We start from the raw sequence: 57671 nt of genomic DNA on the forward strand, positions 1-57671 counted from the left end.
TCGAATAAGTTATTAATACCAACATAAAACTCGGCCATATCAAATGGGCGATATGCTACATTTAAGTCATGGTAAGTAACAGAACCAACACCAACAGACTCAGGAGCTAAGTCATAGCCAGATAAGAAACCATCATCTAAGAATGACTCACCGATATAAGTTGTATTCCAAGCGATGTTGAAATCACCAATTTCATAGCCCAATGATAAGTAGAACTTATCTTGAGGGGCATCAATTTCCCCATTAAAGTTATCAGGCTCAGCACCTGGCAACGGTATTTCATAACCTTTAATCACATGGGTATATGCTAAACGCGCATTTGTTTGGCCGACTAAACCATAATCTTCTAAATCTTTTGCGTAAGTTATGACATAGTCAATACCAGATGTAACGTAACCACCACTGTTGGTTACAGCAGAGTCAATATACTCTAAAGAACCAGCACTGTTTGGGCCTTCAGGTGCTTGTCGACGGGTAATAAAACTACATAATGCAGCATTACCTCCGTAACATTGGTCCAAAATATACTGGCGGCCAGTACTAACTATAGCGTCTTCGATTTCAATGTCGAAATAATCGATATTAAAATCAAAGTCCTCTAACACTGCAATACCATCTGGTGAATAGGTTACACCAAAGGTCCATGACTTACCTTTTTCAGCGTCTAAATCTGGATTACCACGATTATAACCACTCACACCTTGAATATCTGACTGATTTAAAGTAAATGCTCCATTTGCTGCGATATTCGCCATCACACCAGCATCAGTGCGACATGCTTCAGCTTGCGCACCTGTTGTCGTTGCAGTAACACCCTGACATGGATCTGTCAAGCCAGTTGGAAAAGTTTGGCTTGGTGGTGAATACAACTCACCAATATTTGGAGCCCTCGTTGATAAAGCACGAATAGCCCTAAAACGAAGTTCATCAATAGGTGCCCAGTCAAGAGCAACGTTCCAGCTTTCAGTATTACCAACGGTAGAATAATCTGAGAAACGTACTGCACCACGTAAATTTAACTGCTTAGCCATAAATGCATCAGCAATCAATGGCACATTCACCTCAGTGAAATATTCCATCACATCAAACTCGCCCTCAGTGCTTGGTATAGCATTACCCGCATTTAAGCCAGCTTGTTGTAACGCATCAAATTCACTACGAGCATATTCCTCACGATACTCGGCACCCACCGCAACACCGACGAAACCAGCTGGTAATTCAAAGACATCACCAGAAACACTCATACCTGCAACAGTTTGTGTTGCAAGTGTGTTTAATGAGCTAGGTGCATTCACATAATTAGCCGCTTCTGGTGACACAGTACCAGCACCAAATATATTAATCGGCACACAACCTTGAGCGCGAGCTGTAGCATCACGGCATACTTTATTACCAAACTCATCAGTAACAGCTTCTAGCGCTGATTTAAAATTCAGAACGTTAACTTGGCCTGTACCAGTTTGTCCTTCTTTACTTTGACCGTATGAGAAATAAGTATCTAAAAACCATCCGTCAGTTAATTCGCCATCAATACCTGTCATAATACGGAAAGTATCACGGTCAGCTCTGCTACCACGGTTAGCTATATCAGACATACGGCGAGTAAAAGAGATATCCTTTAAACCATCACCATTTGTATCTGTAGCTAAGTTATAAAGCTCATCAGGTATCACAGAGTTACGTACTAAAGTACGTTCATATTCACCGGGATTAGTCGCACTTTCAATAAATTGTTCAAACTCAACAGGAAGCTGTCCACCAGAGCCTTTAAAAACATCAACCGAAGACAGTGCAAAGGGTTCTAACTGGCTCTGTGTTTGAGTTGATGCATAGGTTCCTTCAAGTGTAGCGTTCCATCCATCTGCAAACTCATACTTACCTGTCGCTGCAAAAAGGTAGCGCTCCGTCGGTACCGCAATTGTACGGATAGCGTTGCGGTTATAGCCATCAGCTTCACGGGTATCTGTTCCATTGGTTGAGAAACCAGAGATAAAGTTACCGTTCTTATCATAAGTATATGGCTTACCACCTGCAACAAAACGGCCTTGTGGTGCAAAACTTGAGTAAAATGGTTGCATCGGCGTAAACATATCTTCAGGCAGACCCGTTACTGCAGCACCTAAAGATATTTGATCGATTGCCGAGCGATCACGATCGCGTGAGTAGACGGCACCTTGGTTAGTGTAAGCACCATGCACCATGATGTTACCTTTACCGTTAGCAGATGATGTACCCATAGTAAATTGAATTTGATCATCTTCGCTATCACCTTCGGCGCTTTGACCTTTTTGAACATCAAATTCAATACCTTCAAATTCTTTTTTATAGATGATGTTAACTACGCCAGCCACAGCGTCTGAACCATAAACGGCTGAAGCGCCGCCCGTCATAATCTCAACACGCTCAATAAATTGAGTTGGAATTGTATTTAAGTCAACAGCAGTATCACCTGGTACACCTGAAACAAAACGACGTCCATTAACTAGAACTAAAGTTCGCTCACTCCCAAGATTACGTAAATCAACAGTGGAAACACCAGAACCTGAGGTTAAAAAGTTAGAGTTAGTACGGCTAAGCGCGGGGGCACCAAATGCTGGATTTTTAAGCAGCAATTCTTGAACGTTAGCAACACTCGAAGTGTCAATCTCATCTGCGCCAATAACCTGCACAGGTGAGAAACCTTGCAAGTCTGTTGAACGAATGCGAGATCCTGTTACTTCAATTTTCTCAATTGTTTTTTCCGCAACAACTGCATCACCTTCTGCTGCAGCAACAGAAAATGTGCTTAGAGCAGCAACAGCTGCACTACCAACTAATGCGTACTTTATTGAATGGCTTAAAAAGCTGTTCTTATACATTGTCAATCTCCCTATATAAGTATGTCTTTATTATAATATTCCCATCGTCATCACACGACGGGTCACACGAAAACGCAACACAACAATCTAAATCAGCCCAATAAAATCACATTTAAAACACTTAATCAACAATTGAAACGGAAATAACACAGCAATCGGCGTTTGTGAATAGTTTAAAGCTGATGATTAGCCATAAGCTTTGTCTAGTGTCAAATTGAATAAAAATCATAATGGATTGAAATTTAAGCATTTATTTTATAGTGATGGAGAGTTACCCATTATCAAATTGAAAAACAACTCAAACACAAATACTTGCAAAAAATTAACACTTAAAACCACTTTTAAGTATAAGTGCTCAAAAAACCTGACATTTTATGGCTAAATTTTGTTCGGCAAAAAATGGGGAGATCATTACAACATAGGAATAATTTTCAACAAACAACCTCAGTTCTGCTTAAACATGCACTTTTAACCAAAGTGATTTTAATACTGACATTTGACTGGATTTGACTTGTCCTTGATTGCCAATAAGAACAATGACCAAAGATGTCTGTGATAGTTTACATGTGCGGGCAGAACTGACGAGTTCTGAAAATTTGTCGAACAAATACAATAACAAAATTTGAATAACCTTCCATTTGAGAAGTACTCGTTATTTAAGGTGACCAAATTATTGAAATAAATGACTTAATCTAAATGACCATTACGCTATATACCAGTTAGTTTTCCATTTTCTTCATTCTGATGATAAAAAACCCCAAGTTGCCTCAGGGTTTTTATAATTAAAGCTGGAACAAAATAATGACTCCCGCTAACGAGGATTTAGAACTTCATACTCGCACGAACGAAGAAATAACGACCTAACATTTCATAAGTATATGGATCTGTGTTTGAGTCATTATTACCTGTGTAATAGGGAGGCTCTTTATCAAACAGGTTATTGATACCACCTGATAGACGAATGTTTTGAGTTAAATCATAAGATCCTGATAGATCATGGTATATAACACTCCCAACTGTTGGTGCATAACAACTAGATTCTTTGCCTTTACAAGCAAATGAGTCCATCCCATCAATATAACGAGCTTCGTAAGTAAAGCTCCAGTCATCTGCACTAGCAGTGATGTTCATATTACTCTTGAATTTTGCATAGGCTCCCGTACCGCCGGTAATGTAACCACGATAATCCACAGCAACACCATCAGGATCGAATTCTTCATATTCGGTCAGAATTGATGTATCCCAACCTGCTTTCCAATCCAATCCTAGAGCTGAAAATGCATAAGCAACATTAAGGTCATAACCCGCAGTGTTCGTCGCACCGATATTTTGTAGGCCATTGTCAAACTTAATACGACCACTGTTATCAATCTGAATATTAGAAGATTGACACAATACAGTATCAGTATTGATCTTATTACCTGCAGCATCTAAACATTGGTTAGCAATATAATTGTTGTCAACAGAAGTTATAGTGTTTGTTAATTCAATATCGTAGTAATCAACAGTCATAGACAGACCATCTACGAAGCTTGGTGAATAAACTAAACCTATCGTTGTAATGTCGGCTTCTTCTGGAGTTAATAACCCATTACCGCCAACAGTGACTTCTGCTTGGTCTTGTTCTGTTGCAGGATGAACAATTTGTTCGAAGGATGGTGACTTACCACCATATAACTCATCAACAGTTGGAGCACGGAATGCAGTAGACAACCCCCCACGGAACATAAGGTCATCATATACTCGCCAAGTTAAGCCTAGTTTCCATGTAGTGTCATCACCAAACGTGCTGTAATCAAAATAACGCATTGCAGCACTCAGATCGAGTTGTTCCACTAGTGGTAACCCACTTAACAATGGGATAGCCAATTCAGCATAAATTTCATTAACGCTAAAATCACCACCGGTAGGTTCTACCCTAGGATCATTAGCTAACCCCTGTGCTGTTAATGAATCTGGTGTAAACTTTGCAGCTTCTTTACGATTCTCGTATCCAGCAGCAAAGCCCATCATACCCGCTGGTAACTCAACAATATCACCCGATAAGGTTGCAGCAATAATATCTAACTCACTTCCACCACTATTTACTTCGGTATAAATGAATGGAGTGATGCTCTCACCTTCCCATGAAGACTGTAAAAAAGGATCAAACTCCCCCTTTAAAACTGCTGCATTAATTGAACCTAAATTATGTAGATTTGCCAGAGTATCGACAGAGTCGTTGCGACCTTTATTATAAGAGGCATCCCAACTCCAGCCATTATCAAATTCACCTTCTACGCCTAAAACAATACGAATAGTGTCTACAACTTGACTAAAGTCACGGGTACCGGACTCAACCATGCGACGACCATAAGAGAGTTCCTCTCCAGGCTTAACCCATGGCAGCAGGTCATCGGTCATCCAACCACCAGCTGAAATAGGATTATAAACCCATGCATCGCTGTTCCAAATTGGTTGAGGAGCCATTTGTTGATTTGACCAACGCTTTGAATACATAGCCTCAGTAAAGAAACGAGTTGTATCTGTCAGCTCATAGGTTCCAGCAGCCGTGAGATTCAAGCGTTCCATTGGCGTCGATAGATAACTATCTTTCGCATAGTTATATGCATCATTTGCAGTAACATAATCATGGTAAGTACCACCTCTACCACTTAGATCTGCAGTATCGCCCCAAATATGACCACCTTGAGAATAACCACTACCACCGCAAAACAAGCTAATTTTACCACTTGCATCAGGCTTAGTTTCTGTTACAGGGCAATCAGAAAAATCACGATCAGCTTGGCTTGCCTCGCCACGCTTTGTATACTGTGCGCCTATAACGACATTGCCTTTATCAAAGGTGTTACCCAAAGTCATATCAATCGTAGACTCGTCAGCATCACCTTCTCCAGAAATGCCGGTTTGGGCGTTGACTTCAAAACCTTCAAAGTCTCTTTTCAAAATTACGTTAACCACACCAGCAATAGCATCTGTACCATAAACCGCAGAAGCACCATCTTTAAGTACTTCAACTCTTTGGATCATAGAAACTGGAATCGTATTAAGGTCAACAGTAGAAGCAGCTCCTGTACCAGAAGCAATCATTCGACGACCATTAACCAAAACTAGAGTACGGTTAGTGCCTAATCCTCTGAGGTTTATGCGAGAATTACCACCAGAACCATTATTTATGCCAGCGTTAGTCATTGCACCGCCAGCCGAAGTCATTTTCTGCAAAACATCATCAATCGATATTGCACCAGAGGAAATAATGGCTGAAGCATCAATCACGCTAACAGGACTAGCCGTTTCCATATCTGCGCGTTTAATTCGCGAACCAGTTACAGCTATACGCTCAACTTTTGCTCCATCTTTATCATCTGCAAATGTAAAAGGTACATTTAATACCGTAGCAGTCACACCGCTAATCAGTGCAAAGCGCACAGATTTTGCTATCAAGTTTTTTTTATGCATTGTCAATCTCCCGGGAAAATCATGTTTTTATTATAATTTGCTTATTTAATAAGCAGTTTTAAACAAGGGCACCTTAAACATTCCGAAGTGCTGCGGAAGCATAAAATCATATGAGAGACATTTAATCAACAAAAAGATAACCAAATACAAACAAAAAATACACAATGTTTTTTTATTACTAATTGACTTATCGTTAAAAACAAAAAGCCAGTCATTGCTGACTGGCTTTTTGTTAAAACAGTGGTTTCTACTATATAGAAACTGGAAACTTAAAGTGTGTAACGGATACCAATGGCAACGCCGTCAGATTCAGAAAGCGCCATTCTAGCTTCTTGTTCTTTATCTGCACTGGTAAAATCGCTGTAATCTTTACGTGCTTCTACGTAAAGCACTGTGTTTGGGTCCCATACAAAGTGCAAACCAACCACGACAAACTGACGTTTGAACTCATCGTTAGGATCGGCATTAAAGTTAGGTTGAATGACATAGTCTTTACCGGCATCAAGCACGTTGTAAGAAATGAATGGGCGTAATCCATTGTCAAACTTGTAAGAAACTAAACTTTCAATACCATAGGCGTCTTTAATCAAACGACCAATATTGTCTGTGTCATGATTTTCTTGTCTGTTAACGTTTGCAGCAGCGTATAAGCCATTGCTATCGAAGTTACCCCAAGTGATACCCGCACCGTAGATAAGATCAACCGCAGTGGTTTGTTCGCCATTACCAAAACTCACATCAAACTCACCGCGGTTAACACCCGCAGTTAAGGTCAGCATATCAGTGGCTTTATAGGTCAGCGCGCCACCATAAGTATAATTGTATTCTACTTGTTGAGCCGCTTTATCACCGCTTTCCCAGTTCGCTTGACACTGAGCTTGTGAAATATCATCCGTTGTATCACAGGTATAGAAGCTGCTGTTTTTCAACTGTGCTTGAACTGCAAAGCTTACATCGCCAAATGCATTGCGATATTGAACTGTTTTATCACCACGACCAACACCGTTTACCGCGCCATCATCTTTATTATAAGTGTAAACACCTGCAGTGTTACCGTCCCACACAAAACCGTAGTTAGTGTTGTAAACGACATCGTACCAAGCGCCCCACTGCTTACCAATAGTCAGTGTTCCATAAGTGTCATGGGACAGACCAGCGTAACCTAAACGGTTATAAAAGAACTCTTCTTGAACAGATTCGAAGCGATTGTTATAGACGATGTCGCTACTACCTACAGGGTTCACACCCCATTCCAATTTAGCAAATGCTTTCCAACCGTCAGTCAACTCACGATTAAAACCAAAATTAATGCGAGATGCGCCGTTAACAACCTCTGTTTCCCCTTGAGTGTTGATCACGCGTGCATCAATAAAACCACCGATTTCTACGGCATTTTTATTATCTTTATAGATCTCGATAGCTGAGACTGATGGAACTAAAAAAATTGCTGCAAGCGCAGTTGCTACTAACGTCTTGTTCATTTGGTGCTTAACCTTTTTTGTTTATGTTCTGTCAACGTCATTCCGTTGTTATATTTCCTTACAATTTCCTCTTAAAGGGTAGCAAACTTTCAATATTCCCTCAAAGCTAAACCTAAAGAATATGTCGATTAACATCACAAAAACAAACCAGTTAACCTCTACAAAACAGGTCAAAACGCTACATTCGCCACCCTGCGCAACACATAAAGAACATTAAAAACACTATATTAACAGTAACTGCTTTGACGCAATATCCATGTAGTTTAGTTTCATTATCGAAAAAACAGGCTCGGCAATAGGGCCAATTTGCTTATCAATGTAGTATTGGTAATCAATTGGTGACGTTCTGTACAGTAAGGATTCCGGTCCATTTACAGTAATCAGATAATCAATCTGCGCCCCACGCTTGCCAAAAGAGGCATCTCCTGTTAAGTCGCATAATTGTTGAGCGACTTTAACATGGGGAGAAGATTTAGCCGTGTAATCTTCAATATTGCGTCGCATACGTTTGCGAAATACCAAATCATCATCCAACTCACCATCAAGCAGCTTTTCAAACACACTGGCCAAATAAACACTGATATCCCTTTGGTTAAACATCCGTTCATAGAGTGACTCTTGAACTTTGCGCGCTAAAGGGCTCCAATCACTGCGCACTTGCTCCATACCTTTAAAAGTAAGCTCAAGTTCATCGCTCGCATTACGCCACGCGCCAACATAACGTTTTTTACTGCCTTCTAACGACCCTCTTAAGGTCGGCATAAAAAACTGCTCATAGTGGCGTTCAAACTGTAACTCGAGAAAACTCTCAACTTGATGATCTTCACCGATCTTAGCCTGCCACTTAGCATTAATTTCCCGCGCCAGAGTGTTACCTAAGGCGTTAAGGTCTGAGAGATCAGGCTCGCTGCCAAGCCAGACAAAGGTCGAATCCGTATCGCCGTAAATCACTTGATAGCCCATCTCTTCTATCCATGCGCGGGTTTGTTTCATGATTTGATGGCCACGCATAGTGATCGAACTTGCTAACTTTGCATCGTGGAAAACACAACCTTGAGAACCTAAAACCCCATACAACGAGTTCATGATAATTTTTATCGCTTGGGATAAAGGCGCATTGTGCTCACTTTTGGCCTTTTCGCGCTGCTCAGATAATGTTTGGATAAGCTTAGGTAAAATGGGCTGTTGCCGACTGAAACGGCCACCGAGAAACCCCGCAACACAGTCAGACTCGGGCAATTGCAAACCTTCAATTAATCCCTTAGGGTCAATCAAAAAAGTACGAATAATGGAGGGATATAGACTTTTAAAATCGAACACTAAAATATGCTTATAAAGTCCCGGTACAGAATCCATCACATAGCCACCGGGGCTTTCGATCCCATCACTCGCAGGAGCATCGGGAGCGACGTAACCTGCTCGATGTAGATGCGGTAAATACAAATGATTAAATGCCGCCACCGAAGCCCCAACCCGCCCCAACTCTAAACCTGTTAGTTCAGCTCGCGCGAGGGCGAACTCCCATAATTGAGTATGACTAAAAATATCCCACACCAGACGGCTGTCAGTAAGATTGTAATGCGCTAATGCTTGTTTGTGGGCCTTAAACAGCTGATCAATTTCTTCAACGCGATTATCCACGTTATGAATGGCCTTGCCTTCACCTAATAATTTCCGCGAAACAAATTCCAACGAAAACCGCTCAAAATGATAGAAAGCGGCTTTAAGCCAATCGATACCATCGAGTACCACACGGCCCGGTAAAACTAAGGTTTCTGGCCGAAATTTATTATCGACTTTCCACTCAAGCTTTGCCCCGCCGCGGCCAATGGTGAGCGGAATACGATGTAATAATGCACGGCGTGACAATAGCGCGAGATCGAAACTCACCACTGACCAACCGATAATAAAGTCAGGATCAAACTCATGGAACCACGCGATTAATCGATGAATGAGTGCAGCCTCATCGGCCACCCATTCAATATATTCGGGAGAGTTTGATTCAGCCTCACCCACCATAATCACTTTTTCATAAGTCTGCTTGAGACTGTCTTGCTCTCCGTCTCGGCCACTGTATTGACCATATAGTGCAACTGAATAGAGTAAACCTTCAAAACTACATTCAAAATCCAGTGAAATACAGCGCAAATGTACAGCCGTTAAAGGGGCAATACTCTTAGCCCGCTCGGCGATAAACACGGGCAGCGAGTTAGCCTCAAGACTGTCGCTAGTCGGCGCGTGTATGTTACTCGTCGCAGAGAAATGCCCTAAAAATGCCACATCCAGCGCCACAAACCGCTCGATTAAATAACGCTGTTCGGGGCGAATGTCGGCTTCAAATAAAGGGATATCGGCATCTTTAGCGATGCGCTGTAAGGTACGTAAACTATTGCTAGATTTAGCATAAACACCACTAACCGCGCCACCTTTAAAGCTTTTGAGTGCTAACGGTACAAACCGCAATGCTTGACCCGGCGTTTGCAACTGCAAAGCCGTGACATCAGTTTGATGACAAAAACAAATGTGTTCAGTGCCTTGCACTTCCACCAGCACAGGGCCTTGGGCGGTAGCCAGATAATACTGCAACACTAAACTCCCATGACGATGAATCGCATGGCGTGTTAAGACTCGACCTTGTACACTAACGGCCGCGGTAGCCTCTGACTTCATCGCATGGGTTCCCAAATCGCATAGCTAGTCAATTTAGATGGTTCCTCAATTTAAATGCCGCCAAATGGCAGAAAAGTTTCTTAGGCTATGCAATCACTGTTATTATGTACAGCATTAATTCGATAAAGTAGTGACGCATGTTACCTGACAATGTAAAAACCCAGATCCGCGCCATCTATAAGGATATCGCTACCGCCTTGCCTAATTTTAGGCCGCGCCGCGAACAAAACTATATGGTGGCGGAAATCTCTAAGACCCTCGCCGGCGACTATGATAAAGATAGGCGCATAATTGTGGTCGAAGCAGGCACTGGGATCGGTAAATCATTGTCTTATATCCTCGGTACCATTCCACTGGCATTAGCGAGCAAGAAAAAGGTCTGCATCGCTACCGCAACCGTCGCTTTGCAGGAGCAATTACTGCATAAAGACTTGCCCTTCTTCCTTGAGCAATCCGGCTTAAATTTCCGCTTTGGCTTAGTTAAAGGTCGACAACGTTATGTGTGTCTATCGAAACTGGCGATGCTCATCGGTGACGACAACAGTACACAAATGGCCATGTGGCAAACTAAACCAGACAATAGCCAAGTGGCTATGATGCACGGCCTGTTAAAAGACTATAACGAAGGTCGCTGGAACGGCGAAATCGACACCTTAGCCGTGCCGCTGCCCGATCACCTGTGGCAACAAATCGCCTGCGACAAACACAGCTGTCATCGCCAAGTCGCCAGCCACAGAAATTGCCCGTTCCATAAAGCCCGCGAAGATGTCGATACTTGGGACGTGCTCATCGCCAACCACAGCTTGTTATTCGCCGATTTAGAATTAGGCGGCGGCGTGATTTTGCCCGATCCCGAAGACGTGTTTTATGTTATCGATGAGGCACATCACTTACCGATTGTGGCGCGGGATTTCTCCAGTGCACAGGCCACGCTGAGGGGCGCCTGCGACTGGCTCGAAAAAATTGGTAAAACCTGCGCTAAGTTACAAAACCAAATAAAGAGCAACAATATCATTGCCCCCGCGCAGGCAATGCAAGATCATTTAGGCGATCTTATCAGCCAGCTCAATCAAGTGGCCCACTACTGCGATACCCAGACCAAACACTTTGCCAATCCTGAAAACCGTCTGCGTTTTGAGCACGGCAAACTACCAGAGTCATTACTCATTCTCGCCGAAAACCTTGCTGTGACCTCTAATCTTGCCCTCAAACAGTTTAATAAAATGCTGTCACTGCTGGCCGAGGCGATTAAAGATGGCGATATTCCTAAACATCAATCCGAAGCACTATTGGCCGAAACCGGATTTATGCTGCAAAGGCTCGAAAACCTGCAGAAATTGTGGAGGATGATGGCCAAGGAAGATAAGCACAAAGGCGCACCTATGGCGCGCTGGGTCGAACTCATCACAGGTAAACAAGTGGATTATCTGTTTAGCGCTTCACCTATCGAAGTCGGCTTTATGCTGGAATCCATGCTGTGGCAAAAGGCCGCGGGCGTGGTTTTATGTAGTGCCACACTGCGCGCACTCAATAACTTCGACCATTTCGTGCATCAAGTAGGTTTGTCACTCAACGATGGCAGTCGTTATTTAGCCTTACAATCGCCCTTCGATTACCCCAATAATGCGACACTTTATTTACCCAAAATGCGCACTGAGCCGACGGATGATGCCTATACGGCTGAACTTGCCGAACAAATCATCACCCTTATTGAAGGCGAAATGGCAACCTTAGTGTTATTCGCCTCCTACTGGCAAATGGAAAAAGTGGTTGAATTACTTGAAGGTAAACTCACCACTGAACTACTTATTCAAGGCAATGCGCCACGGCAACAGTTGTTAGAAAATCATAAAGCTAAATGCGATAATGGCGAACCAAGCATCTTGTTTGGCACCGGCAGTTTCTCTGAAGGTCTCGACTTGCCCGGCGATTATCTGACGAACTTGATCGTCACTAAACTGCCCTTTGCCGTGCCAACCTCGCCCGTTGAGCAAGCGCATGCAGAATATGTCAAAGTCAAAGGCGGTAATCCCTTCTTGCAACTGACGATCCCAGATGCTTCACGTAAGCTTATTCAAAGTTGTGGTAGATTACTGCGTAAAGAGCAAGATTATGGCCGAGTGACCATTTTAGATAGGCGGTTAGTCACTAAACGCTATGGCAAGTCCTTACTGGATGCCTTACCGCCCTTTAGACGTGTTATAGAGTAGGATTAAAATTTGGAGTTGTTACTCGAGCCCAGTCATTGGGCCCTGTTGGCAGTCATAGGTCTTATCGCTGGATTCATTGATGCCGTCGTGGGTGGCGGTGGCCTATTGTCGATCCCCGCACTGTTAACCTTAGGGATTGCGCCGCATACCGTATTAGGCACCAATAAGTTAGCAGCAAGCTTTGGCTCTTTTATGGCGGCTTGGACCTATTATCGCAAACACCTCTTTAAACCCTCGTTTTGGTACATGGCTTTTATCGCCACCTTTATTGGCGCCGTATTGGGCAGTTTCTTAGTCTATTTAGTCGATACTCAATGGCTCGAAAAAGTCCTACCCTTGCTGATCATTGGCATCGCCATTTACAGTTTAGTCAGCCCCAATGCGATGTCAGACGTTAACTGCCAAGCAGCAACCAGCAAGCCGCCAGCCAAGCAACAATGGCTACAGGGACTGGCTTTAGGCACTTATGACGGTTTTGCTGGCCCAGGCATTGGCGCATTTTGGACTGTCACATCCGGCTCTTTGTATAAACTGCCTTTACTGCACAGTTGCGGCCTCGCCCGTGCGATGACCTTCACTAGCAACTTGACCGCATTGACTATCTTTGGCTGGCTTGGGCAGGTAGAGTGGCAAATAGGTTTGTGGATGGGATTGTGCATGATGTTAGGCTCATTTATCGGCGCCCGCTGCGCGATTAAATTTGGCATGCCCTTTATTCGTCCACTGTTTATTTTGATCGTGCTAATGATTGCAGCGAATTTGGCATGGAGCGCATGGTTGTGAACACCCAACAATTAATGGTGATGCTGAAGAATCAGCTTAAAGCCTTAGAACAAGAAGTGCTGCAACACGATAATCGACTCGCCCCGCCGCAGCGTAAACTTCTGCAAGAAACGGAGCGTTTTAATCACTCGCTGTTTGTCCAACACGGCGCCCAACTCGGCCCCTGTATTGAACAAATTCGTAGCAGTATTATGCAGCTCGAAAAACAAATTAAGCTTAAACTCGCCCCCCAGACCATTGCCCTGAGCTGTGAGCGGATCCAAGATAGATTTACCGCAGTCAAACGAGCCTTGCTGACCACTTCTATTGACATTAAGTCTAAAACTCAGCAGCGTGCCAGTAGCCGTGCCCGTTTTGCACAGCGCCAGAATCAGTCTCACCAAGCCAGTGGTTTCGATTGGATCGCCAATAACGTGATGCAAAATAGTCATGAGATCTACGAAGAATTGAACAAACATCTTAATTGGGCGAAAAAATTTGAACAAAAAATTGAAGAAATGGAATCAAAACTTGAAAACTGTCATAGTGCTGACAAAATAAAATTGCAAAATGACATCCTTTTGATGCATCGTCGTCTAGGAAAATGCAGGCAAGCTATTAGTTATATAGAAGATCGCATTCAAATATTCGAACGCCCGTATCAGAGTAATAACCGTTAAGGAGTAACAATGAAATCACTTTTGCCAATTAGCAGCCTGCTAGTATTACTCGGATCTGCCTCAGCCTTCGCTGCAGATCTGAACATTCCTATGTCATTTGAGTACCTTGCTCTTGATGGTAAAAAAGTCGAGTCGAGCGTATTTAACCATAAAAGCAGCTTAGAATTGGCCCCCGGCACTCACAAAATAGCCATTCGTTATCATGAAATGGTAGAGGATGATTTTAGTGACAGCCAAACCTTTGTTAAGTCAGCCCCTTTCATCGTGACCTTAGACGTTGATGGCGACTATCAATATTACCTCCAAGCCGCCGAAGGCAAAGTCGTTAAAAAGCCGAAAGTTTACGCGCAAAACCCACAAATCAAATTGACCCGTGGCGACAAAGGCGACGTCAATTTCCAAGTGGTGAATACCAATTTAGAAGAAGAAAGCTTCGTCTCTCGCCTTTTCAGTGGTAATCAAGCCGTTGACGTATCGGGAACTGCCGCAGCAGCAACTGGTGCAGCAGGCGCTGTGGTTGCCGTTGCACCAGCACCCGTGGCAACATCGGCGACCGTTAGCGCGACGTCACTCACTGCCCCCGTAGACACTTCTAAAGCAACAGCTGCCAATCCACAACAAATGTTGCAATACTGGTGGTTACAAGCGGATGAGAAAACACGTAAAGAATTTATGAGCTGGGCAATTTCACAGCTATAACAACTTCCGATAACGAGGTTTAGTCAATATTGACTCTGATCCCACTGGTTTATCACGCCAGCTATTCCAAGCTGGCGCTTCCTCCCCATCACAGATTTCCCACCACTAAATACGCACATTTACGGCAGTACTTACTCGATAACCACATTGCCACGACTGCACAATTCCACGCACCAACGGCCATGACTGCAGAAGATGTAATGCAAGTGCATCAACGCGAGTACGTAGAGCAGTTTATCGCAGGCACTTTGCCAACAGCGGCGCTTAGACGGATTGGTTTTCCGTGGAGTGAAGCCTTAGTTGAGCGCACCTTGCATTCTGTGGCTGGCACCACACTCACTGCTTCATTAGCCATAAATCAAGGTATTGCCCTGCACCTAACGGGTGGCTATCATCACGCCCATTACGATTTTGGCAGCGGCTATTGTATTTTCAACGACCTTATCCTCGCGGCCAGAAATGCCATCGCGAGCCAGCAAGTACACAAGGTACTGATTTTTGATTGCGATGTGCATCAAGGTGACGGCAGTGCAACCCTCAGCCACCAACATCAAGGGATCATCAGTTGCTCGATTCACTGCAAAGAGAATTTCCCGAGTCGTAAGCAGCATTCCCACCATGATATTGAGCTAACCAAAGGCAGCGATGACAATCTGTACCTCGAAACAGTGGAGCAGACACTCGCCCTCCTTATCCGAATCCATCAACCAAATCTGATTCTTTATGATGCTGGGGTCGATATTCATCAAAATGACGATCTTGGCTTGCTCAATATCAGCCAAGAAGGACTGTTCAGACGGGATTTAACTGTGTTATCAATGGCAAAATCGGAAAATATTCCAATTGCAGCCGTGATAGGCGGCGGCTACAGCAGAGACGCACTACAATTAAGCCAAAGACACAGCCAACTTTTTATTGCGGCAAATCATTTGTGGTAGCAAACTCAATGAAAACCGTCATGGAGCATAACAATGCAACTCGAAATCCGTAATTACTACGAAGTTCTTTTAATGGAAATATTGTCAGATGAAGGACTTATGGACGAACTTCCTGAGGACTATCTCGCCGACTTATGTTGCGTGACCTTAAATCAACTGCCAGTCCGCTACATACGCCACCTCGTCGATACTTACTTCTTTGAAGACTATAACGAGCTGCAGGAATTAAAGCGTGAGATCCAAACCGCACTCGAAAAGTCCCGCGCTTTTCTTAAACAAAATCTGCAAAAAAGATTACAGGAAGAAGCCGAAGCAAATCGCTAATCTTGCTAAGAGTTACTATTGAGAGCATTTTTAGCCGTTGCAGTGGCAAGAACAGAGGCAGGTAATAGATTATCTCATTGTGCAGAAATATTAACGCTATAAATGATTAACAGCAGAAAACGGAAATAGTCTGCAAGCTAAAATATTGAATAACATAAATTGAGTATATATAGAGAAGTACAACGGAGATAAACAGAGGGACTGCTGAATTGGAGGTTCCCCTAGAGCCGACACCCCGGCACACGAGTCGCTTGCTGCGGTTGCTCCCTTCCGGGCCTGGCCGAGTTCACAAGTTATCATTGCGGGGGGACCCTAGGGTCACCATAGCTTCGAACATTACTTTGAATGACATAAACCAAAGCATTGCTTGAACGCGAAGGATTATCCCCCATGGACCCTAAGGGATCAAGCGCTAATCGATAAGATCTCTTAATATCCCACCTAACTGCACAATCTATAAGCAAATGGAGTGATTGAAATGATAAAAGCCTGCAAATGCAGACTTTTATATATGTTTTACTGAATCTCTTATCATAAAAATCAGCAGGCTACATCGCAATCATCGCCAAAGGTGGTTACAACTTGATCAAATGGCGATTTTGTTCAATTATCTTAGCCCCAACACCAGAGACATTGGCTAAGTCATCTATAGCATTGAACTTACCATTTTTAGTGCGATAGTCGACAATCGCTTGAGCCTTTGCGGCACCAATCCCTTTGAGCACGAGTAACTGCTCGGCTGAAGCGGTATTGATGTTGACTTGAGCGGCATCTGGCATAGCTTTCTTCACATCCGATGCCATTTCACCCGCTTCAGTTTTAGCCTGTACTTTCACGGCGGCCTTGGTTGGGGTTTCTGTTGCGATTGCTGGGCTTGCCAAAAAAGCCGTTAATGCTATGGCACTCATAAAAGCAGGTATACGATTTGTGGTTTTCATAACAATTCCTCTATTCCATGATTTGCGGCCTTTCGTCCTACTTCCGTGGCCTCAAATCAAAAATAGTCTAAGCTGTCCCGAAATACCAAATCGGCGTCATAAATATTCACTATCGCTAAACTTCTGTCTTCGGCTCAATGAGCCAGTGCTTGACTATGATAAAAAGATGCAAAAAGCATCCTTTTATCATTCAAATAACTAACGGTCTTTAAAATAACAACATTCATTAAGCTAATCGAGCTAGCGCTTGGTTCAAGTCGGCGATGATGTCGTCACAATCCTCTAAACCAATAGAGATCCGCAGCAAATTATCACCAATACCAGCGGCAGCCCTCGCCTCTGACGTATAAGGTGAATGCGTCATCGATGCAGGATGTTGAATCAGGGATTCAGCATCACCTAGACTCACCGCAATTGAGAACAACTTTAGATATCCGACAAAGGCCATGGCTTCTTCTAAATTTGCCGCCAGTTCAAACGCGATAACACCACCAGCACGTTTCATCTGCTGGCCAATGAATTTATGCCCTTGATGAGATTTAAGCCCGGGGTAATACACACGTGTAATGCTTGGATGTTCCGCCAAAAACTCTGCCACGCGCTGGGCACTATCGCAATGGCGCTGCAAACGCACATCTAAGGTTTTAAGGCCGCGTAAGATCAGCCAAGCATCATGTGGCGATATCACAGCGCCAATATCCTTTAAAATTTCATACTTCACTTTATGGAGCTGTTCTTCACAGCCACACACTATCCCCGCAATCACATCGCCATGGCCATTGAGATATTTAGTCGCACTGTGGACCACCAAATCAATGCCAAAATCCAGCGGCCTCTGCAGTAATGGCGTCATGAAGGTATTATCGACAATACTGACCAACTGATGACGTTTGGCAATATTCGCAATTGACGCTAAATCAAATACCTGCAAATGCGGATTGACAGGGGTTTCACAGAAAATGACCTTAGTATTGGATTTGATCGCCGCTTCTATTTCTGTTACCGATGAAAAGTCCACTAGGGACACTTCAATACCAAAGCGGGCAAACTGAGTCGTCATTAGCGCATAAGTACAACCGTATACGGCATTCGACGCCACTAAGTGATCGCCCATCTGCAAATTAGCCAGCAATGCGGCGGATACTGCGCCCATACCAGAAGCAGTTGCTGCAGCGGCCTCTGCCCCTTCTAAAATCGCCATTTTACGTTCAAGCTCAGCAGTTGTCGGATTCCCTAAGCGCGTGTAAATATACCCCTGCTCATTACCCGAAAATCGCTCACCACCTTGCTGTGCAGACTCAAACACAAAAGTCGCACTTTGGTAAAGCGGCGTCACTAAGGCACCAAAGGCCTCTCGCTCATGGCCGCCATGAATAACCTGTGTCGCCGCCTTCCACATCTTGCCTGACTCATCTTGCATACCTAGCTCCTTGTCATTGGCATTGAGCAGTTCCCGTTCTTGATTAATTGTTGGTGTGGAGCGCTCAATGCCCGCATTATGGATAATCTAATAGATAAGTTAATGAAACATTAGCCCTATCGAATAAGCCCTACCATAACGCGGCCAAGCACTTAAGCCAGTAGCATGACGAAAATAGCAGCGCGCCAAGTGTAATTAACTTGTTACATAGCACTTTTACGTCGCACTTCGTCATTCTCTTTATCTGCAAGAATCATAAAAAATGCGCCAAGGAACAAGTCCATTAGCGCATCTACTTTCGGCTATTTGAATCGTTTAATCATATGATATTCAATAGCATCTACTCTTTAGACTTATCTTTAGATGACCGAGATACCCTATCATCAACATCGGCGAACTGGCCTTTTAATGCGTCGCGGCCTTCCTTGGTAAACAGCTTGCCTGAAAACTGCTTAAGTTCGATCAACAATTCCTGATGCACTTTAGACAATTTAGGCCTTTGCTCTTCCCTAAACACAATCGGCCGACACAGCGCCATGGCTTGATATCCAAGGCGCGCCGTTAGCATACCGCCGCCTAAACCTTGGGCCAAGCGAGCAGACAATTTACCTGTCATTTCAACCGATAACAGCTGTGTTCCTAAATCAGTAACTAACTCACTGGTGCCCGCATAAATAATATTGATGATGATACTGCGGATAAGTTTAATCCGGCTCCAATAACCTAGCTCTATACCATAACAGCGGGCGACATCACGCAGCATACGTTGATTACGCCAAAGGATGATGGCCATATCGAGCACAGCTAACGGACTGGCCGCCAGTAGCACTGCCGACTCAGCCGCATAACGTCGCACGACTTTTTTGGCCAGTTCATCTCGCTCCGTAAGCACTAAGTCCTCGAATAACAAGACTTTCTCGGCATCATTATGTTCATCTTTTAATGAGCGGCGAAGTTGCTGCAAACCTTGGCTGTCGCCATAGTGGCACACTATGTTATCGATAAAACTGTCTGCCTCACCCATTTGCATGCTCTGCGCAAGCCTTGCACCCGTTTCTTGAGTATCGGCGACCTGTTTGAGTCGCTTCAGTTTGCGGTACTCACTAAACGCCCCCGCCAATGCCCACGCACTGACGACCCCAAGCACCACACCATAAAAACTAAACAACCAAGGGCTCTCAAGCCAAGCATCCCTCAATCCTAATCCTGTTTGAACTACTACAAGCAGCAATAAACTCGTTACCGCCAGACGAGCGAGCCAAGACCAACGGCGTGATTTTACAAGTTGAGGCGATACCGATTTAGCATCGATCATTTTTGGATGGGATGACAGCGTTTCATCCATCAATTCCTCAATATCAGCAGCCACTTCTTGCACTGGCGTATGCGGATCAAAGGCTTTCGCCCCTTTGAGCTCCTCTTTGCAGGGTTTGAGCTCCACGACTTCTGGGTCAAACAGCTGCTGCTTTTTCAGCGGCTTATGTTCAACTGAGTGTGCAAATGAGTTCGCAGAAGAATTAGAAGCCTGCTCGTTAGCGTTATCCGATAGCTTTAGCGTCATTCCAACTTATCTCCCAGTAAGTACTGCAGCAAATGATCGAGACGAATATGGTCAAAGTGCACTTGAGATGGGTCAACATTGGCATTGCTCGGCGGTGCAAAGCCGACAAAGTTAAACCCTTGTTCACGCCAAAAATCGGGCTCAGGTAAGCGAGTGGGCACTTCGCCTGGAAACAAGGTCAGGGCTTTACCGTTGAGTCCCATCCCCTGCACGACTTCCACCTCGCCCTCTTGGGTCGTTACCATGCCATGGCGAGTCGCTTTAATGGCGCTAATCGCCATAGTCTCCACTTTACAACCATCGAAACTGGCAAAATGCTGACTGTGTTTCAGCATATCGGTCAGCAGGGACAAAACATGGCTCTGCTGATCGCGGGTCACATGGTCAACCTTGCTCGCGGCAAACAATAAACGGTCGATGCGGGGGGCAAATAACCGCCGTAAATAACTCGATTGGCCAAACTGAAAGCTTTCCATAATGGCATTGAGCGCCGCGCCCATATCCTCAAATTGCTTTTTACCGCGATTCAACGCACTAAAACAGTCAACAAGTACTAACTGCCGATCAAAACCGGCAAAGTGGTTTTTATAGAAAGGCTTAACCACTTTAGCCACATATTCTTGATAACGTTTTTCAAGTACATGGAATCCACTGTGTTTATCGCTTTGCGAAAGCTCAGCAAACTTTTCATCATTAACCAATAAAAGGGGGAAAAAAGCCAATAAAGGAGCCCCCTGCCATTCACCCGGCAATAACATGCGCCCAGGTTGCGCTTGGTAATAACCTTGCACATGCACTAAATCATTGAGTAATAGCTGATATTGATCGGCAATCTGCTTTAATTGCTGCTCATCGGCGCTGGCGGCTAAATCCAATGAAATCAAAGATTGTTCAAACTCAGCATACAAAGGCGAGCTTTTAAGATTCTCGATGCGAACTTGTTGAGCACGGCACCAAGTAACAAAGTCTTGGCGCAACATAGGTAAATCGAGTAACCATTCGCCAGGATAATCGACTATGTCCAAATACAAGGTGGCGGTATCAGAAAACTTGGCCAGTAAGCCCTTCTTAGGCTGGTATTTAATCGCCAAGCGTAACTCAGAAATAGTACGGGTAGAGGCTGGCCAAGTCGCAGGTTCGGAAGTGAGCGCTAACATGGCGCCTTGATAATCAAAACTGGCGATTTCAAGATCCGGCTGCATGGCACGCTTAACACCGAGTAAACGCTGATCGCGGCTCACTTGCCACAGTGGCAAAGCACTGTTGTTGCGGGCGTGGGGTAAGGTTGAGACAGGTCCAGAATTGAGTAACTGATTGACTAACCCTGTGATAAACGCCGTTTTTCCTGCACCAGAAAGCCCAGTCACGGCCAAACGTAAATGCCGGTCCGCGGTGCGATGTAACAGGGATTGGCCCTTTTGGGTTAATTTATGGAGCGAGGCATCAAGCATTCCCATAGAGACTTCCCTTATGTCGAATGATGTTAACTTATGTCAAGTGATGTTGACTATACACTGGAATGGAGCAGAGATTAAGCAACAAGGGCGGACATGGCCGCCCTTTAGAAGGGTTACAAACTATTGATTTGTCTTTTTAAATCAAAGTTGTCAGAGGTGACATGGCGTTCTAAATTTTGTAGCCTGACTTCCAGACTTCGAAATTGATGACTCACGTCGCTTAGCGCTTGCTTTGCGGGTTCTCCCGACTGCCACGGCTTCTTCTTCACCTCAATATCGTCCCTATCGTACGACTTCTGTGGCTTGATGTCTAAAATCACCCATAAAGCGACATAGATGATAAATACCACACCTGAGCCGCCGAGTAAGAAGATAGACACAGTCAGCACTCGCACTAACCAAGTTTCAATCGCAAAGTACTCGGCAATCCCTGCACATACACCCGCTATTTTGCCTGACTGGGGAATGCGGTACAAAGTACGGCCATTAGATCCTCTCATGTTTCCCCCTCCATTCGGGCGATTCTGTATCCAGAATGGCCTCTAAGGTCTCGATACGCGCCGCCATTTTATCGGCCTTGGATATCAAATCATTGAGTTGTGAAAACTCTTCCTCAGTGAGTCCCTGGCTCACTTGTCGCTTACTGCGATAATGAAGAACTAACCATATTGGCGCGACTATCACCATGAAAATAATAATCGGCGCCATTAGCACGTCCATATCCATAACTCACCTCTGAATTGTTATTCTTTTGACTTAGTTGGCGCTTTACCTTTTACCTTGGCTTTGAGCGCTGCCAGTTCTGCATTCACAGAATCTTCCGCTTCTAGCGCCGCAAACTCATCGGCTAAGGTCTTCTTGCTGCCAAGATCGTAAGATTCAACTTGGGCTTCTAAGCCTTCGACACGGCGCTCATATTGCTCAAACTTGAGCATAGCATTGTCGATCTTGCTTGAATCTAGCTGCTTTTTCACTTCTAAGCGTGATGACGCTGTTTGAGTGCGCAAAATAATGGTCTTTTGACGCGCTTTTGCATCGAGCAGCTTTTCTTGCAACATGCCCACTTCATCTTTCAAGCGTGCGATATGTTCATCGATGACGGCTAACTCTTGAATCAGCGTATCTGCTAAACCGGTCGCTTTTTGTTTTTCAACTAAAGCGGCTTTCGCTAAGTCTTCACGGTCTTTGGACAGTGCCAGTTCAGCCTTATCTTGCCAATCTTGCACTTGCTCTAACACGCGGTTGATACGACGTTGCAGCTCTTTCTTTTCAGCTAATACTTTAGCTGAGGTAGAACGCACTTCAACGAGTGTGTCTTCCATTTCTTGGATAATCAGTCGAACCATTTTTTCTGGGTCTTCGGCTTTATCCAGCAATGCGCTGATATTAGAGTTAATGATATCGGCGAAACGAGAGAAAATTCCCATAATCCTATCCTCAAATTGATGTTGGTCTCGTACAAGGTAATACACTAACCGTGCCAACTTTAATTTCTTATTTAAATACAGCCATTTAAACAAAATATTAACTTTTACTTCCTTTTACGCTTCAAGCCACTTATTATCATTTTCACCAAATTTTAGCGCGAAAGACTAAAAAATATCGTGGATAATAAATTTCAGCAAGACAACCTTATCGGTCAATCCAACGCCCTACTCGAAGTGTTAGAACATGTGTCGCAAATAGCGCCTCTGTCTAAACCCGTACTGATTATTGGTGAACGTGGTACAGGTAAAGAGCTTATTGCCGAACGCTTACATTATCTGTCTAAGCGCTGGGATCAAAGTTTTATTAAGCTAAACTGTTCATCTTTGAGTGAAAATTTACTCGAGAGTGAATTATTTGGCCATGAGTCAGGAGCCTTTACTGGCGCCAAAGGCAAACACGAAGGCCGCTTTGAGCGCGCCGACGGTGGCACCTTATTTCTTGACGAATTAGCCAACACCTCAGGACTTATCCAAGAAAAGCTCCTGCGTGTCATTGAATATGGCGAATTTGAGCGGGTCGGCGGCAGCAAAACGGTGCAGGCTGATGTTCGTTTAATCTGCGCCGCCAACGAAGATTTACCATCACTTGCTGACGCAGGCGAATTTCGTGCCGACTTGCTCGATAGACTCGCCTTCGATGTAATTACTCTGCCACCACTGCGTTGCCGCCCAGAAGACATCATGACGCTGGCGGAATATTTCGCCGTTGGCATGGCGCGCCAATTAAAGCTGCAGCTATTCAGCGGTTTCAGCGCCCATGCGGTCGAGCAATTAATGACCCACGACTGGCCGGGTAATATCCGTGAACTTAAAAACGTGGTCGAGCGCAGCGTTTACCGTAATGGTGGTGAAAATAGGCCCATCGATCATATTACCCTCGATCCCTTTGCTTCACCGTATCGGCCTAAAACTCGGATCAAGACCCGCGAACGTCAAATCACCTCAGTTGCGCCAACAACAGTTGCCAGTACGCCACAATCTGCGCCGATATTTGAGGCTGAAGTACAAGTCAATACTGAGTATTCAACAAATTGCTTTAATTTTCCGTTAGATTTTAAAGAGCAAACGGAGCAGTACGAAATGGATCTGATCCAGCAGGCACTCTCAAACAGCCAATATAACCAAAAGAAAACCGCCGACATGCTCGGATTAAGCTACCACCAACTGCGTGGCATCCTTAAAAAGTACAATTTACTTGATAAAGCATAAGCAGATTGCCCACGGGGGAGATGCACTGCTAAAATAGCCGTTCATAGTCGATAAAATAATGATTTATAAATGAGTGTGCTAATTAGACGCCTGTGCCTAACAACTGCAGTTTCTTGCATGAGTTGGTTGTTGGTCGCGTGTGGCCCCCAACAACTCCCTTCTGGTTTGGTGTATTGCTCCGAAGGGAACCCTGAGTCTTTTAATCCACAATTGGTGACATCTGGCACGACAATCGATGCCACCTCGCATCAAATTTATAGTCGCCTAGTGGATTATGACACCCAGTCAGGCAAGCTTGTCCCTGCCTTGGCGACGAGTTGGGCCATGTCTGATGATGGCTTAAGCTATCGTTTCACTCTCAGGGAAAACGTGCAGTTCCAGCATTCAAAACGTTTTTACCCAACTCGCCCCTTTAATGCCGACGATGTGTTGTTCTCCTTTAATCGTATTATCGATACCCAGCATCCTTATCATTTTGTCTCCCGCACGGGTTATCCCTTCTTCCAAAGTATTGGCTTTTCTCAGCAAGTTAAAGGGATAGAGAAGATAAACGATCATGAAGTGGTCTTTTACTTAACCCGCAAAGACGCTTCTTTTCTGTCGAATTTAGCCACCGACTTTGCGGTGATCTTATCAAACGAATACGCGCAGCAGCAGTTAGCTTTAGGTCATCCTGAAAACGTCGACCACTTTGCCATTGGTACAGGACCGTTCACCTTAGTGCAATACGCTAAAAACGAATATATCCGCTATCGCCGTAATCCCGATTTTTGGGGAGAGCCAGCAAAAATCGATATGCTGGTATTTGATATCACGCCCAAAAGTACAGTTAGGCTCGCTAAGCTTATCGCGGGGGATTGCAGCGTTTCTGCGCTGCCCAAAGCAGGTGAACTGCCTGTTATCAAACAGCATCAAGAATTAAACATCGAATCACAACCAGGTCTTAACGTAGCATTCTGGGCCTTTAATACGCAAAAGCCACCGTTAGATGATGTTCGCGTACGTCGTGCACTTGCCTATGCTGTTGATAAACAAAATATCCTGCGAGCGGTTTATCAAAATACTGCCATTGAAGCCACCGGCGTTCTGCCGCCAGCATCATGGGCCTACGAAAATAACAAAGGACTTGTCGATTACAATCCGCAAAAAGCACGTGACCTATTAAAAGAAGCCGGTATAAAAAATCTCAGCATCAATATTTGGGCCATACCGGTTGCCCGCGCTTATAACCCCAATTCGTTGAAAACGGCCGAATTAATTCAATCCGATTTAGCAAACATCGGCGTAAAAGTGAATATCGTCAGTTACGATTGGAGCGTATTTAATCAGAGACTGAGCCGCGACGACTATGATTCTGTGCTGATTGGCTGGAATGCTGATAACAGCGATCCCGATAACTTTTTTAATCCGCTGCTGAGCTGCGCAGCAATGCAATCAAACAACAATCGTTCTCGCTGGTGTAACCCTGAGTTTGATGCAATCTTAAACAGCGCAAGGGAAGTATCAGATCAAGCGGAACGTAAAGTGATTTATCAACAAGCAGAAGCCTTTTTAGCTGAACAAGTACCTATGCTGAGTCTGGCCCATGCCAAACGTGTAGCGTTAACTCGCAGTGATATCAAGGATATGCAGCTTACGCCTTTTGGTGGGATTTCCTTCACCCATACTAGCCAAGCACCACAGGAGGCGAATTAATGTTTACATACCTACTGCGTCGCCTCAATTTATTTCTTGCTACTTCGTTAGTCATGGTGGGTGTCTTATTTTACGCTACAGGCTTGTTTCCAGTTGAGCGCACCTATGCACTCACTGGCATACATACACCGACGGCGACCCAACTGGTTCAAATAGAACAAGACTACAAATTAGATAAAAACCAAGCGTGGCAATTTATCGCTTACCTACAACAAAGGCTTAGCGGTAATTTAGGGATTTCAGTCACGTCACATCAAGAAGTCGCCGAAGAACTCAGTGCCGTCCTGCCCGCCTCCTTCGAACTTGCTGTGATGGCGGGCATTATCGCAATTTGCTTGGGCGTGCCCTTGGGCGTGCTCGCCTCCCAGAGTCAACATAAGCTTACCCAAAATACCATTATGGCAATTACCCTAACGGGCTACTCTGTACCCGTATTCTGGTTAGGTCTGTATCTTTCGCTTTGGTTTGGCGTCGATCTTGGTTGGTTACCAATTTCGGGACAAATCAATTTGCTCTATGAAAACAAGCCCGTCACTGGCTTTATGCTAGTGGATACCTTGTTGTCAGAGTCTGAATACGGCATGTCGGCATTTAAAGATGCCCTGCTGCATATCATTTTGCCTGCCACAACACTGGCCGTATTACCTTTTACTGTAGTGGTTCGTAGCACCCGTTCGGCAATGGTGAATGTGATGAATCAAACCTTCATTCGCGCCGCCGAAGCCAGAGGCATGCATACTGGCACGATTATACTACGCCACGCCCTGCCCAATGCGCTGATCCCCGTACTTAAACATTTAGGGCTAATGCTTGGCTCATTTGCCAGTTATGCCATAGTGGTTGAAATGATTTTCTCTTGGCCTGGTGTAGGATCTTGGCTGGTTTCAGGGATTTACCAACGGGACTATACTGTTATCCAAGGTGGGATTTTGGCCGTTGCCCTATTGATTATCTTCCTAAGTATCTTGATTGAAGTGCTGCACACAGCCTTTAATCCACTGAGCAGAAAAGACCTTTATGCCACCAGTTAAAATTTATCAAGAAGATCAAATTGCCTCTCCGACTATGCGGGTTTGGCTTAACTTTTCGGCTAATCCTTTCGCCTTAGCGGGTCTATGGACGATTGCATTTCTGCTCTTGCTAACCCTGTTTGGCCCTATGATTGCGCCCTTCCCACCAGAGGCACAAGATCCAAGAGCCTTGCTGTTGCCACCCTCTTGGGACCCTTCAGGCACAGTGGCGCACTTTTTAGGGACTGACGATCTCGGCCGCGATATTTTCAGCCGATTATTACACGGCGCGCACTTGACCTTTGGCATGGCGCTACTGATCGTCGTTACCGCATTATTCACAGGCTTTATCATAGGGTCATTGTCGGGCATGATGCGGGGCTTAAAATCCAGTATTCTTGGTCATTTGCTCGATGCGCTGTTATCTATTCCCTCGCTATTAATGGCGATTTTAGTGGTTGCTGTTATGGGACCAGGGCTTGAAAATGTGTTCTGGGCCGTCGGGATAGCCTTAACCCCACAATTTGTGCGCTCCATACACCAGTCAGTGCATGAAGAATTACAAAAAGAATATGTCACAGCCGCGCGTTTAGACGGCGCTAACTCGATGCAAATTTTTTGGTATGTCATTATGCCAAACGTGTGGGAAGTGGTGATTATTCAAACCACACTTGCCATTTCAGCAGCTATTTTAGATATCGCTGCCTTGGGTTTTTTAAGCTTGGGCGCGCAGGCGCCGAGTCCAGAATGGGGCGCAATGGTCGCCCAAGGGATGGATAATTTACTAACCGCGCCTTGGGCCGTGACTATCCCAGGCTTAGCGATTCTTTTCAGTGTGCTTTCCATTAACTTGGTTGGCGATGGCCTACGGTCGGCGCTTGCGCCCATCAGAAACTAACTTATGCCCTTACTCGACGTACGAAATCTAACGATTGAACTCGATACGCCCCACGGTAGAGTGCGGGCGCTAGAAAAAGTCAGCTTAACGCTCAATGCGGGCGAAATTCATGGGCTAGTCGGTGAATCTGGCTCAGGACGAAGTTTGTTAGCCAGAGCGATTTTAGGCATCCCCGGACCCAACTGGACTATTACTGCAGACCGCATGATGTGGGATGGCAATAACTTGATGGCCATGAGCTCAAAAGAGCGCCGTAATCTGATGGGGTCAGACATGGCGATGATCTTCCAAGATCCGTCTGGCAGCTTAGATCCAGCACAAACCGTCGGCAGTCAGTTAATGCAAGCTATGCCTAAAAATCCTAGCGCCTATTTTTGGCAACGGCGCAGGCATGCAAGACTTACAGCACAGAAATGGCTGCATAAAGTCGGGATCAAGAATCCGCGGCAGGTGATGTCTAGCTACGCATGGGAATTATCCGAAGGCGAATGCCAAAAGGTGATGATTGCGATGGCGGTTGCTAACCAGCCTCGCCTATTGATTGCAGACGAACCCACAAGCTCGATGGAGCTCAGCACTCAGGCGCAAATTTTCAGATTATTATCCCAATTAAATCAATTACAAAACGTATCGATTCTATTGATCAGCCACGAGCTGGAAACCTTAGCCCAATGGTGTGATCACTTATCCGTGCTCTATTGCGGTCAAGTCATGGAATCTGGGCCGACGGACGAAGTGATTAAGCAGCCTTATCATCCTTACACTAAGGCGTTACTCGAAAATATGCCCGACTATTCAGGCTCAGGTGGTCACAAGGCGATTATGCCTACCCTACCGGGTTCTGCGCCCGCCTTACAGCATTTGCCAATTGGTTGTCGTTTAGGGCCACGCTGCCCTGAAGCACAAAAAAAATGCGTTAATCAGCCAAATTTGAGTCATATCAAAGACCGCTATTTTGCCTGTCATTTCCCTTATCACGGCGAAACCCATAATGACGACCCCACTGCTTAAAGTTAATGACCTTTATAAAAGATATGATACTGGTTATAAGGGCTTTTCCCGCCAATATAACGATGCATTAGCGCCCGTATCCTTTGAACTCGAACGCGGTGAAACCTTAGCGATAGTGGGTGAAGCGGGTTCAGGTAAAAGTACCCTCGCCCGCATTTTAGTCGGTGCAGAGCCCCGCAGCGGTGGTGAGATTTTTTTCGAAGGTGAAGCCTTAGATAGCCGCAATGTGAAGCAAAGATGCCGCTTAATTCGGATGATTTTCCAAGATCCGAATACTTCACTGAACCCGCGCCTAACGATTGGTCAATTGCTCGATGAGCCGCTGCGTTTCAACACCCAAATGTCTGCGCAATCGCGGCACACCCAAGTGGTCGATACCTTACGAAAAGTAGGTTTATTACCTGAGCATGCGGAGTTTTATCCGCACATGATTTCCGAAGGGCAAAAACAACGAGTCGCAGTAGCACGAGCCTTAATGCTCAATCCTAAAATTATCATTGCCGATGAAGCCTTAACCGCTCTGGACCTTTCGGTGCGTTCGCAAATTCTTAATTTGCTGTTAAAACTGCAAAAAGATCTCGGCTTGTCTTATATCTTCGTGTCCCATAATCTCAATATTATTCGCCATGTCAGCGATAAAATTATGGTACTGCACAAAGGTGTAATGGTTGAAAAAGCTGATACAGAACAAATATTTAACTCACCAAAACATGAATACACCCAGAGGTTGGTCCAAGAGCAGAGTCTGTTTGTTCATAAACGCTAAACTGCTCCAACCACTTAAATAATCAGGTGAATTGGCTAAAAATAGGTGCCATTTACCCGCCGAAATATTTATCCTATTGGTCATTTTGATAGAAGAAGCTTAAATATGATTATCAAACCAAAAATTCGTGGATTCATTTGTACCACTACACACCCTGTCGGTTGTGAAGTAAACGTTCAAGAACAAATCACCTTAACTAAAGCAAAAGGCAAGATTGCTAACGGCCCGAAAAAGGTATTAGTGGTCGGTTCATCAAGTGGTTATGGTCTGTCTTCACGTATCGCAGCCGCTTTTGGTAGCGATGCCGCAACGATTGGCGTGTTCTTCGAAAAGCCAGGTACTGAAGCGAAACCAGGTACTGCAGGTTGGTACAACTCTGCCGCTTTCGACAAATTTGCTAAAGCGGAAGGTTTATATTCTAAAAGCATTAACGGCGATGCCTTTAGCCATGAAGCTAAACAAAAAGTCATCGAGCTTATCAAGCAAGATCTTGGTGAAATTGACATGGTTGTTTACTCACTGGCATCACCAGTGCGCAAACTCCCTGATTCAGGTGAGCTTATCCGATCAGCTTTAAAACCCATTGGTGAAACTTACACAGCGACTGCCGTTGATACCAATAAAGACTGCATCATTGAAGCCACCGTTGAACCAGCAACTGAGCAAGAAATTGCCGATACTGTCACTGTTATGGGCGGCGAAGATTGGGAACTGTGGATTAAAGCCTTATCTGAAGCCGGTGTATTAGCCAATAACTGCAAAACCGTAGCCTATAGCTATATAGGTACTGAACTGACGTGGCCAATTTACTGGCACGGCGCCCTTGGCAAGGCCAAGATGGATCTGGACCGCGCAGCAAAAGCGTTAAATGAACAACTATCAGCCACTGGCGGCAGCGCAAATGTTGCAGTGCTAAAGAGCGTTGTGACTCAAGCGAGTTCGGCCATTCCTGTCATGCCTTTATATATCGCTATGGTATTCAAGAAAATGCGTCAGGAGGGTCTCCATGAAGGTTGTATGGAGCAAATCTATCGCTTATTCAGTGAGCGTCTATTCCGTGCCGATGGTGCAAAACCTGAGACCGACAGTGATAATCGCTTACGTTTAGATGACTGGGAACTGCGTGAAGATATTCAGCAACACTGCCGTAATTTGTGGCCACAAGTGACCACAGAAAACTTATCAGAATTGACTGATTACCGTGAATACAAAGCTGAATTTATTAAGTTATTTGGTTTTGGTATCGAAGGCATTGATTACGATGCCGACGTTAACCCATACGTTGAATTTGACGTTATCGAACTCTAATCAACTCGATAGCGAATCACTGCTTATCACAAACGTTAAACGCCACTTTTTAGTGGCGTTTTTATTTATAACTCCCAGATTAAGATGCGCTACACTAGCTGCAGTTGACCCCTAATAATCCCTCAATAAGGAAAATCAATGAAAATTAGCGCAAGAAACACCCTCAGCGGTACAATCAAATCCATAGAAATGGGCGCTGTAAACAATGAAGTGACAATCGAACTTGCACCCGGTGTCGTACTGACCTCTGTGGTGACTAAAGCTTCCTGTGAGCGCCTAGGGCTCAAAGTGGGTGATTCGGCTTATGCCCTCATCAAAGCCAGCAGCGTAATGATTGGCGTTGATGATTAACCATTCAATTCAGTAACGTGGCGATTGAAGTAATGGAATATGGGGTCTGACAGTGTCGCGATAGCGGATATCCTTCGAACTTCATTGGTAAACTTTATCGAATTAAAAAACAAAAAGGCCAAGTGAACTCACTTGGCCTTTTCTATTTAATCAGTCGGATAGTAAATTTAACTCGCTATCCTCACTGAAATTATTCTTCTACAGGATAAAGCACCTTGGCATTGGCTTTAAGCGAATCGATCAAGCCACGGTAGTCTGCTTCACTGTATTGTGCGTTCAGACGTTGTTTAAGTGCATTAACTAGCTCATCACTCACGCCTTCTGCAGCATTGACTTTATCCAGTGCAACCACAGCATAACCGTTTGCTAAACCGACGGTATCGACAACAGGAGTTGTACTTGGTGTTGGCATTTGGAACGCTTTGCCTACAATCGCAGCATCAACGTCTTGCGCGCCACGGCCTAGTTTCGCTTTAGACACTAAACCAAGATCAGTTGCACCCGCTTTAACTTGTGCCATCAATTCCTGTGCTTTTGCACGGGCGGCTTCGTTTGCTTGATCTTGCTTCAAGCGCTCAGTGATGTTGGCTTTCACTTCAGCTAAGGCCAAAGTACCCGCATCGTGATGTTCTTTCACTCGGATAACAACCACATGGTTAGGTTCAAGCTCAATCACTTCACTGTTTAAACCTTTCAGCATTACAGTTTCAGAGAAGGCTGCTTTAACTAAGTCAGGCTTGTTTAGCTCAGCAGGTGCGTTATCGCGAGAAAACAGTGCTGTAGTCTTAACATCAACGCCAACAGCTTTTGCGGTTTCAGATAGTGTATCTGGCACTTCATAGCTGGTATCCGCTAATTTACTTTGTAAGCTATAGAACTGGTCAACCGCTTTCTTATCTTGCAATTGAGCCACTATCTTAGCTTTCACATCAGCAAACGGTACAGTCGCGCCAGATTGCACATCTAATAGCTTGATAATGTGGAAACCAAAGTCTGTTTTAACCACCGCAGAATGTTGGCCTTTATTTAATGCAAATAAAGCGGCATCAAATGCGGGGTCCATTACACCAGGTTCAAACCAATCCAGTTTACCGCCCTGCTCTGCACTCAAAGTATCATCAGAGTTAGCTTTAGCCAGATCAGCAAAATCGGCACCGCTATCTAATTGCTTAGCGAGATCTTCAGCCTTGGCTTTTGCTGCCGCTTCATCGTTACCTGGCATAACCAAAATATGCGCGGCAAGACGCTTCTCGTTAGAAACATATTGTGCTTTATGTTCTTCGTAATACGTTTGTGCTTCTTCATCAGAAACTGGATTATTTTTAGCAAAATCAGCAGCATTCAGTTCAACATATTCTAGGCTCACCATCTCAGGGCTCATAAACTGCCCTTGGTTTGCGTCGTAATAGTTTTTCACTTGCTCGTCAGTCACAACCGCTGTCGCTAAGAATGGTGCAGAATCGACAATAACATAGCGCACATCACGGGTTTGGCCTTGTAACTCAGCCAATTGCTTAGCTTCGCCAGGTAACACAAATTCAGTACCCACAAGGGCTGCAGTTAACTGACGACGGGTCATATCGACACGCATCATGTCTCTGAAAGTCTGTGGCTGATAACCTAACTGACGCAGAATCGCCTGATAACGATCGTTATCAAATTTGCCATCAGTTTGAAATGCCGGTTCAGCTCTCATTGCAGCAACAATTTGCTCGTCAGATACACGTAGACCCATAGCCTTAGCAGCTTGATCTATCAACTTGTCAGCCACTAAGCGTTCTAATACGCTCTGCTTAATGCTTTGTAAGTATTTTTCGTCAGCAGATAACGCAGCAAACATTTCACCTAGCTGTTGCTCCATGCGAGAGCGCTCGCTCTGGTACGCCTGTTCTAGCTCGGCTTTAGTGATCTTGTCACCGTTCACTTCTGCCGCAGGCACATCAGTTGTTGAACCTAAGTAACTACTGACTCCTGCAAATGCAAAAGATAAAATCACAAGTACGAGAATGCCTTTAGCAATCACGCCTTGCGAACCATCGCGGATCTTTTCTAACATCAGATTTCTCGCTTGTTGCGATTAACAAAATAAAAAGGCGCATCAGGTTGAGATGCGCCTTTCTGTAATTTATGGGGAATATTCAGACGCTACCACTGGTAAATTCTAAAACCCCGAGTAATGGTAGAAATTAAGCTTCATATTCCATTACTTTCAATTCGTAAAAAGCACTGATAAACAGTGCTTGTCATTACGAACGCCTTACAAAGGCTACGATATTAATGATTAATTAACAGCGTCTTTCAGTGCTTTACCAGCTTTGAATGCAGGAATTTTAGCTGCTGCGATTTTGATTTCTTCACCCGTTTGTGGGTTGCGACCAGTACGCTCAGCGCGTTCACGCACTTCAAAAGTACCAAAACCAACAAGAGAAATTTTATCACCTTCTTTCAGACCTTCGGTCACAGCAGCGATAAAAGAATCCAGTGCTCGGCCAGCAGCGGCTTTAGAAATGTCAGCACCAGATGCGATTTTCTCGATTAGTTCAGATTTGTTCATGTCATCCCCTTGAATGTAATTTTTTTGCGCCGCAACCAAATCCGTCTCTAGAGCGGTCTGCGGAGGCTTTTATAACAAGCTTGAATTCAAAGTTCAAGCTGAGTTCGAAAACCAAAGAATTAAAACTGGATACAGCTCAAAGCCAGTTGCGCCAAGGGCTTGGAGCAGCTGGCTCTCCACAGACCTAGGCTACCACAGGTCTGCGCTTTGTTAAGCCCCTTTTTTCATTTTTTTTAACGTGATAGCGCAATTTCTTGCGTTATGCCAAGTTTTTAACCACTTCGAAGCCTTCAACTGGTCTTTCTAGGGCCAGTTTTAACACTTCATCGACCCAACGCACGGGACGAATTTCTAAATCGGCAATCACATTGGCAGGAATTTCTTCCAAATCGCGCTCATTTTCTTTTGGAATAAGCACCAATTTTATGCCGCCGCGGTGAGCTGCTAGCAGTTTTTCTTTCAAACCACCGATAGGTAACACTTCACCACGTAAGGTTATTTCACCAGTCATGGCCACATCGGCACGCACTGGGTTACCCGTTAAGCTGGATACTAACGCGGTACACATAGCCGCACCAGCAGATGGACCATCTTTGGGTGTCGCACCTTCTGGCACATGCACGTGGATATCACGCTTCTCGTAGAAATCCGCATTGATACCTAATTGTTCCGCACGGGCGCGAACAACTGTCATCGCTGCTTGAATCGACTCTTGCATCACGTCACCAAGAGAACCAGTATAGGTTAACTTCCCTTTACCTGGTACTGAGGTTGCTTCAATCGTCAGTAAGTCACCGCCCACTTGAGTCCAAGCTAAGCCAGTCACTTGACCGATTTGGTTCTTAGACTCGGCTTTGCCGTAATCAAAGCGCTGCACGCCAAGGAAAGACTTGAGATTCTCTTGGTTAACAGTCACAGACTTGACCGACTTATCGAGCAAAATCATTTTCACGACTTTACGGCAAATCTTAGACAATTCACGCTCGAGTGAACGCACACCCGCTTCACGGGTGTAATAACGGATAATGCCAACGATAGCACTATCATCGACTTTAATTTCAGTGGCTTTTAAACCATTGCGCTCGATTTGCTTATTCAGCAAATGTTGCTTAGCAATATTCAGCTTCTCGTCTTCGGTGTAACCCGATAAACGAATGACTTCCATACGGTCAAGTAGTGGCCCAGGAATATCCATGGAGTTTGACGTTGCAACAAACATCACATCGGATAGGTCGTAATCGACTTCGAGGTAATGATCGTTAAAGGTCGCATTTTGCTCAGGATCTAACACTTCTAATAAAGCAGAAGCCGGATCTCCGCGCATATCAGAACTCATCTTGTCGATTTCATCGAGCAAGAATAACGGGTTTTTCACGCCGACTTTAGCCATCTTTTGAATGACTTTACCCGGCATAGACCCAATGTAAGTACGGCGGTGACCACGGATTTCCGCTTCATCACGCACGCCACCGAGGGCAACACGCACATACTTACGACCGGTCGCCTTAGCGATCGATTGACCTAGCGAGGTTTTACCCACACCTGGTGGCCCCACTAAACACAGGATTGGCCCTTTAAGCTGACGCACTCGGCTTTGGACTGCCAAATATTCCAAGATACGTTCTTTGACTTTTTCAAGACCAAAATGATCGGTATCGAGTACTTCTTGGGCTTTGGCTAAATCACGTTTGATTTTAGAGCGTTGGCTCCAAGGCACAGCCGTCATCCAATCGACATAACTGCGAACAACCGTCGCTTCAGCCGACATTGGTGACATCATGCGTAACTTGTTAAGCTCGGCGAGGGCTTTCTCTTTCGCCTCAGCGGGCATATTAGCCTCTTCAATCTTACGATTTAAGGCTTCAAATTCGTCATGGCCTTCATCTAAGTCACCCAGTTCTTTCTGGATGGCTTTCATCTGTTCGTTCAGATAGTACTCACGCTGACTCTTTTCCATCTGTTTTTTAACGCGAGTCCGGATACGTTTCTCAACCTGTAATAGGTCGATCTCCGATTCCATCATCGCCATTAGATATTCCAGACGTTCGCCGACGTTGACCATCTCAAGCACAGATTGCTTATCTTCAAGCTTAAGTGGCATGTGTGCGGCCATAGTATCGGCCAGACGCGCCGCTTCATCGATACCCGATAAAGAGGTCAAGACTTCTGGCGGGATCTTTTTGTTCAGCTTGATATAACCTTCAAACTGGCCAATAGCACTGCGCACTAACACTTCTTCTTCTTTGTCTTCCAGCGGTTCTGATTCCAGATACTCAGCCTTAGCCACAAAAAATTCTGTTTCTTGGGTATAACGGGTAATACGGGCGCGACGACCGCCTTCAACCAGCACTTTGACTGTACCGTCTGGCAGCTTAAGTAACTGTAAAATAGAGGCAACCGTACCCACTTCGAAGATATCATCTTTTGATGGTTCATCGAGCTCGGCATCACGCTGCGCCACTAAAATAATTTGCTTATCCTGCGCCATTGCCGTTTCGAGACATCGAATAGATTTTTCTCGTCCGACAAATAACGGAATTACCATATGGGGATAGACCACCACATCTCGCAGTGGCAGCACGGGGAGTTCGATATGCGCTTCACGCTCTTGGGTCATAGTTCGATTCCGTTTTGGTGAAATGGATTAATACTGGAGTATATTGGGACGCTTTATGGAGTTTCAATGGCTAATACGAAAAAAGGAGTCCATTGGACTCCTTGTTTTTCAGTTTATTAGCGATCAGTACAATTATTGTTCGCCTGATGCCACTTGGGCCTCATTGTGCTCGTAAATCAAGATTGGGGCAGATTCCCCTTTCACTACTGATTCATCCACAACGGCCTTCACCACACCGTCAACGGATGGGATATCGTACATAGTATCCAGCAGAATACTTTCAACGATGGAGCGTAGGCCACGGGCACCTGTCTTGCGAGACATGGCTTTATGAGCAATCGCTTTAAGCGCATCTTCGCGGAACTCAAGCTCTACCCCTTCCATCTCAAATAACGCACTGTATTGCTTAGTTAGGGCATTTTTAGGTTGAGATAGAATTTGTACTAAAGCTTCTTCATCCAGCTCAGTCAGAGTCGCAACCACTGGTAGACGACCGATAAATTCAGGGATTAAACCGTATTTGACTAAATCGCCAGGTTCTACTTGTGATAAGGTTTCAGAGATCGTCGCCTTCTCTTTCTCGCCTTTCACCTGTGCACCAAAACCAATACCCGAGCCAACGTGCGCACGTTGCTCAATCACTTTTTCAAGCCCTGCAAACGCACCACCACAGATAAACAGGATCTTAGAAGTATCGACTTGTAAGAATTCTTGCTGTGGATGCTTACGGCCACCTTGTGGTGGAACCGCGGCAACAGTACCTTCAATCAGCTTAAGCAGTGCTTGCTGTACACCCTCACCCGATACGTCACGGGTGATTGATGGATTGTCTGACTTACGGCTAATTTTATCGATTTCATCGATATAAACGATACCACGCTGCGCTTTCTCAACATCGTAGTCGCACTTTTGCAGCAACTTTTGAATGATGTTTTCAACGTCTTCACCCACATAACCCGCTTCAGTCAGCGTAGTAGCATCTGCCATAGTGAAAGGCACATTGAGTGAGCGCGCAAGGGTTTCAGCCAGTAGGGTTTTACCGCTACCCGTTGGACCGATAAGCAAAATATTACTCTTGCCCAGCTCGATACCATCTTTAGGCGATGCATTTTTTAAACGCTTATAGTGGTTATACACTGCCACAGAAAGCACTTTTTTCGCTCTGTCTTGGCCAATAACATAATCGTCTAAATGTGCACGCAACTCATGTGGTGTCGGTAATTTATCGCTATCACGCTTTGGAGAGATTTCTTTAATCTCTTCACGAATGATGTCGTTACATAACTCAACACATTCGTCGCATACATACACTGATGGGCCAGCAATGAGTTTTCTGACTTCATGCTGGCTCTTTCCGCAAAAAGAGCAGTACAGCAATTTACCGCTGTCACCATTATTTTTGTTGTCGCCCATTAATTACCTCATTTGCAGTCTGCTCTACTGCCTGTCTTAAATTTGCTTAACTTTTACAAAGCATAGCTCAGTCAAAAGCAAAAATCAGCCGCGTTTCGTCATCACAGAGTCAACTAAGCCATATTCGACGGCTTGAGTTGCACTCATGAAGTTGTCACGATCGGTATCGCGTTCAATCACTTCGAGCGGTTGACCTGTGTGTTCAGCGAGCATTAGGTTAAGCTTATTTTTAATGCCTAAGATTTCTTTGGCATGAATAGCAATATCTGATGCTTGACCTTGGAAACCACCCAGCGGTTGATGGATCATCACGCGAGAGTTTGGTAAACAGTGACGCTTACCCTTCTCACCACCAGCTAACAAGAAAGCGCCCATACTAGCGGCTTGGCCGATACAGACAGTGCTAACATTCGGTTTGATAAACTGCATTGTATCATAAATCGCCATGCCTGCGGTGACAGAGCCACCTGGGGAGTTAATGTATAAAAAGATATCTTTATCTGGGCTTTCTGATTCTAAGAATAATAATTGCGCCACGATAAGGTTTGCCATGTGTTCTTCAACTTGACCTACCAAAAAGATAATCCGCTCTTTCAACAAACGAGAATAAATATCGTATGAGCGTTCACCCTTAGCAGTCTGTTCGATCACCATAGGCACTAAAGCACTTTGTATGTCTGACGCATTATGCATTATTCACTTCCCTAAATAAAAATGGCTCGCATGAGGAGCCTCATACGAGCCATTATAAATGGCGAACAGCTAATCAAGTCAAGCTTAGCTTATGCGCGACCGGTAGCCTTGTTCATAAATTCTTCAAAAGCGACTTGTTTTTCGGTCACTTTGGCAGATTTCAACAGTGCTTCAACCGCTTGCTCTTCTAAAGCAACGTTGCGCATGTTTTGCATCAGCTCTTTGTTGCTGTTGTAATAAGCAACCACTTCACTTGGATCTTCATAGGCTGAAGCCATAGAAGCGATCAAGCCTTGTACGCGTTCATCTTCCGCTTTCAGTTCGTTCGTCTTGATGACTTCGCCTAATAGCAGACCGATTTTAACACGACGTGCAGCTTGTTCAGTGAACAATTCAGCTGGCAGTTCTGGCATGTTAGCCGATTGGCCGCCAAAACGTTGCATGGCTTGTTGACGCAGAACGTTAACTTCGCCATCGATCAATGCTTTTGGCAAAGTGATATCGTTGTTAGCTAACAGACCATTGATCACTTGCTCTTTCACGTTAGCTTTTAACGCTTGCTCAAGTTCACGGTTCATGTTTTTACGGATTTCAGTTTTAAGGGCTTCTAAGCCACCTTCACTGATACCGAACAAAGCAGCAAACTCATCGTTTACTTCTGGCAGGTTAGCCGCTTGCACTTCAGTCAGCGTAATCGCAAACTTAGCCGCTTTACCTTTCAGGTTTTCAGCGTGATATTCTTCAGGGAAGTTCACGTCGATAACAAATTCTTCGCCCGCTTTGTGACCTAAGATACCCGCTTCAAAACCAGGGATCATACGGCCGCTACCTAATTGCAGTTCGAAATCATCAGCTTTGCCGCCTTCAAATTCTTCACCGTCAACTGAACCAACAAAGTTCATTTTCACTTTGTCGCCATCAGCAGCTTCACGCTCAACAGCAGCGAAAGTCGCGTGTTGTTTACGTAAGGTTTCAATCATAGTGTCAACGTCAGCGTCAGTCACTTCAGCTTTTGGCTGTTCTACTTCGATTGCATCTAAGCCTTTCAGCTCAACTTCTGGATAGATTTCAAAGGTAGCGATAAATTCGAATTTTTCGCCATCAGTAGAACCAGGAACAAAAGTCGGTGCACCCGCTGGGTTTAACTTCTCAGCAATAATTGCTTCGATGAAGTTACGTTGCATCACTTCACCCATGATGTCTTGACGAATCGCTGCGCCGTAACGTTTGTTTATAACAGTAACAGGCACTTTACCAGGACGGAAACCTGGGATACGAGCACGCTTAGCTTCACGTTGTAAACTGTCTTTAACCAGCTTTTCAATTTGTTCAGCAGGAACAGAAATGGTCAGGCGACGCTCTAGGCCTTGGGTTGCTTCAACAGAAACTTGCATTGTTTTACCTCGAAATTTGTCTAACGTCCTTTGTAATAGCCGATTCATCAACTATTCAGGTATTCGTTTCTTGATCATTAAATTTGACTACAATGCCCACCACAACTGGCTTTAGGCACAGGTCGCTCATAGTTGATATCTATCAAGACGCGACATTATAGCCACCGTTTTCTGCAGAGTCGAGCCTCAACAGCCGAATCTGGGGTATAAAAAAAGCGACACAAGGTCGCTTTTTTTAATTTGTACTCAAAGTACTAAAAATGGGGTGACTGATGGGGCTCGAACCCACGACAACCGGAATCACAATCCGGGACTCTACCAACTGAGCTACAATCACCACTGAAACTGGTACGCCCGGCAGGATTCGAACCTGCGACCACCCGCTTAGAAGGCGGGTGCTCTATCCAACTGAGCTACGGGCGCATGGTTTACAGAATCATCTGTATCCTAACCGATTTGGAAAGCATTTATGCTAACCCTATCATTCGCCTATTTGAGTTCAAATTATTTTTGAATTCATCGAAGCAAACGACAATAAAGTGGTCGGTGATAGAGGATTCGAACCTCTGACCCTCTGGTCCCAAACCAGATGCGCTACCGGACTGCGCTAATCACCGAAGGTCTTACATTTTACTTGGTATCAACTCAGAGGGTTCCCTCTGGTCCACTCTCATCCAAAATCTGGATGCACTATCGGACTGCGCCAATTACCTAAGGTCTTACATAACAGTTTCAGCGCAAGATGAACACATCTGCCTGAGAACGGAGCGCATCTTATCCCCTCACTTTACACCCGTCAACGATTTTTTTATCGTTCGACTCTAGGTGCTGAATTATCAGGCTAATCTGGTTTTTTTTATCCACTTGGCAACGGCTTTAACCATGACACAGTAGCTGTGCCCTGTTAAAATAGCCACGATTGCCAATCTCTGTGTTAACTAGTGTTTTCACCATCGCCCATATAAAGGATATCCTACACCCATGACAGCCCAAATAATCGACGGCAAGGCGATTGCTCAATCCATCCGCACTAAGCTCAGCGAAAAAGTCACCGCCCGCAAAGAGGCTGGACAACGCGTACCGGGTTTAGCCGTAATATTAGTGGGAGCCGATCCGGCATCACAAGTTTATGTTGGGAGTAAACGTAAGGCTTGTGAAGAAGTTGGATTTATTTCTCGTTCATACGATTTAGAAACAAACTGCACTGAAGATGAATTACTCAACCTGATTGATAGTCTTAATGATGATCCGACAATTGATGGCATCTTAGTGCAACTGCCATTACCCGCACATATCGAAGACTCAAAAGTCATCGAGCGTATCCGCCCAGATAAAGACGTCGATGGATTTCACCCGTACAACGTCGGCCGTTTAGCCCAGCGTATTCCGGTGCTGCGCTCTTGCACCCCAATGGGCATAATGACACTCATCAAATCCACCGGCGTTGATACCTATGGTTTAGATGCTGTTGTGGTTGGCGCATCGAATATTGTCGGCCGCCCAATGACCTTAGAGTTGCTGCTTGCTGGCTGCACCACCACTACTTGCCACCGCTTCACTAAGAATCTCGAACAAAAAATCCGTCAGGCAGATCTCGTGGTCGTTGCAGTGGGTAAACCTGGCTTTATTCCTGGCGAGTGGATCAAGCCTGGCGCGATTGTAATAGATGTGGGTATTAACCGTTTAGATAACGGCACCTTAGTCGGCGATGTGCAATATGACATTGCTGCGCAAAATGCCAGCTTTATCACTCCAGTCCCCGGCGGTGTTGGCCCGATGACGATTGCAAGCCTATTAGAAAACACTTTATATGCCGCCGAGCAGTATCATGACTAGGTTCTAGGTTCTAGGTTCTAGGTTCTAGGTTCTAGGTTCTAGGTTCTAGGTTCTAGGTTCTAGGTTCTAGGTTCTAGGTTCTAGGTTCTAGGTTCTAGGTTCTAGGTTCTAGGTTCTAGCAAGCATAAAAAAACCTGCATGATGCAGGTTTTTTATTTACTGAAGATTTTCTTGAATTAAAAATATAGCGAATAAGCTTATTTCTTACGCCAAGTGGTGCCACTTGGACCATCTTCAAGCACAACGCCCAAAATATCTAAACGATTACGCGCCACATCCGCAGCAGCCCAATCCTTTTCGGTACGAGCACGGTTACGCTCAACGATTAAGGCTTCGATTTCGGCCACTTCATCGTCACTACCGCCGCCTTGAAAGAAGGCCTCTGGCTCTTGGCTTAATAGACCTAACACATCCGCTAATTGCTTCAAGGTGACCGCTAATGCCGATGCCTGTGCCATATCGGTCAGTTTTAAACGATTGATCTCACGCACCATGTCAAAAAGGACTGAATAGGCTTCAGGTGTATTAAAGTCATCATCCATCGCCGCTTTAAATTTCGCGACAAACTCTTCTGCAGGCGCCGCAACGACAGTTAAGTCGACATCTTTAATCGCCGTATACAAACGCTCTAAAGCTGAGCGAGCTTGTTTCAAGTTATCTTCTGAATAGTTCAGTTGGCTACGATAATGGCCAGATAATAAGAAATAACGCACAGTTTCAGCATCATAGTGACCAAGTACATCGCGAATAGTGAAGAAGTTGCCTAAGGACTTAGACATCTTTTCACGGTCAACCATCACCATGCCAGTGTGCATCCAATAGTTGACGTATGGCGTGTCATGGGCACAGCAAGACTGAGCGATTTCATTCTCATGATGTGGGAACTGTAAGTCAGAGCCGCCGCCATGGATATCAAAATGCAAACCTAAATGTTTGCTGTTCATGGCCGAACATTCGATATGCCAGCCAGGACGACCCGGTCCCCATGGAGATTCCCACGTTGGTTCGCCAGGTTTAGACATTTTCCACAACACAAAATCCATTGGATTTTGCTTGGTTTCGTCCACTTCAACCCGAGCACCGGCTTGCAGTTGATCTAAATTCTGGCCCGATAAACGGCCATAATCAGGATATGAGGCCACGCTGAAAAGCACATCACCATCGCTCGCCACATAGGCATGACCACGGGCGAGTAATAACTCAACCATGTCGATGATTTCAGCAATGTGAAGGGTCGCGCGCGGTTCAAAATCGGGGCGCAACATATTTAAGGCATCGAAGTCTTGGTGCATTTCACCAATAAGACGCTCGGTTAAGGCTTCACAGCTTTCGTTATTCTCGTTAGCGCGCTTGATGATTTTGTCATCAACATCAGTAATATTGCGCTGAAAATTCACTTCATAACCCGCGTAACGCAGGTAGCGCACTATCATGTCGAAAGAAACAAAAGTACGGCCATGACCAATATGACAGAGATCGTATATGGTCACACCACACACGTACATCCCAATTTTCCCGGGATTAATTGGCTTAAATTCCTGTTTTTGGCGGGTAATACTGTTGTAAATCTTCAACATCGATATTCTCTTCAATGATACATTCAGGTGTAAAATCAAGGAGTCAGTCTATCACGGCCTGACAGGTTTTGAATACTGCACTTTGCGCGCAATCCGAGATAAGTTAGAATCGCGCCACTATTTACACAGAGTATGAAAACATGATCACATTACACACTAATTTGGGCGACATTAAACTGCAACTGAACACTGAAAAAGCACCGTTAACAGTAGCAAACTTCATGAAATATGTTGACGAAGGTTTCTTCGAAGGCACTATCTTCCACCGTGTGATTGACGGTTTCATGATCCAAGGTGGTGGCTTCAACGAAGACATGAGCCAAAAGCGTTGTAACGAGCCAGTGAAGAACGAAGCCAATAACGGTTTATCAAACCGTACTGGTACTGTCGCTATGGCGCGTACCTCAGATCCACATTCAGCTACTGCGCAATTCTTCATTAACGTGAACGACAACACTTTCCTCGATTTTAAATCAGAAACCTCACAGGGCTGGGGCTACTGCGTATTCGGCGAAATCGTTGAAGGCATGGACATTATCGAAAAAATTAAAGCTGTTAGCACTGGTAACCGTGGTATGCATCAAGATGTGCCATTAGAAACCATTGTGATTGAAAAAGTCAGCGTCGCGGCATAATACGGCGAATGCGAACTCTATTTATAGGCGATCTGCACCTGAGTGCAGATCGCCTTGATATCACCCAAGCGTTCACTCGCTTTCTCGACACTGAACTCGATGATGCCGACGCCCTTTATATTCTAGGCGATTTGTTTGAAGTCTGGGTTGGTGATGATATTGCCTTGCCTTTTGCCCTCGACATCGCCGAAAAACTCAAGCAAGTATCACAAAAGTTGCCCGTGTATTTTATCCATGGCAACCGTGACTTCATGCTAGGCAAACAATTTGCGCGCGCCGCAGGCATACAAATTTTACCCGAAGTCACTCGCCTCAATTTATACGGTGTCGACACTGTAATTTTACACGGCGACAGCTTATGTACTTTAGATAAGGCCTACCAACGCTTTCGAAAACTGCGCAGTTTATCGCTGTCTCGTTGGCTGTACGGTTGTTTATCCAAGAAAACCCGTCAGGGCATTGCTGATAAAATTCGCAGCAAGAGCAAGAACAGCAATAAGCAAAAGAGCTACACTATCATGGATGTAGAGCCCAATGCGGTCGATGTGTTATTTGCCAAGACACACACTAAGCATATGATCCACGGACATACCCACAGACCGGCTATTCATCAACTTGCCAATGGCTGTAAGCGTATAGTGGTTGGCGATTGGTATGAACAAGGCAGTGTGCTCAGTGTGAGCGCTGAAGGGATTAATTTACAGTCCTTACCCTTTGACCAGATGATGACCTAAAGGCATTGGCTTAAGTAGGCCTCATTTAGCGATACTTAAGCTTAAATGGCTTAAATTTTTAGCTTTAATAGATTGAAAATACTGCGATTAACGGTTTTTCGAACCGTTAATCGTTTCTGCTATATGGACTTAACTCTACTCGTTTGGGGAAGCAAAGCCGTTCAAATTAATTTAATAGAGGCGACCCACTGTGGAAACGAAACTCATCATCCTGCGCCAAAATCAACTCCGCTTCTAACTCGCCAAAGTACTTCACTCGCTCACTAATATCCTCAGGTGAAACCAACTGAGCTAACGCAAGATAATCTTGATAATGTCGAGCTTCAGAGCGCAGCAGTGACACATAAAACTTACTCAGCTCACCGTCTAAATAAGGCGCGAGTTTAGCGAAGCGCTCGCACGAGCGAGCCTCAATATATGCCCCTACAATCAACTTATCCCGCAAAATATCTTTCTCATGGGTTGTCACATGACTCATCATGCCCTTGGCATAACGACCCGCGCGAATATTGCGGTAATCAATACTGCGCTTGTGCATTAAATCCAATACTTGTTCAAAATGATGAAACTCTTCTTTAATCAAGCGGATTAAAGGTGAAACTAAATTCGCAGCAAACTTAAAGTTGGGCTTAGGTATAAGGTCAGTTACCAGCTCATTCTTTTTCACATCACGGGCTAAAAAACTCTCCACATCATGTTCTTGCGAATAAATAAACTCTTCATAGGGTTTAGCCCACGCCAACAGAGCTCGACCACTGTCTTTATCTAACGCATATTTTCGTAGCAAAAAAATCGCTGTCTGAGCGGCTTTTAACTCACAGTTACAATGGTCGATCAGCAACTCATCCAAGGAATCTGATTTTATCGCGACATCAATCCAAGTTTGCGGTGTTTCACAGTGAAGAAATGCGTGGATGGGGGCAAGAAGTTGCAGCATGGACTCACTCAATATCATTCTGAATATCGCACTATTTTACGCATATTTACTCATAAGCTATAGCATTAGGCTTAAGTAAACTTGACGCGCTGAACTTTTTGTTCAATAAATAATCTACACTCTAAAGAACTGAGATCCTGATCACACAGCCTCTCACTTCTCTATGTGTAACCAATCGATGGATAAAGAGACAGGACACCATTTTAACCTCGATTGTAGAGCTGTTATCAGCTCGTCTGACGTTTGGCGAGCCATTCATCAATGCTGAACAAGGATAATTATAATGATACTGAATCACTTAATGGGGCTATACACTCATCCAAAACAAGAGTGGCAAACAATTGAAAAAAATCATGAGGCACTGAAAAGTAGCTTAAGTCATGTAGTACTTATCGCCTTAATTCCGGCGGTGTGCAGCTATATAGCTACGGCTTACATTGGCTGGAATCCTGGCGCTGGTGATCCTATTTACCTTACACCACAAAGTGCCCTGTTTATGTCCGCAGGCATGTATTTAGGCCTGATTGCAGGTGTATTCGCCCTTGCCTATTTAGCCTATTGGATGGCAAAAACCTTCGATGCTAACCCAACTTACACCCAAGCATTAGAGCTCGCGTCCTACACTGCAACCCCGTTGTTTATGGTCGGTTTAGCCGCATTATATCCAGTGCTATGGTTTATCATGATAGTAGGGTTGATTGGTTTAGCCTACTCAGTCTATTTACTGTACGCGGGGGTGCCTATCATTATGAATATCCCTGAAGAGAAAGGTTTTATCTACGCTAGCTCTATGGTGACAGCAGGCTTAGTACTCTTGGTGGGGCTAATGGCAACTAGTGTCATTTTATGGAGCTTAGGCTTTGGTCCTATGTACCAATAACCATTTTAATTCATCACAAATTTAATCAACAGCAACTCAAGCTCTGCGTCGCAATTGATTTGTAGCAGAAAATAAAAAAGAAGGCCGCAAAGGCCTTCTTTTTTGAGTTGAATTAACGCTCTGAGCGAGTTAACAGATAAGTTTGACTCATTCAGTCAAACAGCTCCACTTAAGCAAAATCACTCGAAAGAATCACGCAGCGCTACGGTTAAGTTAAACACTAAATTATCCGGCGATGAATCTTTACTGTCAGCGCAGAAATAGCCTTCACGCTCAAACTGATAGGCTTGTTCCGCAGGTGCATTCACTAGGCTTGCTTCTGCAAAACCTTGTACCACGATCAATGATTCAGGGTTCAACACTTCATCCACAGTCTCTGCCGCAGCAGGATTAGGATCGGTAAATAAACGCTGATAGAGACGGAATTCAGCAGGCTTAGCTGTAGATGCCTCAACCCAATGGATCACGCCTTTGACTTTACGGCCATCTGCAGGGTTTTTACCTAAAGTTTCAGGATCATAAGTACAGTAAACCGTCGTGATATTACCTTCGCTGTCTTTGTCACAACGTTCAGCTTTAATCACATAGGCATTACGTAAACGCACTTCTTTGCCTGTAACTAAGCGTTTGTATTGTTTGTTGGCTTCTTCTTTAAAGTCAGCCACATCGATCAATATTTCTCGGCCAAAGGCTAATTCACGCGTCCCCATGCTCTCATCATTTGGATGAGCGGCCGCTTGAATGTACTCAAGTTCACCTTCAGCATAGTTTTCAATGATGACTTTCAATGGACGCAATACGGCCATCGCACGCGGTGCATGTTCGTTCAATTCTTCACGAATACACGCATCTAACATGCCGACTTCAATCATATTCTCTTGCTTAGTCACGCCGATACGTTGACAGAACTCGCGAATTGACGCTGGTGTATAACCACGGCGACGTAAGCCTGCAATCGTTGGCATACGAGGGTCATCCCAACCTGACACGAGTTTACGGGTCACAAGGTCGTTCAGCTTACGTTTAGACATCAAGGTATATTCGAGATTTAAGCGAGAAAACTCGTATTGACGAGTACGATTCGGCGCTTGAAAATCGTTCAAATTATCCAACACCCAATCGTATAAACGACGGTTGTCTTGGAACTCTAATGTACATAAAGAGTGGGTAATATGTTCTAACGCATCAGAAATACAGTGCGTGAAGTCGTACATTGGGTAAATGCACCACTTGTCACCTGTTTGATGATGATGGGCAAAACGAATACGGTAGATGATAGGATCGCGCATACACATGAATGGCGATGCCATATCAATTTTGGCACGCAATGCGCACTCGCCTTCTTTAAAACCACCGTCGCGCATCTTAGCGAATAAGGCGAGGTTTTCTTCGACTGATGTGTCGCGGAAAGGACTGTTTTTACCTGGCTCTTTTAACGTACCACGGTATTCACGGGTTTCATCTGCATTCAAAAAACACACATAAGCCAAACCTTTATTAATCAGTTCAACCGCATATTGATGTAACTGATCAAAATAGTTTGATGAATAGCGAACGTCACCATCCCACTGGAATCCAAGCCAACGCACATCCGCCTGAATAGAATTCACATAATCAATGTCTTCTTTTTCAGGATTAGTATCGTCAAAACGTAAATTACACAGACCGTTATAGTCTCGCGCTATCCCAAAATTTAAGCAGATAGATTTAGCATGACCAATATGAAGATAGCCATTCGGTTCCGGCGGGAAACGAGTCTGTACACTCGTGTGCTTACCGCTTTGTAAATCTTCATCTATGATATTACGAATAAAGTTACTCGGACGTACTTCAGTGTCCACATGACTCATGGAATTCCTCTTTGCGAACAATGGCAATTTTAAGAAAACCAGCATGATCCTACAGATCACCACTAGTTACAATGCCTAGGGTTAAAAACTCTGGTTTTTGACTGTCTGGGGTTATAACCGCGATAGTAAAACAATAAAAGCAGCCATGAAAGCTGCTTTTATCTTTGATCTAACTAAGCTGACATTTATTATTCAGTCACGCCGACTCAGTAAATCTTACTCGGTGATAATGCGGATCCCAGGAATAATCTGCTGGCTTCTTTTACCTTTACGTTTCAACCACAGATAAAAAGCGGCTAATGCAAACAAGAAGAAACCAATCCACAGACTTGATTGAACTGGGTGCTGCGTAAAGGTAGCGGCTTGATAAACTACCGTTGCAGAACCATAAGCCAGTGAGAAAGTCCACGTTGCCGCAAACGTCGCCCACCGAGAACCAAACTCATGCACTAAGGCGCCCATTGCCGCAACACAAGGAGTATAAAGTAAGATAAACAGCAAGTAGGAGAAAGCCGCAACTTTACCACTAAAACCTGCTTGTAAAGCACCAAAAGTCGATGTCGCAACACCTTGTTCTTCAGCCACGGTTTCTTTATTGGTTAAATCACCGACCGACAGTTTAAGCGGATCTTCAAGATCTAAACCAAACAAGTTAGCTGGAATCGTTGCCAGAGCCGCATTAAAGCTTTCGCTCAATGGTGCAAGCTCTTCATCTGTCGGCGCCGCGCTACTGTATAGACTGTTTAAGGTACCAACAACCGCTTCTTTGGCGAAAATACCCGTGATAATACCGACGGTTGCAGGCCAGTTATCCTGCTCTATGCCCATAGGCGAGAAGATAGGCGTAATTTTTTGACTCGCGACACTCAGCAAAGATGCTTGGCTATCTTCATGGCCAAATGTACCATCAACACCAATAGCATTAATGAAGTTCAATAAGGTCACGACTAGAACAATCGTTTTACCTGCGCCTAATATAAAACTCTTAGTGCGTTTACCTGTACGAACCATAACAGCTTTCAGCTTAGGTAGTTCATAACTTGGCAGCTCCATCACCACAGCACTACTGCTGCCGGGTAATAAAGTGCTTCTGAGTAATAAACCCGTACCGATAGCGGCAAAGATACCAATAATATACAGCAAGAAGACTAAATTCTGACCTGAATCAGGGAAGAAAGCCGCCGCAAATAGTGCATAAACAGGAAGACGTGCACCACAGGACATAAATGGCGCCATCATCCCTGTCACAATACGCTCACGCTCACTACCTAAGGTTCGCGTAGCCATAATTGCAGGCACTGAACAACCAAAACCGACAATCATAGGAACGAATGCTTTACCAGGCAGGCCAATACGACGCATTAAACCGTCAACCACAAATGCAGCGCGTGCCATGTAGCCAGAACTTTCGAGGATCGACAAACCGAGGAAAAGCGCCGCAATAACAGGAATAAAGGTTGATACGGTTTGAATGCCTTGGCCGACACCTCCCGCTAAGATAGTGACCAACCAAGCCGGAGAGCCCATGCTCGTCAAGAATGAACCGAAGTGATCGACAAACAGTGCGCCAGCAAAAACATCAAAGAAATCAATAAAAGCACTGCCAATATTAATGCTGAACATAAACATCAAATACATCACAAACAAAAACACAGGAATGCCAAGCACAGGATGTAAAACGAGTTTATCTAATTTGTCACTGAGGGTGAGGAACCCTGACTCTTTCACTGAACCTTGAAAGACTTGTTCAACGAAATTAAAGCGCGTGGTCGCCACCATCACTTCAATATCATGGCCTTGCTGAGCGATAATCTGAGTACAGGAATTCACTTCATCCTGCAGTTCAGCATTTTTACAGCTACCACAACCTGAACCATTACCTAGCATAGCCAAAGCGCGGCCGCGACTTAATTGGGCATCTTTACTGCAGAGTAACTGCACGCCCGCTTCAATTTGTTCATCATAGTGAAGCACTAATGGGGCTTCTGAGACTCGGCCTTGAAGTAAATCGAGTACCTGTGCCTGCACTTTAGCGACATCGGCAGGATCTCGCGAACACACGCCAATCACAGGGCAACCCAGCTCTTGGCTCATTTTCTTTAAATCGACTTTAATCCCACGTTTGACAGCCGAATCAATTTTATTCAGCACCACTACCATAGGGATAGCGAGTTCACGTAATTGGGCTGTGAGATATAAGTGACGTTCGATATTAGTGGCATCGACTAAATTGATAATGCCATCGACACGTTGCTCGGCAAGGTATTGCTGCGCAATTTGCTCATCAAGTGAACAATCGCAACTATTACCCGCAGGAAGAAGGTCGTAAATACCCGGTAAGTCTGTCAGATAGACGTCAGCACCGTTTAAGGTGAAATGACCAGTCTTTTTTTCGACCGTAACACCAGACCAGTTACCCACTTGTTGATTTGCGCCTGTTAGCGCGTTAAAGAGTGTAGATTTACCCGCGTTAGGGTTTCCTACTGTGACGCAATGAAACTGCTTAGCCATTCGTCTTTTCCACCTCAATGATGTCTGCCAAATCTCTGCGCATACAAAGTTTACTACCACGAATATCCAGTTCGAGACCAGAGCCCATAGGTGCGTATCGGATCAATAAAAAACGCGTATTTGGCGTGATCCCCATGGACAACAACTTGCGCTTCACGGTTTGTGGCAGCGCCAAACGCCCCACTTCAGAAATAAGACCGCGATCGCCGGGACTGAGTTCGCTTAACTTCATTACGTATTCCACCTTGCAACAGGTTCAGCTCGAAAAACTGCGCCCATTGTAACCGAGCGATGACACTAATAACTTTACCTAGATCAAGATTTTTGATTGGTAACGATAATAGTTTTCAATTGTGTTGGGTATTATGTGATAAAAATTCCAATGAATAAACGACCAACCGAAAATAAAAATCCGCACCTTAGCATTAGTGACTATCAAGCGATGCACAGAAGTCAAAACGCTGTAAACAAATCCCACCCGAAGCAAGTGTGATCAAAATCACACTTAATCTATATCGCCTGTAAAATCATCCTTCTTTACAGTGAAAAGACCACGCAATGTTAAGCACGTGTCACACACTTGTTCTAATATTAACCAAGCTCAATAAGCTAAATTAGCAATGTCGAAAGCGTAAAAATAACAAATATAAATGCACTCGGGAAAACATAACCATGGAAATAGGGCTAAAGTTCAGAAGCATAGCTAAGGCTATGCTATGTATTTTGTTATCAATCGCGAGCGTTTCGGCCTCAGCGACCCCTTGGGATAACAAAAAACCAGAAGAAGTTGTTGCGACATTAGACAAAAAATTCGCCGAAGGTAAGTATTCCGCTAAAGGCGCTGATACTTGCCTGATGTGCCACAAAAAAAGTGCCATGGTGATGGCAATATTTGAGGGGGTTCATGGCAACCCCAATGTGAAAGATTCGCCTATGGCCGATTTGCAGTGCGAAGCCTGCCACGGCCCGTTAGGGAATCATAATAAAGGTGGCAAAGAGCCGATGATCACCTTTGGCGCAAACTCCCCTGTTCCCGCGCAAAAGCAAAACAGTGTCTGTATGAGTTGCCACAATGACAGTCAACGTACCGCATGGAAAGGCAATCACCACGATAACGCCGATGTCGCCTGTAGCAGCTGCCATCAAGTGCATACCGCAAAAGATCCTATCAGCGATAAAGCCAATGAAGTCACCATTTGTACCCAGTGCCATACCCAACAAAAAGCCGATATGCACAAGCGCTCGGCGCATCCATTACAGTGGCAACAAATGGTGTGCAGTGACTGCCATAATCCCCACGGCAGTTTAAACGATTCAAGCTTGAAGCAAATGAGTGTTAATGAAAATTGCTATAGCTGTCATGCCGAAAAGCGCGGCCCTAAACTGTGGGAACATGCCCCCGTCACCGACAACTGCGCTAATTGCCACAATCCCCATGGCAGCGTGAACGAAGCCATGCTGATCAGCAAACCGCCACAACTGTGTCAGCAGTGTCACGCTTCGGATGGCCATAGCAGTAATGCCTATTTTGGCAATCAAACCAATGCCTTCACTTCTGGTAATTCCTGTATGAATTGTCACGGACAAGTGCATGGCTCTAACCATCCTTCTGGCAAATTACTACAGAGATAACAAGGGAATGATCATGCGAACAGCTAAAATGTCCCACCCTAGCGCTTATTTCTCCCTCACTTTGCTGGCTTGGGCGATAAGCGGTGTTTTGACTCAAGCACACGCCGAAGGTTATGAGCTGCAAGAAGCAAATCGAAGTAGCATAAAGACAGAGGCATGGAGCTGTAAGCAATGCCAACCTAATACAGGGCATATTGGCAATGTCAGTGCCAGCCTCGCTTACAACGATAGTGAGGACAGCCGTTTCGGTAACCGCACAGGGACAGATAATGATGGTCTCGTTGGCACCGTCGGTGCGGATATGGTGTACAAAACACCGTCGGGTTATCAAACCGAGCTGGTCGCGGACAAGTTAGGTTTTGATGCGGGCTCAGCCAAGCTCACAACCGGAAGGCCGGGGAACTATCAAATCAACTTGGGTTATAGAGGCTTAGCAAACTATAACCATAATCAACTCAAAAGCCCCTATACCTCAGTGCAAGATAAAATGTTATTGCCCGATAACTGGATAACAGGCGGCACAACGCAATCTATGCCTATGTTACAAAGCAGCCTTGTTAGCCAAGAGTTAAGTATTCAACGTGATCGCTTTAGTATCGGTGGTTACTACGCGGGCAAAATATCACCTGAAGGTGACAATAACAGTCACTACAAAGCCTCGCTAAACTATCAGCATGAAGACCGCAGCGGCGCCAAAAAGACCAGCGCCAATATACTCACCAATAGCGTTATGCTAGCCCAACCAATTGATGACAGTACTGATGAAGTCGATGCGAGAGTTTATTTTAACGGTTCAGGCTGGCAAGCTGGCATCAATAGCCAAATCAGCCAATATAAAAATGATCACCAAGCCATGCTGTGGCAATCTGCCTACACTCCCACCTTTGGCGCAGCATACTTAGGCCAGAATGCGGTCGACCCCGACAATAAAGCCTACCGAGTTGCCGCAGAAGCCTCTGGGGGGGCAAATGGTCAAAATGTATTGATGCACGCAGGCTTTAGCCGCATGACCCAAGATGACACCTTTATTCCTGCCACCATCAATGGCCCATCGCCCGTCCTGCCTGCGGATACCTTAAATGGCCAAGTCGATATTGTAGAGATGGACCTTAAATATTCAGGACGGATCAACCAAGATTTAAGTATGCAGGCAAGTTACAACTATCAAGACAGAGATAATAAAACGGCTCAATTAGACTTTCCGCAGATCGTCACCGACAGTATTAATCAAGGCACAGCCCAAAATAGCCTTTATGATAAGCGCACCAAAAAACTCGAACTTAAAAGCAAATACCGTTTTACCTCAGCGGCTTATGCCGAAGCGGGTTACAGCCATAATGAAAACGATTATGCCGAACTCGACCGCCAATCCATCGATGAATCTGGCGTGTTTGCTAAACTAAGTTATCGCTATTCGCCCGCATGGTCAGCTTGGTTGAAAGGAGAAGCACTAGAGCGAGATGGCAGTGAATATCATTCCGTCGCAACCACTCAAAGTTCAAGTAATCCTTGGCTACGTAAATCCTACCTTGCCGATAGAAAAAGACAGAAAGTCACCTTACACACGGATTATCAGAGCGACATTGGTCTATCTCTTGGTGCCAGCTTACACAGTATTAATGACGACTATCATCATACCCTAGTAGGTCTAACTCAGGTGTCCTATCTCGGTTACGACTTGTCAGCCCAATATATGCTGAGCAGTGACCTCAATTTAACCGCCTTTGTTAACCAAGATTGGCGCGATTCAGACCAAGCGGGCAGTAATTCCTTCTCGACACCCGATTGGTACAGCACTGCCGAGGAAAAATCGACCTTGATTGGTGCAGGGCTTAGTTATCAAAACCTGTTCGATCATCACCTCGATATTGGTTTGGATTACAGCTATTCCGACGGACAGAGTGATACAGAAGTGACCTATGGCATCACCAGTCCCTATGGCGATTTTTACGCCCGCAAGCACAATATTAATGCCTACGCCAAATATAAGTTTGCCGACAGTATGTCACTGCGCGTCGATTGGTTATTCGAAAAATATCAAGATGCTAACTGGCAAAACCAAGGCACAAGCTGGGACACGATTCCCAACGTACTCAGTTTTGGTGATATGGGCCACGACTACAACGCTCACTACTTAGGCTTGACCTTAAGCTACCAAATGTAACTTAGGCACTGACAGCGCATTCCAAGGATAGAAATATGAACAAGTTTGCAAAAATTCGCACTCAATTCAGTCTTATGCTGGCCTTAGTCTCCCTATTAAGCGCCTGTGGCGGTGATAACGGCCAAGATGGTAATCCCGGTGAGCCTGCGAAACCGCCTGCATTAACGATAACTAGCCTTAACATCATGGTCGATAAAGTCGCGATGACAGATGGCATTGCTCAAGTGGATTTTCAAGTAAGCAATCAAGATGATGAAGCCGTGGTTGGTATCCCATCGGCGACATTTATTGCAGCGCAGCTTCTCCCCAAAGGTTATACAGGCGCGGGGAATAGCAGTGAATGGCAGCACTTTACCGCTGAAACCTGCGCGGCAACTTGCCCTGGCAGTCTCACAGATCATAAAAACGGTCACTACAGTTACACCTTCAGCGCCGCATTTAATGGCATGAATGGAGTGACGTTTATACCAGAAGCGACCCAAAGAATGGTGGTCAAAATTGGCGGCGATAAACTTGCCGATAATACGCCCTTACCTATAACCAATCAGCATTATGACTGGCAATCTTCAGGTAGTAATGTCGCTTACACCCGCAACTTAGTCACAATAGAGACCTGTAATAGTTGCCACAGTAATCTAGCTTTCCATGGCAGTAGATATAATCAAATCGAAACCTGCGTCACCTGCCATAACAGCAAAAAAGTCAGTAACCCTGCGGATATTTTCCCACAAATGATCCACAGCAAACATTTAACTGGCTTCCCGCAACCCATTAGTGACTGCCAAACCTGTCACGTCGATAAGGCTGAGTTAACCGAACAGCAAAACTGGCGCAGAGTCCCGACCATGCAAGCCTGTGGTGCCTGTCATACACAGATCAATTTCCCCGCAGGCGAAGGACACCCAGTGCAAACAGATAACAGTAACTGCGTGGCGTGTCATAATGCCGACTGGACCGCAAGCGTACACAGTGATGAAGCTAAAAACGCGGCAGTGATGCAATTTAGCCCAAGCATCACCAGCGCCAGTATGGATGCCAATGGTACGGTCACTGTTGCGGTTAAGCTGATGAATCCAGCCACAGGAACTGTGTATAGCGAAAGTGCCGATAAGCTAAAATTTATCAATGATTTAAGAGTATATGCCAACTGGGGAACCAGTTTTGATTATGCGACCCGTTCAGCTCGCTCGATTAAACTGCCGGAATCCACACCCATATCAGACTCTAATGGCATTTATACCTATACGATAGCGGGCCTTACCGTGCCAGCAGGCACTGAAACGGATCATGGCGGACTTGCGATTCAAGGCAGAGTCTGTGCCAAAGATAAAGTACTGGTTGATTGCACGACTGAACTGGCGGAAGTGTTAGTGATTAAATCCAGCCACAGTTATTTTGATATGGCAGCATTGAGCAATGAAGGTCGCCGTAGCGTTGTGAGCAATGCAAGCTGCGGTAATTGCCATGGTGATCAAAAACTGAATATTCACGGCTCACGTAACGATCTCGATGGTCAATGCCAGCTATGCCATAACGCCAATATGCTGGCCGATGCGACGGCAGCCAATCCTTCAATCACGTCATTTGACTTTAAGCAGCTGATCCACGGTATTCACACCAGTCAATTCACGGGGTTTGAAAGCCTAAACTACCCAGGAAAAATCGGTAACTGTGCCCAATGTCACGTTAACGATACTGCGGGGATTTCTACCGTCGCCCTCCCCTTAAATTCAGCGGTACAACCCCTTGCCCTCGATAACGGCACTTTTACCAGCCCAATTGCCGCTGTGTGTAGCAACTGCCATTCAGATACCAGCACTCATAACCACATGGCTCAGCAAGGTGCTGTTTTTGCAGGTACAAAATCCGATGCAACCGCAGGAACTGAAACCTGTGCTTTCTGTCATGGACAGGGCGGAGTCGCGGACGTGTTGAAAGTGCATCCAATAAACTAACCCTATGATGCTGGCCTAAAAAGGCCAGCAACTGCAGATATAAAAGGAACTCATACGATGCAGTCATCTACTCCTAAAGAAATAGTCAGATCTCAGTCACATTACCCGCCTAAAGTGACTGATAAATACCAGTGACTTAGTTAGCCTTACAGATGGAAAACTAATTCCACACATCTTATGCGGGTAATGAGATTTATTCTTATTTGCCAGGCGTTTGATGATGATTACAACTATTGCAGGGAAATATCATGATGAAACGGTTCAATTTCAATACCGCAACAAAAGCGATGTTGGGTGCCGGTTTACTCTCTCTACTACTCGCCGGTTGCGGTGGTAGTGACGGTAAAGATGGTGAAGACGGAAAACCGGGTCCGGTAGGCTTAGACATAAGTCAAGCCACCACACTCAAAGCCACACTTGAAGATGTAAAAATTGACAACGGCACTGTCAGCGTAGACATAGTACTAACGAATGCGAATGGCGTTCCTGTGACGGGCCTAGAGCAATACGCTCAAATCAATGCTATCGGATTGGGTATTGCAAAACTTACCCCTGAAAGTGGCAAAGGTTACAAAACACCTCAATGGGTCAGCTATATCAACTCAGTGAAAGCAGCTGATCCTGCACGCAGTCTTGCAAATTATAGCTATACCGATGGTAAAGATAGCGCTGGCAATCCTATTACTAAAGAAATGAAATTTACACCTGGTGATGCTATTCAAGCGAACATCGAATCTAGTTGTAAAACCACTTGTTTAACAGTGGTTGATAGTGGCGTTTACCGCTATACCTTCCAAACCAATTTAAGTACTTTGCCCGCTATTGAAGGTCTCGATTTAACCTACGACCCAACATTAATACATCGCATTACTTTAGAACTTCAAACCGATGGCAGTAAAGATGCCAAGTTAGTCAACAGCCATATCGACTTCTTACCAAGCGATAACTTTAGAGTAGCTAAAGAGACGGAAACGCGTACGGTCGTCGATTTAGAAGCGAACTGTATCAAGTGTCACAGCACAAATTATAGCGATACATCTTCTACTGCTAAGCCATTAGCACTACATGGCGGAAGACGGATCGGAATAGCAAACTGT

The 57671-nt window shown here is 44.9% G+C and carries 44 protein-coding genes, 3 tRNA genes and 1 other RNA gene (2 of these 48 running past the window's edge); 22 read left to right on the top strand and 26 right to left on the bottom strand.

What is annotated here, in order from left to right:
- The 4 genes from L5L91_RS01580 to L5L91_RS01595 all read right to left on the bottom strand — a co-directional run.
- A protein-coding gene (locus L5L91_RS01580; protein ID WP_173245588.1) for a TonB-dependent receptor domain-containing protein crosses the window boundary here: on the bottom strand, positions 1-2858 show its 5' portion. It extends 121 nt beyond the left edge of the window; only the first 2858 of its 2979 coding nucleotides appear in the window; the start codon lies at positions 2856-2858; its stop codon lies beyond the left edge, outside the window.
- Between the two features lie 822 nt (positions 2859-3680).
- Positions 3681-6317, bottom strand: coding sequence for a TonB-dependent receptor (locus L5L91_RS01585; protein WP_263235529.1), 2637 nt, complete (start codon positions 6315-6317; stop codon positions 3681-3683).
- Between the two features lie 269 nt (positions 6318-6586).
- Positions 6587-7798 (bottom strand): porin, encoded by a 1212-nt coding sequence (locus tag L5L91_RS01590; protein ID WP_028760445.1) that lies wholly within the window; start codon positions 7796-7798, stop codon positions 6587-6589.
- Between the two features lie 222 nt (positions 7799-8020).
- Positions 8021-10468: a DNA polymerase II gene (locus tag L5L91_RS01595; RefSeq protein ID WP_263235531.1), complete on the bottom strand. Its 2448-nt coding sequence runs from the start codon at positions 10466-10468 to the stop codon at positions 8021-8023.
- 137 nt (positions 10469-10605) lie between these two features.
- On the opposite strand from L5L91_RS01595, the gene dinG reads away from it, so the two are divergent.
- The 6 genes from dinG to L5L91_RS01625 are packed head-to-tail and all read left to right on the top strand — an operon-like array spanning position 10606 to position 16081.
- Entirely contained in the window at positions 10606-12678 is a 2073-nt protein-coding gene (dinG, locus tag L5L91_RS01600) for an ATP-dependent DNA helicase DinG (RefSeq protein ID WP_263235532.1), read from the top strand.
- 9 nt (positions 12679-12687) lie between these two features.
- A complete protein-coding gene (locus L5L91_RS01605; RefSeq protein WP_263235533.1) occupies positions 12688-13461 on the top strand; it encodes a sulfite exporter TauE/SafE family protein in 774 nt (257 codons plus the stop codon).
- Complete coding sequence (locus L5L91_RS01610) at positions 13452-14120, top strand: primosomal replication protein (RefSeq protein ID WP_206765984.1); 669 nt, start codon at positions 13452-13454, stop codon at positions 14118-14120. Before L5L91_RS01605 ends, L5L91_RS01610 begins: the two co-directional genes overlap by 10 nt.
- A gap of 9 nt (positions 14121-14129) precedes the next feature.
- On the top strand, positions 14130-14819 hold the full coding sequence (locus L5L91_RS01615; protein ID WP_263235535.1) for a DUF2057 domain-containing protein: 690 nt from the start codon (positions 14130-14132) through the stop codon (positions 14817-14819).
- Between the two features lie 29 nt (positions 14820-14848).
- Positions 14849-15757: a histone deacetylase gene (locus tag L5L91_RS01620; RefSeq protein ID WP_263235536.1), complete on the top strand. Its 909-nt coding sequence runs from the start codon at positions 14849-14851 to the stop codon at positions 15755-15757.
- A gap of 33 nt (positions 15758-15790) precedes the next feature.
- Positions 15791-16081 (top strand): late competence development ComFB family protein, encoded by a 291-nt coding sequence (locus L5L91_RS01625; protein ID WP_028760452.1) that lies wholly within the window; start codon positions 15791-15793, stop codon positions 16079-16081.
- 218 nt (positions 16082-16299) lie between these two features.
- Here L5L91_RS01625 and ffs read toward each other — a convergent pair.
- The 8 genes from ffs to pspA all read right to left on the bottom strand — a co-directional run bounded on the left by ffs (position 16300) and on the right by pspA (position 22884).
- An RNA gene (gene ffs / locus L5L91_RS01630) (signal recognition particle sRNA small type) lies at positions 16300-16397 on the bottom strand.
- Between the two features lie 259 nt (positions 16398-16656).
- On the bottom strand, positions 16657-17019 hold the full coding sequence (locus L5L91_RS01635) for a ComEA family DNA-binding protein (RefSeq protein ID WP_173496509.1): 363 nt from the start codon (positions 17017-17019) through the stop codon (positions 16657-16659).
- Between the two features lie 226 nt (positions 17020-17245).
- Positions 17246-18439 carry a methionine gamma-lyase gene (gene megL, locus L5L91_RS01640; protein WP_263235538.1) on the bottom strand — a complete coding sequence of 398 codons (1194 nt, stop codon included), beginning with the start codon at positions 18437-18439 and terminating at the stop codon, positions 17246-17248.
- 340 nt (positions 18440-18779) lie between these two features.
- Positions 18780-20000, bottom strand: a complete 1221-nt coding sequence (locus L5L91_RS01645) for a YcjF family protein (RefSeq protein WP_263235539.1) — start codon at positions 19998-20000, stop codon at positions 18780-18782.
- Positions 19997-21457 carry a YcjX family protein gene (locus L5L91_RS01650; protein ID WP_263235540.1) on the bottom strand — a complete coding sequence of 487 codons (1461 nt, stop codon included), beginning with the start codon at positions 21455-21457 and terminating at the stop codon, positions 19997-19999. The genes L5L91_RS01645 and L5L91_RS01650 overlap by 4 nt, the downstream gene beginning before the upstream one ends.
- Before the next feature lie 113 nt (positions 21458-21570).
- Positions 21571-21957, bottom strand: a complete 387-nt coding sequence (gene pspC / locus L5L91_RS01655; RefSeq protein WP_263163250.1) for an envelope stress response membrane protein PspC — start codon at positions 21955-21957, stop codon at positions 21571-21573.
- On the bottom strand, positions 21944-22183 hold the full coding sequence (gene pspB / locus L5L91_RS01660) for an envelope stress response membrane protein PspB (protein WP_006081138.1): 240 nt from the start codon (positions 22181-22183) through the stop codon (positions 21944-21946). The genes pspC and pspB overlap by 14 nt, the downstream gene beginning before the upstream one ends.
- Positions 22184-22200: 17 nt before the next feature.
- Complete coding sequence (gene pspA, locus L5L91_RS01665; protein ID WP_263163252.1) at positions 22201-22884, bottom strand: phage shock protein PspA; 684 nt, start codon at positions 22882-22884, stop codon at positions 22201-22203.
- 177 nt (positions 22885-23061) lie between these two features.
- On the opposite strand from pspA, the gene pspF reads away from it, so the two are divergent.
- The 8 genes from pspF to L5L91_RS01705 all read left to right on the top strand — a co-directional run bounded on the left by pspF (position 23062) and on the right by L5L91_RS01705 (position 31192).
- Positions 23062-24153 (top strand): phage shock protein operon transcriptional activator, encoded by a 1092-nt coding sequence (gene pspF, locus L5L91_RS01670; RefSeq protein ID WP_219250257.1) that lies wholly within the window; start codon positions 23062-23064, stop codon positions 24151-24153.
- Between the two features lie 69 nt (positions 24154-24222).
- Entirely contained in the window at positions 24223-25848 is a 1626-nt protein-coding gene (locus L5L91_RS01675; protein WP_219252878.1) for an ABC transporter substrate-binding protein, read from the top strand.
- Entirely contained in the window at positions 25848-26879 is a 1032-nt protein-coding gene (locus L5L91_RS01680) for an ABC transporter permease (RefSeq protein ID WP_263235541.1), read from the top strand. The genes L5L91_RS01675 and L5L91_RS01680 overlap by 1 nt, the downstream gene beginning before the upstream one ends.
- Positions 26866-27756, top strand: coding sequence for an ABC transporter permease subunit (locus tag L5L91_RS01685; RefSeq protein WP_006081133.1), 891 nt, complete (start codon positions 26866-26868; stop codon positions 27754-27756). The genes L5L91_RS01680 and L5L91_RS01685 overlap by 14 nt, the downstream gene beginning before the upstream one ends.
- A gap of 3 nt (positions 27757-27759) precedes the next feature.
- Positions 27760-28767 (top strand): oligopeptide/dipeptide ABC transporter ATP-binding protein, encoded by a 1008-nt coding sequence (locus tag L5L91_RS01690; RefSeq protein ID WP_028760462.1) that lies wholly within the window; start codon positions 27760-27762, stop codon positions 28765-28767.
- Positions 28748-29533, top strand: a complete 786-nt coding sequence (locus tag L5L91_RS01695; RefSeq protein ID WP_105252932.1) for an ATP-binding cassette domain-containing protein — start codon at positions 28748-28750, stop codon at positions 29531-29533. Before L5L91_RS01690 ends, L5L91_RS01695 begins: the two co-directional genes overlap by 20 nt.
- Positions 29534-29638: 105 nt before the next feature.
- Positions 29639-30841, top strand: coding sequence for an enoyl-ACP reductase FabV (fabV, locus tag L5L91_RS01700; protein WP_131525078.1), 1203 nt, complete (start codon positions 29639-29641; stop codon positions 30839-30841).
- A gap of 138 nt (positions 30842-30979) precedes the next feature.
- On the top strand, positions 30980-31192 hold the full coding sequence (locus L5L91_RS01705; protein WP_006085368.1) for a molybdopterin-binding protein: 213 nt from the start codon (positions 30980-30982) through the stop codon (positions 31190-31192).
- A gap of 190 nt (positions 31193-31382) precedes the next feature.
- Here L5L91_RS01705 and L5L91_RS01710 read toward each other — a convergent pair whose 3' ends face one another.
- The 9 genes from L5L91_RS01710 to L5L91_RS01750 all read right to left on the bottom strand — a co-directional run bounded on the left by L5L91_RS01710 (position 31383) and on the right by L5L91_RS01750 (position 40480).
- Positions 31383-33248, bottom strand: a complete 1866-nt coding sequence (locus tag L5L91_RS01710; protein WP_028760465.1) for a SurA N-terminal domain-containing protein — start codon at positions 33246-33248, stop codon at positions 31383-31385.
- A gap of 225 nt (positions 33249-33473) precedes the next feature.
- A complete protein-coding gene (gene hupB / locus L5L91_RS01715; protein ID WP_006081127.1) occupies positions 33474-33746 on the bottom strand; it encodes a nucleoid-associated protein HU-beta in 273 nt (90 codons plus the stop codon).
- 259 nt (positions 33747-34005) lie between these two features.
- Positions 34006-36363 carry an endopeptidase La gene (lon, locus tag L5L91_RS01720; protein WP_105252934.1) on the bottom strand — a complete coding sequence of 786 codons (2358 nt, stop codon included), beginning with the start codon at positions 36361-36363 and terminating at the stop codon, positions 34006-34008.
- A 132-nt stretch (positions 36364-36495) separates the two neighbouring features.
- Positions 36496-37776 (bottom strand): ATP-dependent protease ATP-binding subunit ClpX, encoded by a 1281-nt coding sequence (gene clpX, locus L5L91_RS01725; RefSeq protein WP_028760467.1) that lies wholly within the window; start codon positions 37774-37776, stop codon positions 36496-36498.
- Between the two features lie 84 nt (positions 37777-37860).
- Positions 37861-38469 carry an ATP-dependent Clp endopeptidase proteolytic subunit ClpP gene (gene clpP / locus L5L91_RS01730; protein ID WP_063883148.1) on the bottom strand — a complete coding sequence of 203 codons (609 nt, stop codon included), beginning with the start codon at positions 38467-38469 and terminating at the stop codon, positions 37861-37863.
- An 89-nt stretch (positions 38470-38558) separates the two neighbouring features.
- Entirely contained in the window at positions 38559-39863 is a 1305-nt protein-coding gene (gene tig, locus L5L91_RS01735; protein WP_028760469.1) for a trigger factor, read from the bottom strand.
- 261 nt (positions 39864-40124) lie between these two features.
- Positions 40125-40200: transfer RNA gene (locus L5L91_RS01740), tRNA-His, on the bottom strand.
- A 9-nt stretch (positions 40201-40209) separates the two neighbouring features.
- Positions 40210-40286: transfer RNA gene (locus L5L91_RS01745), tRNA-Arg, on the bottom strand.
- A gap of 117 nt (positions 40287-40403) precedes the next feature.
- Positions 40404-40480, bottom strand: a tRNA-Pro gene (locus L5L91_RS01750).
- Positions 40481-40844: 364 nt separating this feature from the next.
- Between L5L91_RS01750 and folD the strand changes: the two genes are divergently transcribed.
- Positions 40845-41699 carry a bifunctional methylenetetrahydrofolate dehydrogenase/methenyltetrahydrofolate cyclohydrolase FolD gene (gene folD, locus L5L91_RS01755; RefSeq protein WP_014610292.1) on the top strand — a complete coding sequence of 285 codons (855 nt, stop codon included), beginning with the start codon at positions 40845-40847 and terminating at the stop codon, positions 41697-41699.
- A gap of 197 nt (positions 41700-41896) precedes the next feature.
- Here the strand turns inward: folD and cysS are convergent, their stop codons facing one another.
- On the bottom strand, positions 41897-43276 hold the full coding sequence (cysS, locus tag L5L91_RS01760; protein WP_263138180.1) for a cysteine--tRNA ligase: 1380 nt from the start codon (positions 43274-43276) through the stop codon (positions 41897-41899).
- 140 nt (positions 43277-43416) lie between these two features.
- On the opposite strand from cysS, the gene L5L91_RS01765 reads away from it, so the two are divergent.
- On the top strand, positions 43417-43911 hold the full coding sequence (locus tag L5L91_RS01765; protein WP_263235542.1) for a peptidylprolyl isomerase: 495 nt from the start codon (positions 43417-43419) through the stop codon (positions 43909-43911).
- Positions 43912-43919: 8 nt separating this feature from the next.
- Positions 43920-44645: a UDP-2,3-diacylglucosamine diphosphatase gene (locus tag L5L91_RS01770; RefSeq protein WP_263235543.1), complete on the top strand. Its 726-nt coding sequence runs from the start codon at positions 43920-43922 to the stop codon at positions 44643-44645.
- A gap of 166 nt (positions 44646-44811) precedes the next feature.
- On the opposite strand, the gene miaE is transcribed toward L5L91_RS01770, so the two are convergent.
- Positions 44812-45582 carry a tRNA isopentenyl-2-thiomethyl-A-37 hydroxylase MiaE gene (gene miaE / locus L5L91_RS01775; RefSeq protein ID WP_028760473.1) on the bottom strand — a complete coding sequence of 257 codons (771 nt, stop codon included), beginning with the start codon at positions 45580-45582 and terminating at the stop codon, positions 44812-44814.
- A gap of 283 nt (positions 45583-45865) precedes the next feature.
- Here miaE and L5L91_RS01780 point away from each other — a divergent pair, with 283 nt between their 5' ends.
- Complete coding sequence (locus L5L91_RS01780) at positions 45866-46462, top strand: Yip1 family protein (protein ID WP_105252940.1); 597 nt, start codon at positions 45866-45868, stop codon at positions 46460-46462.
- Positions 46463-46641: 179 nt separating this feature from the next.
- Here L5L91_RS01780 and glnS read toward each other — a convergent pair whose 3' ends face one another.
- From glnS to L5L91_RS01795, 3 genes are all read right to left on the bottom strand, one after another.
- Entirely contained in the window at positions 46642-48312 is a 1671-nt protein-coding gene (gene glnS / locus L5L91_RS01785) for a glutamine--tRNA ligase (RefSeq protein WP_173245638.1), read from the bottom strand.
- 216 nt (positions 48313-48528) lie between these two features.
- Positions 48529-50823 (bottom strand): Fe(2+) transporter permease subunit FeoB, encoded by a 2295-nt coding sequence (gene feoB, locus L5L91_RS01790; protein ID WP_105252942.1) that lies wholly within the window; start codon positions 50821-50823, stop codon positions 48529-48531.
- Positions 50816-51055 (bottom strand): ferrous iron transport protein A, encoded by a 240-nt coding sequence (locus L5L91_RS01795; protein ID WP_028760477.1) that lies wholly within the window; start codon positions 51053-51055, stop codon positions 50816-50818. Before L5L91_RS01795 ends, feoB begins: the two co-directional genes overlap by 8 nt.
- 440 nt (positions 51056-51495) lie before the next feature.
- Here L5L91_RS01795 and L5L91_RS01800 point away from each other — a divergent pair, with 440 nt between their 5' ends.
- The 4 genes from L5L91_RS01800 to L5L91_RS01815 form a co-directional block, all read left to right on the top strand.
- Entirely contained in the window at positions 51496-52455 is a 960-nt protein-coding gene (locus L5L91_RS01800) for a DmsE family decaheme c-type cytochrome (RefSeq protein ID WP_263144397.1), read from the top strand.
- A gap of 13 nt (positions 52456-52468) precedes the next feature.
- On the top strand, positions 52469-54619 hold the full coding sequence (locus L5L91_RS01805) for an MtrB/PioB family decaheme-associated outer membrane protein (protein ID WP_263163266.1): 2151 nt from the start codon (positions 52469-52471) through the stop codon (positions 54617-54619).
- A gap of 35 nt (positions 54620-54654) precedes the next feature.
- Positions 54655-56574: an OmcA/MtrC family decaheme c-type cytochrome gene (locus tag L5L91_RS01810; RefSeq protein ID WP_263235545.1), complete on the top strand. Its 1920-nt coding sequence runs from the start codon at positions 54655-54657 to the stop codon at positions 56572-56574.
- Between the two features lie 248 nt (positions 56575-56822).
- Positions 56823-57671, top strand: partial view of an OmcA/MtrC family decaheme c-type cytochrome gene (locus tag L5L91_RS01815; RefSeq protein ID WP_173245650.1) — the 5' portion only. 1683 nt of this gene lie beyond the right edge of the window; 849 of the gene's 2532 nt are visible here — the first part of the coding sequence; it begins with the start codon at positions 56823-56825; the stop codon falls past the right edge of the window.

Origin of the sequence: Shewanella sp. SM55 (assembly GCF_025654025.1) — a bacterium.
In the GTDB taxonomy this organism is placed as follows: domain Bacteria; phylum Pseudomonadota; class Gammaproteobacteria; order Enterobacterales; family Shewanellaceae; genus Shewanella; species Shewanella oncorhynchi.

Coding starts and splice junctions, on each gene's coding strand:
- L5L91_RS01585 (WP_263235529.1), bottom strand. CDS start 6,317: ATGCATAAAAAAAACTTGATAGCAAAATCTGTGCGCTTTGCACTGATT.
- L5L91_RS01590 (WP_028760445.1), bottom strand. CDS start 7,798: ATGAACAAGACGTTAGTAGCAACTGCGCTTGCAGCAATTTTTTTAGTT.
- L5L91_RS01595 (WP_263235531.1), bottom strand. CDS start 10,468: ATGAAGTCAGAGGCTACCGCGGCCGTTAGTGTACAAGGTCGAGTCTTA.
- dinG (WP_263235532.1), top strand. CDS start 10,606: ATGTTACCTGACAATGTAAAAACCCAGATCCGCGCCATCTATAAGGAT.
- L5L91_RS01610 (WP_206765984.1), top strand. CDS start 13,452: ATGGTTGTGAACACCCAACAATTAATGGTGATGCTGAAGAATCAGCTT.
- L5L91_RS01615 (WP_263235535.1), top strand. CDS start 14,130: ATGAAATCACTTTTGCCAATTAGCAGCCTGCTAGTATTACTCGGATCT.
- L5L91_RS01625 (WP_028760452.1), top strand. CDS start 15,791: ATGCAACTCGAAATCCGTAATTACTACGAAGTTCTTTTAATGGAAATA.
- L5L91_RS01635 (WP_173496509.1), bottom strand. CDS start 17,019: ATGAAAACCACAAATCGTATACCTGCTTTTATGAGTGCCATAGCATTA.
- megL (WP_263235538.1), bottom strand. CDS start 18,439: ATGCAAGATGAGTCAGGCAAGATGTGGAAGGCGGCGACACAGGTTATT.
- L5L91_RS01645 (WP_263235539.1), bottom strand. CDS start 20,000: ATGACGCTAAAGCTATCGGATAACGCTAACGAGCAGGCTTCTAATTCT.
- L5L91_RS01650 (WP_263235540.1), bottom strand. CDS start 21,457: ATGGGAATGCTTGATGCCTCGCTCCATAAATTAACCCAAAAGGGCCAA.
- pspC (WP_263163250.1), bottom strand. CDS start 21,957: ATGAGAGGATCTAATGGCCGTACTTTGTACCGCATTCCCCAGTCAGGC.
- pspB (WP_006081138.1), bottom strand. CDS start 22,183: ATGGATATGGACGTGCTAATGGCGCCGATTATTATTTTCATGGTGATA.
- pspA (WP_263163252.1), bottom strand. CDS start 22,884: ATGGGAATTTTCTCTCGTTTCGCCGATATCATTAACTCTAATATCAGC.
- L5L91_RS01675 (WP_219252878.1), top strand. CDS start 24,223: ATGAGTGTGCTAATTAGACGCCTGTGCCTAACAACTGCAGTTTCTTGC.
- L5L91_RS01680 (WP_263235541.1), top strand. CDS start 25,848: ATGTTTACATACCTACTGCGTCGCCTCAATTTATTTCTTGCTACTTCG.
- L5L91_RS01685 (WP_006081133.1), top strand. CDS start 26,866: ATGCCACCAGTTAAAATTTATCAAGAAGATCAAATTGCCTCTCCGACT.
- L5L91_RS01690 (WP_028760462.1), top strand. CDS start 27,760: ATGCCCTTACTCGACGTACGAAATCTAACGATTGAACTCGATACGCCC.
- L5L91_RS01695 (WP_105252932.1), top strand. CDS start 28,748: ATGACGACCCCACTGCTTAAAGTTAATGACCTTTATAAAAGATATGAT.
- fabV (WP_131525078.1), top strand. CDS start 29,639: ATGATTATCAAACCAAAAATTCGTGGATTCATTTGTACCACTACACAC.
- L5L91_RS01705 (WP_006085368.1), top strand. CDS start 30,980: ATGAAAATTAGCGCAAGAAACACCCTCAGCGGTACAATCAAATCCATA.
- L5L91_RS01710 (WP_028760465.1), bottom strand. CDS start 33,248: ATGTTAGAAAAGATCCGCGATGGTTCGCAAGGCGTGATTGCTAAAGGC.
- hupB (WP_006081127.1), bottom strand. CDS start 33,746: ATGAACAAATCTGAACTAATCGAGAAAATCGCATCTGGTGCTGACATT.
- lon (WP_105252934.1), bottom strand. CDS start 36,363: ATGACCCAAGAGCGTGAAGCGCATATCGAACTCCCCGTGCTGCCACTG.
- clpX (WP_028760467.1), bottom strand. CDS start 37,776: ATGGGCGACAACAAAAATAATGGTGACAGCGGTAAATTGCTGTACTGC.
- clpP (WP_063883148.1), bottom strand. CDS start 38,469: ATGCATAATGCGTCAGACATACAAAGTGCTTTAGTGCCTATGGTGATC.
- tig (WP_028760469.1), bottom strand. CDS start 39,863: ATGCAAGTTTCTGTTGAAGCAACCCAAGGCCTAGAGCGTCGCCTGACC.
- folD (WP_014610292.1), top strand. CDS start 40,845: ATGACAGCCCAAATAATCGACGGCAAGGCGATTGCTCAATCCATCCGC.
- cysS (WP_263138180.1), bottom strand. CDS start 43,276: ATGTTGAAGATTTACAACAGTATTACCCGCCAAAAACAGGAATTTAAG.
- L5L91_RS01765 (WP_263235542.1), top strand. CDS start 43,417: ATGATCACATTACACACTAATTTGGGCGACATTAAACTGCAACTGAAC.
- L5L91_RS01770 (WP_263235543.1), top strand. CDS start 43,920: ATGCGAACTCTATTTATAGGCGATCTGCACCTGAGTGCAGATCGCCTT.
- miaE (WP_028760473.1), bottom strand. CDS start 45,582: ATGCTGCAACTTCTTGCCCCCATCCACGCATTTCTTCACTGTGAAACA.
- L5L91_RS01780 (WP_105252940.1), top strand. CDS start 45,866: ATGATACTGAATCACTTAATGGGGCTATACACTCATCCAAAACAAGAG.
- glnS (WP_173245638.1), bottom strand. CDS start 48,312: ATGAGTCATGTGGACACTGAAGTACGTCCGAGTAACTTTATTCGTAAT.
- feoB (WP_105252942.1), bottom strand. CDS start 50,823: ATGGCTAAGCAGTTTCATTGCGTCACAGTAGGAAACCCTAACGCGGGT.
- L5L91_RS01795 (WP_028760477.1), bottom strand. CDS start 51,055: ATGAAGTTAAGCGAACTCAGTCCCGGCGATCGCGGTCTTATTTCTGAA.
- L5L91_RS01800 (WP_263144397.1), top strand. CDS start 51,496: ATGGAAATAGGGCTAAAGTTCAGAAGCATAGCTAAGGCTATGCTATGT.
- L5L91_RS01805 (WP_263163266.1), top strand. CDS start 52,469: ATGCGAACAGCTAAAATGTCCCACCCTAGCGCTTATTTCTCCCTCACT.
- L5L91_RS01810 (WP_263235545.1), top strand. CDS start 54,655: ATGAACAAGTTTGCAAAAATTCGCACTCAATTCAGTCTTATGCTGGCC.